The organism is Cupriavidus sp. (genome assembly GCF_057315035.1).
Genome location: NZ_DBHKYV010000001.1, coordinates 588,381 through 646,051 on the forward strand (window position 1 = coordinate 588,381; position 57,671 = coordinate 646,051).

Here is a 57,671-nt window from a genome sequence, read left to right on the forward strand (position 1 = left end):
CGCCCGGCCCGCCCGGTGTGTCTAACTAACGGGCCGGGCCGGGCCGCCGGGGGGGCGGGCCGTGTCCGCGACCTGGGCGGGGGGGGGGGGGGCGGCCCCCCCCGCGGGGGCCGCCGCGCGCCTGCGGCTTCAGGAGGCGTGGGCCTTGTCTTCCGCCGGCGTCCATTCGGTACCTCGAACCAGGCGTTTAAGGGATCTCAACACCAGGTGCGGCACGTCGGCCAGCGTCAGTACCGGCCGGCGAGCCTCGGCAATCAGCGCCAGCCGCACCGGGGCCGCGGCACGTGGATCGATACTGAGTACGATCTCGTCACCACGCCTGAGCAGCAGGCTGCCGCCACAACGCAGCCAGTAATCCTCGGAATCGTTCTCGCGGGTCACCCATACATCCGTACCTTTTGCATCTTCCACAAACAGGCGTTGAGCAGCGTGCAGCGACAGCGCGGTGACTTCGCCAGGGTTCAGCGTAAAGACGGTCGTTGTGAGCAAGGCTTTCATGATGGCTTCTCCGTGAGTCGGGCTCCACTGTCTAGTTGGAGTGGCCGGAACTGGCTTGGTAGTTGGACCAGCACAGTTGGGGGCTTTGTTTGCGGGACCCGATGCATTGCATTCTAGTGATTACCCTGCCACCGGCAAAACGATATATATTCTTGTCTCTTGTTAGCCAATCTCACATAGCCGAGGTCGTCATGGTGTGGAGCGGGGCATGGAATCCCGACGAGCCGCGTAGCTGGAAACGCGAATTCCCGCGTTTGCCGGCACTGGCCGCATTGCGCACATTCGAGGCTGCGGCACGCCACGAAAGTTTCTCGCGCGCGGCAGCCGAGCTGTTCGTCACGCACGGCGCGGTCAGTCACCAGATTCGCGCCCTGGAAGAAGAACTGGGCCAGCCGTTGTTCGAGCGGCGCGGCAAGCGCGTGATGCTGACCACCAACGGTCGCCTCTATGCCGAACGCGTACGCGACGCGCTATTGCAGATTGCCGATGCCACGCGCGTGCTGCAGGCCGGCAATCGCGAGAAGCGCCTGACCATCAGCACCATGCCGTCGTTCGCGGCCCGCTGGCTGACGCCACGCATTGGCAGCTTTATCGAGCGGCATCCCGAACTCGACGTGGAGCTGCTGTCATCGAACACGCTCGTCGACTTCGCGGCCGAGGAAGTCGATGTCGCATTGCGGATGGGCGGTGGCCAGTATCCGGGTCTCTACGTGGAACGCCTGCTCGACGACGTGTTCTTTCCGGTCTGCAGTCCCGACTTCAATGGCGGCCGGCTACCCGAGCAACCCGCGCATATGGCCGGCATGCCACTGCTGCGCGGCGAGGGCGACCCGTGGCAGCCATGGTTCGAAGCGGCGGGACTGGACTGGCCCGAACCCACCAAGGGCCTGCGGTTGCAGGATTCCTCGCTGTTGCTGCAGGCGGCGGCCGAAGGCCAGGGCGTGGCATTGATCCGGTCGTCTCTGGCTTACAACGACCTGTTGTCGGGGCGCGTGGTGCGACTGTTCAATGTCAGCATCCCGTGTCCATGGCTGCTGCATTTCGTTTGCACGCACGCAAACCTGGACACGCCAAAGGTACAGGCATTCCGGCAATGGCTGCTGCCGGAAATGGAGCGCTTCAGGAATATCCTTTCGCAGTGGACCTAGTCGTCGGCGTCGTTCGTGCCGTTCGTGTCGTGCGTGTCGTCAGCCGCATCGACAGCGTTCGAAGCGGACCGTGGTGATGCCGGCTCACGAACATCCTTGCCCGCCCGCCCGGCGCGCGGATGCGCCTGGTCATATACCTTGGCCAGGTGCTGGAAATCGAGCGAGGTGTAGACCTGGGTGGTGGAAATGCTCGCGTGGCCGAGCATTTCCTGCACCGCGCGCAGGTCGCCCGACGACTGCAACATATGCGTGGCGAACGAATGCCGCAGCATATGGGGATGCACGTTGGTCGGCACGCCGGCGGCCAGCGCCTGCTGCTTGATGCGTAGCCCAATGGTGCTGCCCGACAGCCGCCCGCCACGCGTACCGAGGAACAGTGCGTGACGGTCCTCGGGCAAGGCATTGGGGCGCAGCAGCGTTTCGCGCACCTCGAGCCACGCCTGTAGCGCCTCGATGGCCTTGCTGCCGACCGGCACGGTACGCCGGCGCGAGCCCTTGCCGATTACCGTGACTTCGGCACCCTTGAGATCGAGCCAGCCGGCCGAACGGTAATCGCCGTCTTCGGTATAGCGCGCATCGAGCTGGGTCAGTTCCGACAACCGCAGCCCGCTTGAATAGAACAGTTCGAAGACCGCCTGGTCGCGCACGGCCTCGGCCGTGTCGCCACGCCGATGGGCGACCAGCGCCACCGCATGCTCCACCGACAACGCCTTGGGCAATGGCTGGCCGCGCTTGGGCGCGCGCACGCCGTCCACCGGATTGGCCGTGACCCCGTGCCCGTGCCGTGCAGCCCACAGGTAGAAGCCGCGCCATGCCGACAATGCGCGCGCAATGGTGCGTGCGGACAGCCCGCCGCCATGCATGCGTGCGGCGAACGAGCGGATATGACGGGTTTCGAGTGATAGCAGCGGGACGCCCGCTGCCAGGCGCACGGCAGATTCCTGCAATACCGACAGGTCGTGCGCATAGCTGGTCAGCGTAAGCTCGGCCAGCTTGCGATTGGTGGCCAGCCAGTCCAGGTAGCGCAGCACCAGCGGGTCCGTTGCCGGCTTGCTGGCAAGCGGATCCGCTTGCTCCTGGTGCGGCCGATGCTTGCGCATGGGGGCGGGACGGGTGACTTAGTCGCGCAGGCGGTTCAGCGCGGCACCGGCCACTTCGCCGATCTGCGTGAGGTACGCCGTGCCCATGCCCTCGTGGAAGCGTCGCGCTTCGGGGGAGCCAAGCACCAGCAGGCCAAACGCGGCACCGGCGCCTTCGTCGGCGGACCTCGGCGGCATGCGCAGCGTGACCATGGCCAGCGACGCGATGTCGTCGCGCTCCAGCAGGCTAGCGGCCTCGAAGCCACTGTTGGCGCCGCAATACGGTGCACGCAGGCCCTCGGCAAACAGACGCAGATCCTCGCTGGCACCTTGCGCCACTTCCATATGCGCGAACGGCTCGGCCACCTTCCACAGGCGCAATGCCACGGCCGGCACGTCGAATACCTGCTGCAAGCCATCCTGCACCGCGTACGGCAGCGCGTGCGAATCGGCTTCGGCCAGCAGGCGCAGTTGCCAGTCGTGCAGGCGCTGCTGCGTACGGTCGTTCTCGTGGCCGTGGCGCACCAGGTCGGCCAGCTTCAGTTCCAGGCCCTTGTTCTTCTCGCGCAGGATTTCCATCTGGCGCTCCTGCAGCGACACCGCGCGGTGGCTGTGCGGGCTGGTCAGCTGGACCGTGGCCAGCAGCTCGGCGTGGTCCTCGAAGAATTGCGGGTTGCCCTGCAGATAGGTGGCGACGTCTTGCGCGTTCATAAGCTTCTACCGGTACGAATGTCTTTTTTCGGTTGGCAGTGTAGCAAAGTGACCTTCGGCTACGGCATCACGTCTGAATCAGGCGCTTCTGCCGCGAGATGCTCATCAGGATCCCGATGCCCATCCCGAGTGTCACCAGTGCGGTACCACCGTAACTCAACAACGGTAGCGGCACCCCCACCACGGGCAGGATCCCGCTCACCATGCCCATGTTGACGAAGGCATAGGTGAAGAAGATCAGCGTGATCGAGCCGGCCAGCAACCGCGAGAACAATGTCGGCGCATTGGCGGCAATATAAAGGCCCCGGAAGATCAGCATCAGGTACAGCACCAGCAGCACCGCATTGCCGATCAGGCCGAATTCCTCGGAAAACACCGCGAAGATGAAGTCGGTGTGCTTCTCGGGAATGAACTCGAGGTGAGTCTGCGTGCCCTTGAGCCATCCCTTGCCGGTCACGCCACCCGAGCCAATCGCAATGATCGACTGGATCGTATGGAACCCCTTGCCGAGCGGATCGGTGGTCGGGTCCAGCAATGTGCAGACGCGGTGTTGCTGGTAGTCGTGCAGCACCGGCCAGCTTACGCCCGGCGCGCAGATCTGGCTCTCATACGAGATCAGCAGCGTGATCGCGATGACGCCGGCGCCAAGCAGCGGCAGGATGATCTTCCACGACAGCCCGGCGAAGTAGATCACATACAGGCCGGCGGCCAGCACCAGCAGGCCGGTACCCAGGTCGGGCTGCTTGGCGATCAGGCCCACCGGAATACCGAGGATGACCAGGGCCACGACGAAGTCGAACCACCTGATCACCCCTTCCCGTTTCTGGAAGTACCACGCCAGCATCAGCGGCATCGAGATCTTCATGATCTCGGACGGCTGGATCACCATGCCCACGTTGAGCCAGCGCCGTGCCCCCTTGCGGATCAGGCCGAACATCGCCACTGCAATCAGCAGTGCGACGCCCACGGTGTATAGCGGCACGGCGATCCGCATCAGTAGCTGAGTCGGCATGTAAGCGATCACCATCATCACCACATAGGACAGCAGGATGTTGCGGAGCTGGTCCTCGACGCGGCCCGGCATGTCGATCGCGGCCGAATACAGCGCCACGATACCGGTGGCGAACAGCAGGAAAACGATCAGGGCCAGCGGCTTGTCGAAGCCGGTCAGGGCAGTCCTGATCATCGAAAGGACGCGGCGTTTGTCCATGGCGCGTCTCCTTTACTCTGAAGCGTGGTTGCGGGCCGCACCGGCATCCGCAACGTTGACGGGCTTGGCCGGCTTGGCGCGTGGCTTGGGTGCCGGAGCCGAAGCGGGCGTGGCGCGTGGGGCCGGGGCCTGCGGCGCCGAAGCGGGCGGCTTGCTGTGCCCAAGCGCCTGCAGCATGCGTTCGTCGAGCGTGGCCACCGCGGACGCCGGCGCGATTGCGGCCGGGTCCAGCTGCACGGCCATCGAGTCCGACGCCGAACGCGCTGCCGGCACCGGTATCGACGCCGCGGCAACAGCACTGGCGCCTGCCGCGCCGGCACCGGCCGCCGAAGCCTCGGCCACCACCGCGGTCGGCGCGGTCTGCATGACCGTGGCCGATGCCGCGTTGGCCGTGAGACCCGTGGTGAACACGCTCGGTGTATCGACCGGCGGCTTGCCGCCGGCACGCTCGCGTTCCGCGGCGGGCGGGGCGCTGGCCTGCAGTTCCTCGGGCCACTTGCCAACGAGGTAGTAGTCCATCACCTTGCGCGCGATCGGCGCGGCTACCGCGGCGCCGAAGCCGGCATTCTCAACAATCAGCGCCAGCGCGATCTTCGGATGATCGGCCGGTGCGAAGGCCGTATAGAGCGAGTGATCGCGCTTGCGCTCGTCGATCGCATGGTGGTTGTACTTCTCGTTCTTGCCCAGCGTGTAGGTTTGCGCCGTGCCGGTCTTGCCCGCCGACTCGTAGGCCGCGCCAGCGAACACCCTGGCAGCCGTGCCCGAGTGCGTCACGGCCACCATGGCGCGCTTGATCACGTCGATATCGGCCTGCTTGAACGGCAGCCGGTAGCTTTCCTTCGGCACTGTCAGCGCGCGCTTGCGCGTGACCGAATCCTCGACCGCCTTGACCAGGTGAGGCTTCATCGCCACGCCGTTGTTGACCAGGATCGACACCGCGTTGGCCAGTTGCAGGATCGTGAAGCTGTTATAGCCCTGGCCAATGCCCAGCGAGATCGTTTCGCCGTCATACCACTTCTGCTGCTCGGGCTTGCGGTAGGCCTTGCGCTTCCATTCCGTGGACGGCAGGATGCCGCGGCTTTCGCCCTCGATATCGATACCGGTGATCTGGCCGAAGCCCAGCGGCTTCATGAAATCATGGATCGTATTGACGCCCATGTCGCGCGCCAGCGCGTAGTAATAGGTATCGCACGACTGCACGATGGACGCCTGCATGTCCACCCAGCCGTGTCCGCCCGGCTTGTCGTCGCGGAACGTGTGGTTGCCCAGCGTGAAGAAGCCCGGATCGTGCATGCCCCAGGCCGCGGTGCGCTTGCCAGTGGTAAGCGCCGCCAGCGCCATGAACGGCTTGTACGTCGAACCCGGCGGATAGGTGCCGCGCAGCGGACGATTCAGCAGCGGCTTGTCGGGCGAGCCATTGAGCTCGTCCCAGGTCTTCGAGTCGATGCCTTCTACGAACAGGTTCGGATCGAAGGTCGGCTTCGACACGAAGGCCAGGATATCGCCCGTGTCGGGTTCGATCGCCACCAGCGCACCACGGCGGTCGCCGAATAGCTGTTCGGCCAGTTGCTGCAGCCGGATATCGAGCGACAGGATCAGGTTGTTGCCCGGCGTGGCGGGCGACGTCGACAGCGTACGGATCGGGCGTCCGCCCGCGCTGACCTCGACTTCCTCGAAGCCGGTCAGCCCGTGCAGCTCGGTCTCGTAGCTCTGCTCCAGCCCAATCTTGCCGATGTAGCTGGTGCCCTTGTAGTTGTCGGCATCCTTTCGCGGATCGTATTTGGCGGCATCGGCATCATTGGCCTCGTCGATGGCCTCGATCCGCTCCTGGTCGCGCTGCGAGATACGGCCCAGGTAACCCACCACATGGCTGGCCGACTCGCCCAGCGGGTACTGGCGGAACAGGCGCGCGCGCACGTCCACGCCCGGGAAGCGGAAACGCTGGGCCGAGAACTTGGCCACTTCTTCGTCGGTCAGCTGGCTGCGGATCGGCAGGCTTTCGAAACTGCGCGACTCCTCCAGCACCCGCTTGAAGCGGCGGCGGTCGCGTGGCTGGATATCGACGAGCTTCGACAGTTCCTCGATCGTGTTGTCGAGCGTGTCGGTCAGCTTCGATGGTGTGACTTCAAGCGTGTACGCGGAGTAGTTGCGCGCCAGCACCACGCCGTTGCGGTCCATGATGATGCCGCGGTTCGGCTCAATCGGCGCCACCGAGATGCGGTTGTCCTCGGCCTTGGCCGAGTACTGGTCGTGCTTGTACCACTGCAGCCACAGGAAGCGGGTGAACAGCAGGCCAAAGCAGATGACCGTGAACAGGGCAGCCGCCGCCACGCGGATGCGGAAGCGGCCGATTTCCAGTTCGACGTTGCGGATTTCGGTCATGGCGGTACTGCGGGCGGTGTGGCGGTATCAGGTCAGTCGGGCTAGATCGGGCGCGTCTCGTCGACGTCGCTCGATCTGCGTTGCGGTGCCAGCAGCAATGCGGTGGCCATCGGCCAGAGCACGGCCTCGATCACCGGTGCCACCAGCAGTTGCCAGCCGGGCAGCGGCGCACCCATGGCCAGGCGGATCAGCACCGGTACGGCATGGGTAATGAACAGCAGCGGCATCACATGCAGCGCCTGCGTGTAGACCGAGAACCACAGCACGCGGCGGTGGATCGTGATCGCAAAATACGCGAGCAGCGTGTAGGCCAGCGCATGCTCGCCCAGCAGGCGGGCATCGTGCACATCCATCAGCAGTCCCAGCAGGAACGCTACGCCCATGCCCACCTTGCGCGGCTGATGGATGTTCCAGAACACCAGCACCAGCGCCACCATGTCGGGGATCCACAGCGTGGTCCCCCAGGGCATCAGGTTGAACAGGAACGCCAGCACGAAGGTCAGCCCGATAAACGCGGGATTGACCGGACGCAGCAGGTATTGGGACGTCGTCACTGGGCGGACTCCGGGGATTTCTGCTTTTCTGCGGCTTTGTCAGCGGCTTTCTGCTCGGCACCGGCGCGCGCGGCGGCCGAACGGGCACCCTTCTCCGCCTTGGTCGGCGAGACTTCTTCCTGCGGCCGCGGTGCGAGGCCCGATTCGTAGCGCACCACCAGCAACTGGCGATGCGAGCGCACGCCGGCAACGGGTTCGCAATAGACGCGCGAGAACGCGGTGTCGGCCTTGCGTTCGATCTGGACGATCTTCGCCACGGGCAGGCCCGGCGGATAGGTGCCGTCGAGGCCCGACGTCACGAGCAGGTCGCCCTGCTGCAGGTCCGCCGATGCCGCCATGAAGCGCAGGTCGAGCAAGCCGGCACGGGAACCGCCAAACGCCACGCTGCGCAGGCCGTTACGTACCACCTGCACCGGAATGGCCTGGTCCTTGTCGGTCAGCAGCGTGACTTCGGACTGGAACGGCGAGACGCGCGTCACCTGGCCGATCACGCCACGCTCGTCGATCACCGGATAACCGGCGCGCAGCCCTTGCGAACTGCCACGGTCGATCACGATGCGCTGGCTGTACGGGTCGCGTGCGTCGTAAAGGATCTCGGCCGCCGTCACCGGCGTGGCCGATTGCTGTTCCAGGTTCAGCAGCTTGCGCAGCTGGCCGTTCTCGGCCTCGAGCTGCGCCTGGCGCACCGCCCCATTGGCCTGCTCCACGGCGCTGCGGCGCAGTTCGCGGTTTTCAGTGGCCAATGTGACCGATGACTGGGCGTAGTCGAAGACACCGCGCAGCGCATCGCGCGGCACCAGTACCAGCCGCTCCACCGGCATCAATACGGTAGCGGCCACCTGGCGCGCGATGCGCATGGCGTCAAAGCGCGCGTCGACAATCAGCAGCGCCAGCGCAATCATCACAAAGATGACCAGGCGTGCGACAGCCGATGTGCCTTGCTTGAAGAGCGGCGGCGGAGAGTAATCCATTTACCGGGGCGCAGACGAAACCATGCCGCCAGCGCACCCGCACACCCCGGCGGGGGTGTGGCAGGTTGAGCTGGCGGGGAAAGAAATCAAGTTGCGGAGGGGACCTGCGACGCGTATCACCACGTGGCGGCCCCTGCCTCGTCTTACTCGTAGGAGAAGATGCTGCCGAGCTTGTCCATGCGCTCCAGCGCCATGCCCGAGCCGCGCACCACGCAGGTCAGCGGATCTTCGGCCACCAGCACCGGCAGGCCGGTTTCCTCGGCCAGCAGGCGGTCCAGGTCGCGCAGCAGCGCGCCGCCACCGGTCAGCATCATGCCGCGTTCGGCGATGTCGGCACCCAGTTCCGGCGGGGTCTGTTCCAGCGCGATCTTCACGGCGGAGACGATCTGGTTCAGCGGATCGGTCAGGGCTTCGAGGATTTCATTCGACGACACCGTGAATGCGCGCGGGATACCTTCGGACAGGTTGCGGCCCTTCACTTCCATCTCGCGGACTTCGGAGCCCGGGAACGCCGAGCCGATTTCCTTCTTGATGGCTTCGGCGGTCTGTTCGCCGATCAGCATGCCGTAGTTGCGGCGGATGTAGTTGACGATGGCCTCGTCGAACTTGTCGCCACCCACGCGCACCGAACCCTTGTAGACCATGCCGCCCAGCGAGATGATGCCCACTTCGGTGGTACCGCCGCCGATATCGACGACCATCGAGCCCGACGGCTCCGACACGGGCAGGCCCGCGCCGATCGCGGCCGACATCGGTTCCTCGATCAGGTACACCTGGCTGGCACCAGCGCCCAGCGCCGATTCACGAATGGCGCGGCGCTCCACCTGGGTGGAACCGCACGGCACGCAGATGATGATGCGCGGGCTCGGACGCAGCAGCTTGGTGTCGTGCACCATCTTGATGAACTGCTTGAGCATCTGTTCGGTCACCGTGAAGTCGGCGATCACGCCGTCCTTCATCGGGCGGATGGCCTCGATATTGCCCGGCACCTTGCCCAGCATCTGCTTGGCTTCCTTGCCCACCGCGGTGATCGTCTTCTTGGCGTTGGGGCCACCTTCCTGACGGATGGCGACAACCGAAGGCTCGTCCAGGACGATGCCCTTGTCGCGCATGTAGATCAGGGTGTTGGCGGTGCCCAGGTCGATGGCCAGGTCGTTGGAGAAATAGCTGCGGAGAAATCCGAACATCAGGAATCCTGTCTTCTGTTGGTTCGCGAGTATGCGAAGCGGCCAGCGCCACGTTCGGCCCGGCCATGAATACGTTTGCAAGGGTGATGGTTCACGGTTCCCCCGGTGCGTGCGTTCCGCGCCGGCACTTCCCGACGCACCTCAATACAACAGGCGCGGCGAGCCCCGTGCACCGGCGGCGATCCGCAACCGGCGCGACCTGCACGCCGGACCTACGGGAACCTTTGATTAAACTCTGCGCGAAAGTTCGCCGCCAGAAGCGCGGACAGGACAAAAAACGCCTGACGATGCAGAAGCCTAATCGGAGGAACCAGTTTGCTACGACTGAAAATGCAATCAAAACCGGCCGCTATTCGGCAACCTCGTCATGTAGCCGGCCATTTACTGTTGCATGCTCGCGACGCCGGTCTACGGTGTGCCGCCCGATCATGCACATGGACACCACCGTAACAACCTGCCGCGACCTTTGCCGGCGCCTGCGACAGTGCCGACCGCATCACCGCCCGACCGCGCTGCCGCGATCCAAGTGGAGCGTACGCTGCGGGAAGCCTGCAGCGCGTAATGATACCTTATAATTCCGGCTGTTTCGGGGCGTTTGCCCCCTGAAAAACTTGTAACTTCGACGATCCTGGGGTGCCCCCCGGGCGCACCTGTCCGGCACGCCTTGGCCACCCCGCCATGCAGCCCGGTGGATGACGTCCTGTCAGGCATCCCGACGGCCGCCCAGATGATGCGCGGGTGGACGCCGGCACCGTGCCAGCGCCCGCCCGACGTCCGGCCGCAACACCTCCAGTCCGCAGGACTGAAACCGGCGCCCGCGCCGCACCACCGCCATGGCTCTCGAACTCTCCGACGTCAAGCGCATCGCGCACCTGGCCCGCATCGAAACCAGCGATGCCGAGGCCGAGCAGACGCTTGTGCAGTTGAACAACTTCTTCTCCCTCGTGGAACAGATGCAGGCCGTGGATACCACCGGCATCGAGCCGCTGGCCCACCCGCTGTCGGCCGTGCGCGACATCGCCCAACGCCTGCGCGACGATGCCGTGACCGAATCCGACCGCCGCGCCGATTACCAGCGCCCCGCGCCGGCCACCGAGAACGGCCTGTACCTCGTGCCGAAGGTTATCGAGTGACAACGACGCGCCACGCACGCCCCGTTGCCAGCCATCCAGACGCCATCTGACCCGACATGCCCTTTTCCGCTGATTCCGTGACCTCACTGCGCCAGATCGCCGATGCGCTGGCCGCACGCACCGTGTCCGCCGACGAACTCGCGCGCGACTACCTGGCGCGCATCGACTCCGCCCGCGACCTCAATGCGTTTGTCGATATCAACCCCGACCTGACGCTGGCCCAGGCCCGCGCGGCCGATGAACGCCGTGCCAATGGCCAGGCCACGCCGCTGACCGGCGTGCCCATCGCGCACAAGGACGTCTTCGTGACGCGCGGCTGGAAGTCCACCGCCGGCTCGAAGATGCTGGCGAACTACGAAAGCCCGTTCGACGCCACCGTGGTGGAGCGCCTGGGCGCCGCCGGCATGGTGACGCTGGGCAAGACCAATATGGACGAGTTCGCGATGGGTTCGTCCAACGAGAACTCGTTCCATGGCGTGGTGCGCAACCCGTGGGATACCGGCCGCGTGCCGGGCGGTTCGTCGGGCGGCTCGGCCGCCGCGGTGGCTGCCGGCCTGGCGCCCGCTGCCACGGGCACCGACACCGGCGGCTCGATTCGCCAACCGGCGTCATTCTCGGGCATCACCGGGATCAAGCCGACCTATGGCCGCGTATCGCGCTACGGCATGATCGCGTTCGCCTCGTCGCTGGACCAGGGTGGCCCGATGGCCCACACGGCCGAGGACTGCGCCATGCTGCTCAATGCGATGGCCGGCTTCGACCCCAAGGATTCCACCAGCCTGACGCCCGAACAGGGCGGCGTGGATGAAGACTTCACGCGCCTGCTGGGCCAGCCGCGCGCCGGCGCCAGTGCCGCACAGCCGCTGGCTGGCCTGCGCATCGGCCTGCCGCGCGAGTACTTTGGCAAGGGGCTGTCTGCCGACGTGGAAAAGACCGTGCGCGCCGCGCTGGCCGAGTATGAAAAGCTTGGCGCCACGCTGGTGGACGTGACGCTGCCCAAGACCGAGCTGTCGATTCCGGTGTACTACATCATCGCGCCGGCCGAGGCTTCGTCGAACCTGTCGCGCTTCGATGGCGTGCGCTACGGCCACCGCGCCGCCGAGTACCGCGACCTGCTCGACATGTACAAGAAGAGCCGTGCCGAAGGCTTCGGCACCGAGGTCAAGCGCCGCATCATGGTGGGCACCTATGTGCTGTCGCACGGTTACTACGACGCTTACTACCTGCAGGCCCAGAAGATCCGCCGCATCATTGCCGACGACTTCCAGCGCGCCTTTGGCCAGTGCGACGTGATCATGGGCCCGGTGGCGCCCAGCGTGGCGTGGAAACTTGGCGAGAAGACCGCCGACCCGGTGCAGATGTACCTGGCCGACATCTTCACGTTGTCCACCAGCCTGGCCGGCCTGCCCGGCATGAGTGTGCCGGCCGGTTTTGGCGACGCCAACATGCCCGTGGGCTTGCAGATCATCGGCAACTATTTTGACGAAGCGCGCCTGCTGCAGGTGGCCCATGCATTCCAGCAGGCCACCGACTGGCATCTGCGCCGGCCGGCCTGATCGACCCAGCCACCATGCGCCTGCACACCCTGCCCCGCATTCCATTACGCCTGGCTGCCGCGCTGGCACTGGCCACGACGCTGGCCGGCTGCCAGGTTCCGTTTGTCGGCCGGTCCACGCCGATCGCCGCGCGCGACATCGACCTCGTCGGCGATTGCCGCCGCACCGAGGAAGATGGTTTCCGCGAGGACGCGCAGTTGCGCGTGGCGGATAACACCGTGCAGCAGTTGCAATGGAAGTTGTGGGTTGGCAAGCGTGGCTCATGCAGCTTCAACCTGGCCGACTTCCGCCAGGTTCGCAAGACACCGCATATCGAGTTGCGCGCCAACGATGGCAGCGCCTGCAAGCTGATGGTCTGGCAGGATCCGCGCCGCGTCACGCTGGCGCACGCCAGTTGCCAGGCGCACTGCACGCCGGGCATCTATGAAGAAGCGTGGCCGGTGATGTTCGAGCCGGGCACCGGCGACTGCGCGCGCACGCGCTGAACGGACTGCCATCGACGATGCCGCGCCTGCCCCTGCTCCCGCCCAGCGACAAACCATTGGTTCCGACCATGGTGGGCCGCTGGCTGCGCGGCGCCTTGGCGACGGCGGCCATTGGCGTGGCCTTTATGCCCGTAGCACCGGCCCAGCCAGCCCAGCCGACCCAACCAGTGCCGCCAGCGGTTGCGCTGGCACCGCTGACCCCAACCGCGCCCCTGACGGTGCCGGCCACGGCAACCGAACCCGCTACCGCGCGCGTACGGCTGCCGGCCGAACCTGGCATGCCGGCGCTGACCGCGTACTGGTTCATGCCGCGCGAGGGTTCGGTGGCGCGCAGCCAGCTACTGCCCGTGGTGGTGGCACTGCACGGATGCGGTGGGCTGGTCGACATGCGCGTATCGGCGAAACGGGCCGGCACGATCGAGGAAGTGATTGATCCGGCGGGCGGGTTGCAGAGCCGCTATCGCGAGTATGCGCACTGGCTGACCGAGCGGGGCTATGCGGTGCTGATGCCCGACAGCTTCAGCCCGCGCGGCAAGGCGCAGGGCATTTGCACGGAGTCGCTCGACGCACGCGCCATCGACGACAAGACCCGTCGCGCCGACGCGCTGGCCGCACTGCGCTGGGTGGCACAGCAACCAGGTGTCGATGCACGCCGCATTGTGCTGCTGGGCTGGTCCAATGGCGCACAGGCGGTACTGGCGACGATCGATGCCAGCCGGCCGTGGCCAACCGGCACGCCCACCGTGGACCGTGCCGTGGCGTTTTATCCGGGCTGCCGGCGCGCAGTGCAGCAGCATGATTTCCGGCTGCGGTCGCCGTTGCTGCTGATGATTGGCGGCGCCGACGACTGGACACCCGCCACGCGCTGCGCGATGTTGCAGAATGCAGTGCAATCGCGCCAGCCGACCGCCCGCTTCCGCCTGGAGATCTATCCGGGCGCATACCACGGCTTTGACGGCACCAGTGAACTGCACGTGCGCCGCGATATCGCGGCACGCCATGGTACGGGTGTCACCGTGGGTGGCGATGCCGTGGCCCGCGTCGCGGCGCTGGCGCAACTTGATTCATGGCTCGCGAGTCCCGACCCCTGACCACACCGGGACCGGATTCGACGAATATTGCACACAGACATACAGAAAGACTCAGACAGGAATACCGCCATGCAATGGGAAGTGGTGATCGGCCTGGAGACGCATACGCAGCTCTCCACGGCCTCCAAGATTTTCTCCGGCACCTCCACCGCGTTCGGCGCAGAGGCCAACACGCAGGCTTCGCCCGTGGACCTGGCACTGCCAGGCGTTCTGCCGGTGCTGAACAAAGGTGCCGTCGAGCGTGCCATCCAGTTTGGCCTGTCGATCAATGCCAAGATCGCGCCGCGCAGCATCTTCGCGCGCAAGAATTATTTCTATCCGGACCTGCCCAAGGGCTACCAGATCAGCCAGTACGAGATCCCGGTGGTACAGGGCGGCCAGATCACGGTCCAGGTGGAAGGCAAGCAGGGCGTCTATGAAAAGACCGTCAACCTGACGCGCGCGCACCTCGAGGAAGACGCCGGCAAGTCGCTGCACGAAGATTTCGCCGGCATGACCGGCATCGACCTGAACCGTGCCGGCACGCCGCTGCTGGAAATCGTGACCGAGCCCGAAATGCGCAGCTCGGCCGAGGCCGTGGCCTACGCCAAGGCCCTGCATTCGCTGGTGGTGTGGCTGGGCATCTGCGACGGCAACATGCAGGAAGGCAGCTTCCGCTGCGACGCCAACGTGTCCGTGCGCCCGGTGGGCCAGGAGAAGTTCGGCACGCGCCGCGAGATCAAGAACCTGAACTCGTTCCGCTTCCTGCAGCAAGCCATCGACTATGAAGTCCAGTGGCAGATCGCCGAGATCGAGGACGGCCGCGAGATCGTGCAAGCCACCGTGCTGTTCGACCCGGATACCGGCGAAACGCGCGCGATGCGTACCAAGGAAGATGCGCACGACTATCGCTACTTCCCCGACCCGGACCTGATGCCGCTGGAAATCGACGCCGCGTGGATCGAGCGCGTACGGAGCGCACTGCCCGAACTGCCGGCCGCGATGCAGGCGCGCTTTGTGTCGCAATACGGCCTGTCGGCATACGACGCCAGCACCATCACCGCCACCAAGGCATTGGCTTCCTACTACGAAGCGGTTGTCACCGAAGTGGGTGCGGCCAGCGCCAAGCCTGCGGCCAACTGGCTGATGGGCGACGTGGCATCGCAGCTGAACCGCGATGGCATCGCCATCGACGCGGCACCGGTCAGCCCCGCGCAGCTGGCAAAGCTACTGGCACGGATTGCAGATGGCACGGTGTCGAACAACACCGCCAAGAAGGACGTGTTCCCGGCAATGTGGGCCGGCGAATCGGCCGGCGACGCCGACGCGATCATCGCCGCCAAGGGCCTGAAGCAGATGTCCGACACGGGCGAACTGGAAAAGATCATCGACGACGTGCTGGCCGCCAACGCCAAGTCGGTCGAGGAATTCCGCGCCGGCAAGGAGAAGGCCTTCAACGCGCTGGTGGGCCAGGCAATGAAGGCCACCAAGGGCAAGGCCAACCCGGCGCAGGTCAATGATCTGCTGAAGAAGAAGCTGGGCTGATCAGGCTACTTGCCGAAACAAGCCGGCCCATGCGAAAGCGTGGCCGGCTTTTTTTGCGCCCGTCAGCACGCCGATGGATTCAGGTAGGCGAGAGCGCAAACAGACTTTGATACGCCGGCCCTCTCCCCCGCCCCTCTCCCGCGCGCGGGAGAGGGGAGAACACCACTGGTGCCTCAAATGCCGCCGGTTCGCTCCCCTCTCCCGCACGGCGGGAGAGGGGCTGGGGGAGAGGGCCGGCGAGTCAAGTTGCGAGATCGCGACTCAGGCGGCGGCCTCCAGTGCAGCGATACGCGACTGCAAGCTGGCCAGCAATTGATCCCGCTCCGCGAGCATCTGCGTCAACTGACCTATATTGACCGCGTCCAGCGTATCGGTTCCTGCGGCCACGCTAACCACTTGCCGTGGCGCCGCACGCGTACCCACCGACACAGCGTTGGCGCGGTCGCAACGCGATGCGGCACCAAGCGCTACGCTGTTGGGCTCCGTCACATAAGCATTGAAGCCTAACGCCGTGCTGAATTCGGCTGCGGCAATGGCGCTCTGGCCCAGGGCGCTGCTACTGGCCTGCTGTGCCTTTGCGCGTCCGCCGATTGCCACTGCCCGGTCCGCCGACGCTGCCGACTCCTGCCCCAATGCCACACCGTAGAGCCCGGACGCAACCGATGCACCGCCAATGGCGACACATGGCAAGCCACCGGTAGACGCTGCTGCATTGCCAATCGCAACGTTGTCCGAATGGGATGAACTAGCAGTGGTACCAATGGCAACCGCGTTGTTCCCGTAGGTCCCGGCACCATTGCCCACCGCTATCGATCCATCGCCAGGGTTGCCCGTGATGCGGGCGCTGCGGCCGATCGCGATGCTGGCACCAGTCCCACTTGTCCTGGCACCATCGCCCACCACAATGCTTCCGCCACCTGATGCGGATGCATTCGGACCGATTGCAATGGCGTTGGCGCCGGCTGCGGATGCCTTGGCATCGCTGGAACGTACCTGCACATAGGGCAAGCCCGCATCGCCATTCGTGAGTGCCTCCACGGTCTGTGACACCGCAGCGATATCGCCGGTATTGCGCGCAACCTCCGTATTGGTCTGGAATAACTGCCCGCCGACCACCGCATCCACGCTTGCCACGGCCAGCACCGCTGGCCGCAACCCCGTCACCAGCGTATCGTCCAGCGTCGCGCGCGCTTTCGACGTGTCATCGTAGGCCAGGAACGCGTTGCCGACGCTGCCCGTGGCATTGACATCGAGGCCGGCGCTGCGCAGTTGCCCGACGGTAACGGCATCGTGCTCGGCCACGCCCGCTTCCACATTCGCAATCCGGCGACGGGCCGTGGACGATCCGACCGATACCGTATTCGGTCGATCAGCTACGCTGCCCTGCCCCAACGCAACACTGTATGACCCCGTGGCATTGGCGCCATCGCCAACCGCAACGGTCGCGGCGCTACTGGCGCTTGCCCGAGGTCCGATGGCGATAGCGTCGCTGCCGCTGGCATTCGAATCCGCATCGGTGGACGCCACATGGAAGTACTTCACCCCATCATTGCCATCGGTAATGTTGGTCACCGTGGCAGTGAGTTCCGTGAGCGCGTTGCCGGTATCGCCCAGTTGTTGATTGGTTGCAAAGAGCTGGCTGCCGTTCACGGCATCGGTGCTCGCCTCGTTCAGTTCGCCGGCGGCCAGCCCTGTTACCACGGTGTTGGCCAGCGTCGCTCGCATCCGCGACGCATCGTCATACGCCACGAATGCGTTAGACACCTCGCCGGCCGCATTCAAATGCAGGCCGGCGTCCTTGAGCTGGCCGACTGTTGCCGCATCGGAATCGAGTTCGCCCTTTTTTACGTGCACGATCTGGCGTGGCGCCTCGCGCGTACCTACGGACACCGTGCCGGCGCGATCGGCTACGCTGCTCTGGCCAAGCGCTACGCTGTCCGGTGCCGTCGCGCTGGCCAGGCGACCAAACGCCGCGGCACCGGCAGCCATTGCACTGGCGCTGGGTCCTACTGCCAGCGCCGCGGTTCCGCCGCCGCCGGCATGAGAATTCACTCCGACCGCGACATCGCCGATATCGGTCGCAACGGCGCTCGAACCGAGCGCCTGGGCCCAGGCCCCCGTACTCGTGGCGCCATTGCCCAAGGCAATCGAATTGTGGCCGCCTGTTGCGGTGGCTTCCGAGCCCATCGCGATGTTCCCCGTACCCGATGCCTTGGTCTGCGGTCCGATCGCCACGGAATCCCCGCCGGTGGCCTCGCCATCGGGGCGATTGCTTTTCACGTGGAAGTACTTGATACCTTCGCTACCGTCCTGCAGCGCTGCGACCGAATCGGCTAGCGTGCCGACCTGCTGGTTGGTCGTGTAAAGTTGGCTGCCGTTGATGGCGTCAGTGCTGGCTTCAGAAACTTCGCCGGGAGCCAGATGGAAAATCGTGCGCTGGTAATCCCCCCGGCCCACCGAGACGGCAAAATCGCGATCGGCTACGCTGCCGGCGCCCAATGCCACGCTCAGCCTGCCAGTAGCCTGGCTATAGGAGCCCAATGCCGCAGCACTCTCGTGGTCTGCTTTGGAGTCCTTCCCAAGCGCCACCGCCGAGTAAATCGTTGCCGTCGCACCCACCCCAACAGCCAGTGTGTATATAGCCTCGCTCCGCGCGTTATGCCCAAGCGCAATGGTATTGTGATCGCCACCAGCCTGTGCATTTTGTCCAACAGCAATACCATCTCCACTAGACGCGAGGGCTGCCTGGCCAATTGCAATGGCACTTCCGCCCGTTGCCGATGCTCCACTACCACTGCTGTTCGCCTGGAAGTACTTGGAATCATCGCCTTCCTGGACTCCTTGGCTATTCGTGTAGTTGTCAGGCACGGTCCCCGCATCGCGCGCCGCATCCGGCTGCTTTTCTTCAGTCATGATTCGACTCCAATGAAACGTACGTTGAATTGAACTCCGGCGGTACACGTTGTTCGTGCACCGCAGGCGCATCATTTCAATGAAGGGAATCATCTGACCATGGATCCTTAGTGGATTCTTCTGATCCATGACCTACCAAATTTCGGGTCTTGCACGCGAGGCAGGACTGAACAGCGGGCGAACCTCAAATGCCGCCGGTTGGCTCCCCTCTCCCGCCTGCGGGAGAGGGGCTGGGGGAGAGGGCCGGCGCGTCAGGTTGCGACTTCGCTGGCACCACCGGGACGACGCTCACCTCCACTTCGACCGTGTGCTCGCCACCGCCAACGATCACACCATGCAGCAGTGGCACATCGCTGTAGTCGCGCGCAATCGCCAGCGTGACGTGCCGCGTGTCGGCCAGCACGTCGTTGGTGGGGTCGAGATCGATCCAGCCATTGACGGGACACCACACGCCGGCCCACGCATGCGATGCATCGGCGCCCAGCAAGCGCGGTTCACCGGGTGGTGGATCTGTGCACAGGTAACCGCTGACATAGCGCGCCGCCAGTCCGATCGATCGCAAGCAACCGATCATCACCTGCGCGAAGTCCTGGCACACCCCGCTGCGTTGCGCGAACGCTGCGAGTGCGGGCGTATGTACTTCGGTGGTTTCGCCGTGATACTCGAAGTCGGCGTGAATGCGGTGCATCAGGTCGATGGCACCGGCCGCCACGCTGATACCAGGCGTAAAGCTTCGCATCGCATAGGCGCGCAGGTCGGCATGCAACGCAATATTGGGCGATGCATAGACGAACTCAGTCTCCGCATGAAACGGTTGGCCGGCGTGATAGCGCAGCATCGCCGCCGCCTCTTCCCACGGCGTACTCTGTTCAGCATCGAACGACGTCCAACGCGGCGTCAGCGTAACCGTGCTGGTGGTGGTCAACTGCATCGTTTCATGCGGGACGTCGAGCATGAAATGCAGCACGTTGTTGCCGAACGCATCGATGCGCCCATGCTGGTGCGATGGCGCGGGATCGATTTCCGTGTGATGTGCGCTGACGGTCTGCCACGGATAAGAAGGCGGTGTCGCCACGGCCCGTTGCTGGGCATGCTCGACCGGCCACGCATACTCGTAGGTGGTCACATGATGCACATCGAGCGTGGTGGGAACACCGGGCAGCACGACGTCGTTCATGGCAGATCCGTTTCCGGTGCCACGCCGGCGTGACTGAAATAGCGGCCGCCGATCTCCTCGGACAGCTTGGCCATGCGCGCGCCAAGCTGGTCGCACAGCGCCGCCAGCTTGATATGACGGCCACCGTTGCGCTCGCATAGCAGCGTGCGTGACGGCAACGCGCTGATGGGTGGCAGCAATTCGGCCAGCGGCACGCGGGCCTGCCCCGTGGCACCGGTCGGCAACTGTGCAAGCTTGTCGCGCAGGCGGTCGAGCACCCCATACAGGCCGCGCGGATTGGTGGGCTCCAGTACCAGCAGATCGACCAAAGCCGCCACATCGGTGCGCCCCGGGAACAGCGAGCGATAGGTCAGCGTGCTGTCGAACAGGTGCAGCAGCAGGTCGAATCCGCTACGCGACTCCAACGCGCCGCTACCCTCCGCCACCTCGAGGAACAACGCCAGGTTACCGAGCCGTTCGATATGGCGGCCGATGAAAACCAGGCGCCATGCCTCGTCGCGCGTCATGCGATCACCCTGTGCGCCACTGATGGCACCGAGCTGCATCGACAGGCGCTCCAGCGCATTGAGCACCTTCGAGCGATCATAGGTACCTTCGCCGTGGCCTGCCGCGCCCGATGGGCACGCGGCACCGGCCATCGCATCCTGGAAGTCGTTGCGCGCGGCCAGGATGGTGCGCCAGTGGTCGTTCGACAGGCGGTTGCGGATCTCGTTGGCTGCGCGCGCATGGCTGGCCAGCGTCGACAACAGTCCGGACGGCGCATTGACATCGGCTAGTGCCGACACCAGGCTGCGTTCGAACACGCGCAGCGAGGCCTGTGGCGATGGCGTCTGCGGCGACACCAGGCCAAACCACTGCGCCAGCTGGCCGATCATGTTCAACGTGCCGTCATCGGTCTCGTCATTCGATTCGATCGAGCCAAGGATCTGCCGGCACAGGCGCACCACGTTCTCGGCGCGTTCGGCATAGCGTCCGGCCCAGAACAGGTTCTCCGCCGCACGGCTCGATACGGCCAGCGGCCGTGTCACGGCATTGGCGTTCAGCGCCGGCAAGCCCGAGCGCGCGGCGCGCGCCAACGGCATCAGACCCTGCGCGGGCTGGCTCGACAATACCCAGGTATCGGCACTGGTGCCGCCCAGTTGCATCGATACTGCTTCGAGGCTCGGCGGTGCCAGCCGCATGAAGCCACCGGGCATCGCCTGCCAACCGCCATTGCCATCGGCAACTGCAAACACACGCAGCATTGCCGCGCGCGATCCGATCTTGCCGCCGCCATTGCCGTCGGGCTCCCAGCACGGCATATGCGAGAGCGGCAGTGGCGCCTGCAATGTATAGCGGTCCGGCGTTGCGGCAAGCCGCGCGCGCCACGCGTCGAGCTTCTGCAGGCCCTGTTCCATACCTAGCGGCGCATCGCCGGGTGTACGCGGATAGGTTGGCATCACGAACGCTTCATCGAGCATACGCATCGCCTCATCCTGAGCCGCCGCTTCGCCACACCACCAGCTCATTACCGAGGGCAGCACCAACGTTTCGTCCAGCAACGCCTGCGCGATGCCGGGCATGAAGCCATGAATCGCCGGCGACTCCAGGAAGCCCGAACCCGGCACGTTGGACACCGTCACGTTGCCGGCGCGCATTGCCTCCAGCAAACCCGGCACACCGATGGTCGAGTCGCTGCGCAATTCCAGCGGATCGCAGAACACATCGTCAAGCCGGCGCAGGATCACGTCGACGCGCTCCAGTCCGCCAAACGTCTTCAAGTACACCACGTCGTTGCGTACGGTCAGGTCCTTGCCTTCGACCAGCGTGATACCGAGATAACGCGCCAGGAACGTGTGTTCGAAATATGTCTCGTTGAACGGCCCTGGCGACAGCAGCACGATCTGCCGGCCTCCATCTGCGGCGGCGGCGGCAGCGCTGCCGCTTTCTTCTGGCGGCACGGGCGAGGCATGCGCCAGCGTCGAGATCAGTTGCGCAAACGCCGGTGGCAGGCGTCGGACGCGCAGTTCGCGGAATGCCTCGGCGAACTGGCCCGAGATGATCAGCCGGTTTTCCAGCGCATAGCCCATGCCCGACGGCGTTTCCGTGCGATGTGCAATCACGGTCCAGCCGTTGTCGGTATGCACGAGATCGACCGCTATGGTCTGCAGGAAGCTGCCATTCGGCGGCAGGTACCCCTTGAGCGGTCGCATGTAGCCGGGATGGCCATACACCAGCCCCGGCGGCAGCAGCCCTTTCCTGAGCAGCGTCTGCGGCCCATAGATGTCGGCCATGATGGCGTTGGCCAGCGTGGCGCGCTGGACCACGCCGGCCTCGATCACGGCCCAGTCGGCTTCCGACACCAGGAACGGAAACAGCTCCAGCTGCCATGCCCGTGCGCCACCCTGGTCGGCATAGACGTTGTACGTGACGCCGTTGTCGCGAATCTGGCGCGACACCGCCGCCGCATGCGCATTGAGCGTACCGGGCCGCAAGTCGTCGAGCACCGCGAAGAAGCGCGACCAGGGCTCGCGCAGCGTGCCATCGGGCAGGCGCAGTTCGTCGCGGTGGCCGTCCGGCACGGGCAGTGCCAGACGGCCAGCCAGGGCGGCCGGAGCATCCGATCCATCAAAGGGCAGCGACGACTGCGAAGGCAAGACTGACAATCTCCTGATTGGCTAAGGCAGCGCGGCTCCCCCGCTCGGGCTAGATCACATCGCGCAGATCCAGCGTGAACGGAAACTCCAGGCTGCGTCGTGGCGGCGGTGCCACGGACCGCCCCGGCGTATGCCCGATCGAGAAGAACCGCGCCAGGCGACGGCTCTCCGCTTCGTACGCGTTCACCGGGAACGTCTCGTAATTACGGCCGCCAGGGTGCGAAACATGATACTGACAGCCACCGAGACTGCGATCCATCCACGTATCCACTACGTCGAACGTCAGCGGCGCGTGCGACGGGATGGTCGGATGCAATGACGATGGCGGCGCCCACGCGCGATAGCGCACGCCCGCCACGAACTCGCCCGCGCGGCCGGTGGGTTGCAGCGGGATGGTCTGGCCATTGACCGTGACCACGTGCCGGTTGTCGTTCATGCCCAGCACGCAGACTTCGATCCGTTCGACCGACGAATCCACATACCGCACGGTGCCGCCAGCGGCCCCCTCCTCGCCCATCACATGCCATGGCTCCAATCCGGTGCGTAGCGACAGCGACAGCCCGGCTACGTCGACCTCGCCCACGCGCGGGAAGCGGAACTCGAAGTGTGGCGCGAACCAGTTCGACTCGAACACGAAGCCCGCCGCGCGCATCTCGGCCAGTACGTCGTCAAAATCCATCTGCACGAAGGTGCCCAACATGAAGCGGTCGTGCAGCGCGGTGCCCCAGCGCGTGAGCCTGGCGGTATAGGGCGTACGCCAGAAACGCACCAGCAACGCGCGCAGCAACAACTGCTGCACCAGGCTCATGCGTGCATGCGGCGGCATTTCGAACGCACGCAACTCCAGCAGGCCAAGCCGGCCCGTGGCGCCGTCGGGCGAGTACAGCTTGTCGATACAGAACTCCGACCGATGCGTGTTGCCCGTCACATCGATCAGCAAATTGCGCAGGATCCGGTCGATCAGCCACGGCGGTACGTATCCATTGCCAACCACCTCGCACATGTCGAGCTGGCGGCGCAGTTCGTCGAAGGCAATCTCCAGTTCGTAGACCTGGTCATTGCGCGCTTCATCGACGCGTGGTGCCTGGCTGGTCGGGCCGATAAACAGCCCCGAGAACAGATACGACAGCGACGGATGGTTATGCCAGTACGCGATCAGGCTGGCCAGCACGTCGGGACGGCGCAGGAACGGGCTGTCCGCAGGCGTGGCGCCGCCCAGTACGAAGTGGTTACCCCCACCGGTGCCGGTATGGCGTCCGTCCACCATGAACTTCTCGGTCGACAGATGCGTTTCGTGCGCCGCCTGGTAAAGGAACTCGGTGTGGTCGACCAGCTCGGCCCAGTTGCTGGCCGGATGGATATTGACCTCGATCACACCGGGGTCCGGCGTGACCTGCAACACCTTGAGCCGTGGATCGCGCGGTGGCGGGTAGCCTTCCATCACGATCTTCACACCGAGCTCGGCGGCCGTGGCTTCCACCTGGGACACCAGCAGCAGGTAGTCTTCCAGTTCGGCAAGCGGCGGCATGAACACGTAGAGAATGCCGCGCTTGTCGTCGGTCGACTTCAGTTCGACCGCAGGCCCTGCCGCACGGCTTGGATGGCGGACTTCCACGCAGAGGGCGGTGCGTACCGCGTCCTTGTCCGATTGCCCACGCGCCGGCGCGGTTGACGGCGTAGTTCCCGATGCGGTCCCCGGCGCGCCAACACGGCGGGTGTCGCCGCGCGCCCCGGCACGAAGCGCGACCAGCGGCGCAGTGCGCGAGTTGGCAGCCATGGACTGCGCACGCAATGGCGCCGCTGCCGGCAAAGGCGTGCGCGGCGCGAACGGGTCCTGGTCAAACTGCCACGGGTAGTCGGCCTTCGAGACCCACGGCAATGAATCGAGTGGCATGCGGTAGCCCATTGGCGAGTCGCCGGGTAGCAGGTACATACGCTCGTCGCGCACGAACCAGCGCCCGGTGATCCAGTCCGCATGGTCGCCGCGTGCCAGTGGCAATACGTAGCCGGTCACGCTCGACAGGCCGGCGTCGAACACCCGCCGCAGCCGCGCGCGTTCCATTTCGTCATCGAGCCGCGCTTCGTGCGGATCAACGTTGACCGGCAGCTTGCGCTCGCGCCACAGGTAATACCAGACGTCCTCGTAGGCCGGGTGGATGCAACCGGTGTCGACGCCGAGCCGGCGCGCCAGCGTTTCCATGAAACGCTGGGCATCGGCCGATGTGTAGTGATCGGGCGCACGTTCGTCGGCGAATAGCGAAGGGTCTTGCCAGCATGGCTGCCCATCGGCACGCCAGCAGATCGACAGGGCCCAGCGCGGCAGTTGTTCTCCGGGGTACCACTTGCCTTGCCCGAAGTGCAGGAAGCCGCCCGCGCCATAGCGCGCGCGAAGCTTGTGCACCAATTCGGTGGCAAGCCCGCGCTTGGTAGGGCCCAGCGCGTCGGTATTCCATTCGGCGCCATCGCGGTCGCGCGCCGAGACAAAGGTCGGCTCGCCGCCCATCGTCAGGCGTACATCGAGCTCCTTAAGTTGTTGGTCGACGGACAGGCCGGCGGCATCGATGGCGGTCCACTGCGCATCGGTGTAGGGCTTGGTCACGCGCGGCGATTCATAGATGCGCGTGATCGACATGTGATGCTCGAACTGCACCTCGCATTCGTCGACCGCGCCGCTGACCGGTGCGGCACTGCTGGGCTCAGGCGTACACGCCAGCGGGATATGGCCTTCGCCGGCCAGCAGGCCCGAAGTCGGGTCAAGCCCGATCCAGCCCGCGCCGGGCAGGTAGACCTCGCACCAGGCGTGCAGGTCGGTGAAATCGGCCTCGGCACCCACCGGACCATCCACGGCCTTCACGTCTGGCGTCAGTTGCAACAGGTAGCCAGAAACGAAGCGCGCCGCCAGTCCCAGATGCCGCAGGATCTGCACCAGCAGCCAGCCCGTGTCGCGGCACGAACCCGAGCCGTTTTCCAGCGTGGTCTCGGGCGCCTGCACACCCGGCTCCATGCGGATCAGGTAGCGAATCTCTTGTTGCAGGCGCTGGTTGAGCGCCACCAGGAAATCCAGCGTGGCGCACGGCGTACGGTCGATGCTGTCGACGAATGCCGCAAAGCGGGGCGTCAGCTCGCCGCGGGCCAGATACGGTGCCAGATCATGTTCGAGACCGGCCGCATAGGTGAACGGGATCTTTTCCGCCGTGGGTTCCAGGAAAAAATCGAACGGGTTGTAGACCGACATCTCGGCCACCAGGTCGACCGTGACGCGGAACTCGGTAGTCTTTTCCGGAAAGACCAGCCTGGCGAGGTAGTTCGAGAACGGATCCTGCTGCCAGTTGACGAAATGCTGCACCGGTTCGATGCGCAGCGAATAGGACAGGATCGGTGTCCGGCAATGCGGTGCGGGACGCAGGCGTACGACCTGCGGTGACAACTGCACCGGCCGGTCATAGCGATAGTGTGTGACATGGTTCAGCGCGACGTGCGTGGCCACTACGACCTCCCCCGGGTTGCCTGTGAAGCGTCAAGGAATCGATGAATGTATCGACGGAATGGTGAATCAGGAAAACGAGTCAGGAAAACGAATCAGAAAACACGTGCACTCAGGTGTGGCAGACAGCTATAGCAAGACTTGTACCGCCCTGCGGGCAAGCCCTCACATCTGGGACTTCGCCCGCAATCCTTCTTCCAGCAGTGAACGCAGCTTGGCCAGCGCACCGGGGTCGCCATGCGCGGCCGCGCGGGCGTACCAGATCTTGGCCTGCTCCACGTCCTTGTCCACCACGCCCGGATACCCGCGCTCGTAGTAACTACCGACGATGTACTGCGCCCCGCCGTCCCCGGCGGTGGCCGCCTTGCTGTACCAGTTGAACGCGCGGCCATAGTCGCGCGGCACGCCGCGGCCGGTGAAGTAGTTGGTAGCCAGCGCCATCTGCGCCTGGGTATGACCGCCCTGTGCCGCACGCTCGTACCAGCGGTTGGCCTCCTCCAGCGACTTTGGCACCAGTTCGCCACGCTCGTACAGATCCCCGAATGTGAACTGCGCATGTGTCATCTGGTTGTCGGCGGCCTTTCGCAGCCAGATCAGTGCCTCCTGCGGCTTCGCCGTGGTGCCTTCGCCACGCAGCAGCATCATGGCGTAGTTGAACTGGGCCAAGCGGTTGCCTTTCTGGGCGGCGGCCGCAAAACCCTGGATGGCCGTGTCGAAGTGGCCTGCTTCATAGGCGGCCAGCGCTTCCCGGGTCTGGGCCTGGGCGGGTGCGGGCGGTTCGGATGCGGCGTGGGTGGGGATGCCTGATGCGCTTAACACCAGACTTAGGACGAGCGCGGCCTGACGGAGCTTGGTGGCGGCTGGGAAAGGCATGGCTGGCTCCGGTTCTGACAGGCGCAGGAGGGGATGGATTAAGTGTAGTGGGAGGTTTGTAGATGCGGTTATTAGAATGAAGAATTTTCGTTCAGAATTTTAACTATCATTCATTCTTACTATAAATATTAAGGAGATCTGATTGGATGCGCTGGCCCTCTCCCCCGGCCCCTCTCCCGCGCGCGGGAGAGGGGAGCGAAGCGGAAATGTCGGGCGGTTCGTCAGCCGGCGAAGCGGTAGCCTACGCCTACCTCGGTCAGCAGGTGCGCGGGTTGCGCCGGGTCAGCTTCAAGCTTGTGCCGCAGATGCCCCATATAGACGCGCAGGTAGTGGCTGCTCTCCGAATGGGAAGGACCCCAGACTTCGCGAAGCAGTTCGCGGTGGGTCATCACCTTGCCGCGATGGGCTATCAGAACGGCCAGCAGCCGGTACTCGATCGGGGTCAGGTGTACTTGCGCCTCGCCGCGCGTGACCAGGCGGTTGGCCAGGTCGACGTGGACGTCGCCAAAGACTATTTGCGGCGTGCCTTGCGGATTGGCCTTTGCATGGCGGCGCAGCAGCACACGCACGCGCGCCACCAGTTCGCCCACGCCGAATGGCTTGGTCAGGTAGTCGTCGGCGCCGGCGTCGAGCGCGGCAATCTTGTCGGACTCGCCGGTGCGCGCGGACAGCACCAGCACCGGCACTTCGGTCCACGTGCGCATTTCGCGGATCAATGTCATGCCGTCACCGTCGGGCAGCCCCAGGTCCAGGATCACGATATCGGGCTGGCGCGTGCCGGCATCGATCAGGCCGCGCTTCAGCGTATCGGCCTCATGCACGTTGCAGCCCTCAGACTGCAGCGATTCCCGCACGAAGCGTCGGATATGGGGTTCGTCCTCGACCAGCAACACGGTCGGCGAATAGTCGAATGGCATCTCAGTGCGTATCAGGAAAAGTCATGTCCAGCGGTTCCGGCTCGATTGCGGGAGGATTGCCACGCGGCAGCGCCAGTGTGAAGCGCGCGCCAGGCCGCGCCGATTCCACCCAGATGCGGCCACCATGGGCCTGCATGATCGCATCGCATACCGCAAGCCCAAGGCCCACGCCCGTCGTGGCCGACTCACGTTCGCCGCGCGTGAACTTCTCGAAGATCTGGCGCTCCTGGCCCGCTGCCACGCCGGGGCCTTCGTCTTCGACGATCAGATGCACCTCGTCACCAGCCACCGCGCCACGGATTCGCACCACGGTTCCCGGCGCGGTGTACTTGGCTGCGTTCTCCAGCAGGTTGCAGAGCACGCGTTCGATCAGTACGCCATCACATTCCACCAGTGGCAGGCCGGACAGATCCGCCACCTCCACGCGATGCGCCTTGAGCGCTTCGCGCATCGACGCCAGCGCCACGCCGAGCAGTTCCTCAAATGATTGCCAGCCGCGCTGCAGCGTCACGTCATGCTGCTGCAGTCGCGCCATATCGAGCAGGTTCACGACCATCGTGCGCATGCGCTGCGCCTGGCCATGCATGGCGTCGACCTTCTCCGCCACCTCGTGCGGCAATGGCGGCTCGGCGCGCTGCAATGTTTCGGCCATGCCGATCAGCCCGGTCAGCGGCGTGCGCAGATCGTGCGACACGGCAGCCAGCAGCGAACTGCGCAGACGTTCGGATTCGATCGACACCAGCGCACGCTGCGCGACCTCCACATAGTGCAAACGTTCGATACCGATCGCGATCAGCGTCGCGAACACATCGGCCTGCCTGCGCAATTCGGGTTCCGCAAGCGCGCGCCATACACGCGGCTCCACGGCCAGCACGCCTCGGGTCTGCATCGGCGCCTTGAGCGGCAGGTACAGCACAGTGCTGCCCGGCAGCGTATGGGTGCCGGTGCCCGCCGGCTGGCCATGATCGAAGACCCATTGCGCAAGCACCGTGTCGATGGCCGCACCCTTGTCTGATCTTTCCTTGACCGTGCCATCCGCGATCGGCTGCAGGCGTCCCTGCTCCGATACAAGGAAGAACGTGGCATGCGCATCGAACGCGGCGCGCAGAAAGCGGCTGCCTATCTCGACGATCTGCGCGGTGGTCAATGCCGCGGACAACTCGCGCGCCAGTTCGTAGAGCGTACGCGCATCGGTCTCGCGCCGCACTGCCACCTGCGCCTGCTCGCGCAGGCCGGCCGTCAGTTGCCCGATCACGAGGCCCACGGCCAGCAATACGAAGAACGTCAGCAGGTATTGCACATCGCTGACCGCGAAAGACATGCGCGGCGGCACGAAGAAGAAGTCGAATGCCGCTACCGCCAGCACTGACGCCAACGCTGCCGGCCCACGACCATGGCGCAGCGCCACGCCGACCACCGCGGCCAGAAACAGCATCGCGATATTGACGATGTCGAACCATGGGCGGGCCAGCGTCGATAGCGCGGTCGCACCTGCGCACCACACCACCGCGAAGGCATAGTCACGCCGGCGCGCCTTTGCAAGTTCAGCCTCGGCCTGCGCATCGGCATCATGGTGACCGTCGGTCGGTATCGCGGTGCGCGGCCGCAGTTCGGTGCGTGTGGTATCGGCGGCCAGTCGGATCACATCGATCTCGGGACAACCGTTGGCCAGCGCATCGGCAAAAGTCTGCTTGCCGATCATGCGATATCCGGCACCCAGCAGCGGCGCCAATGCGCGCGCCAGCCACATCCGCGCCTGCTCGACCAGATTGCCTTCGACATGCCAGTCGGTGCGCGCGCGCCCAACCAGTACCTTGGTCAGGTTATGGCGCCGCACGTAGCCCGCCACCGCCTTGACCATATCGTGGCCGGCCAGCGTTTCGGTACGCGCACCAAGTTCCTCGGCCAGTTGCATTGCCGCGCGCACACGCGTACGCACCGCATCGGACAGCGGCATCAGGCGCGGCGTGGCAATGGTCACCACATGCCAGTCACAATCAAGCTGACTGGCCAGCCTGCGCGCGCTGCGCACCACCTGCTCGGCATCGTCGCCGGTACCAATGCAGGCAAGCACGGCCTCGCGGGTACGCCAGACCGGCTCGATCGACTCGGCATGGCGATAGGCGCGCACATCGTCATCGACACGATCAGCCGTGCGCCGCAACGCCAGTTCACGCAGCGCGATCAGGTTGCCCTTGCGGAAAAAGTTGCGCGCCGCATGACGCGCCTGCTCCGGCAGGTAGACCTTGCCTTCACGCAGCCGCCGCAACAGCTCGTCGGCGGGCAAATCCACCAGCACCACTTCGTCCGCGCCATCGAAGACCGCATCGGGTACCGTCTCCCAAACGCGCACGCCGGTAATGCCGCCGACGGCCTGGTTGAGGCTGTCCAGATGCTGCACATTGACGGTGGTCCAGACGTCGATACCGGCAGACTGCAACTCCTGGATATCCTGCCAACGCTTGGGATGCCGGCTGCCTGCCGCATTCGAATGCGCAAGCTCGTCGACCAGGACCAAAGCAGGGCGGCGCAGCAGCGCACCGTCGAGATCGAACTCCTGCAATACCCGATCGCGGTACGGCACATCACGCAGCGGCAAATGTTCGAGGCCCGCAACCAGCGCTTCGGTTTCGGCACGGCCATGGGTCTCGACCACGCCGATCACCACGTCGACCCCCTGCTCCCGCAACGCGCGCGCGGCGGCAAGCATCGCGAAGGTCTTGCCGACGCCGGCCGATGCACCAAAGTAGACCCGCAATTTGCCGCGCGCGGCACGCACGTCGTCCGCCTGCATGCGTTGCAGCAGGGCATCGGGATCAGGGCGGGCAGTATCGGTCATCGTCGAGCGATTGTGCCACGCTGGCCAACCCGCTGCATTTGAAACCCCGCTTGGGTTCTCCCCTCTCCCGCGTGCGGGAGAGGGGCGGGGGAGAGGGCCAACGCGTCAACCACCACCATCGCCTACTTCAACCCATCAAGCGCAAGATTCAGCTTCAACACATTGACCCCGGGCTCACCAAACACGCCAAGCCCCGGGCCTTCGGTATTGGCGGCAATCAGCGCCTCGATCTTCTCCGCCGACACGCCACGCAGCCGTGCCACGCGTGCCGCCTGGTACTGCGCCGCGGCCGGACTGATATGCGGATCGAGGCCACTGCCAGACGCCGTAACCAGGTCCACTGGCACCGCGGCCTTGTTGTCGGGATCGGCCTCATGCAATGCATCGATGCGTGCGCGGGCCGCATCGGTCAGCGCGGGGTTGGTTGGCCCAAGATTCGAGCCCACCGATGCCGCCGCGTTATACGGCATCGGTGCCGTGGCGGACAAACGGCCCCAGAAATATTTCGGGTCCGAGAACGGCTGGCCAATCAGTTCGGAACCAACGGTCTTGCCGTCCTTGACGATCAACGAGCCGGCGGCCTGGTGCGGGAATACCGCGCGGGCGATGCCGGTGACCACGCCCGGATACAGCAGGCCGGTCACGACCGACAGCACGACAAACACGGTCAGCGCCGGGCGCAGCATGCCGGTCTGGCGCGCGGGTTCGATGATGGCATTGGCTTGTGAAGGCATTTCAGTTCTCCGTGTTTCAGATCCAGCCGAACATCGTCAGCAGCAGGTCGATCAGCTTGATGCCGACAAACGGCACCACGATGCCACCAAGCCCATAGATCAGCAGGTTGCGGCGCAGCAGGACGGCAGCGCCGAGCGGGCGATAGACCACACCGCGCAATGCGAGCGGAATCAGTGCGACGATGATCAGCGCGTTGAAGATCACCGCCGACATGATGGCCGACGCCGGCGTCGACAGATGCATCACGTTCAGCAGGTTCAGCTGCGGATACGTGGTGGCAAACGCCGCCGGGATGATTGCGAAGTACTTGGCGATGTCATTGGCCACGCTGAACGTGGTCAGCGAGCCGCGCGTCATCAGCATCTGCTTGCCGATCTCGACGATCTCGATCAGCTTGGTCGGATTGCTGTCGAGGTCGACCATATTGCCGGCCTCGCGTGCGGCCTGGGTGCCGCTGTTCATCGCCACGGCCACGTCGGCCTGCGCCAGCGCGGGTGCATCGTTGGTGCCGTCGCCGGTCATCGCCACGAGCCTGCCCTGCCCCTGGTATTCGCGGATCAACGCCAGCTTGGCTTCCGGGGTGGCCTCGGCCAGGAAGTCGTCGACACCGGCTTCCGCGGCAATCGACGCAGCGGTCAGGCGGTTGTCGCCGGTGATCATCACGGTACGGATGCCCATCTTGCGCAGCTCGCCAAAGCGCTCGCGGATGCCGCTCTTGACGATGTCCTTGAGCTCGACCACACCCAGCACGCGTACGCTGTCTTCGGTACCTTCGGCCACCGCTTCCGCTACCACCAGTGGCGTGCTGCCCGCGCGCGCGACATCGTCGACGGCCTGCATCACGGCATCGGGGAACTTGCCGGCGCGCTCGGTGACGTAGCGGCGCACCGCATCGGCCGCGCCCTTGCGTACGCTACGCACGACATTACCGGTTGCCACATCGACACCGCTCATGCGCGTCTGCGCGGTGAACGGTACGAACACCGGTGCGGCCAGTCCGCGCGCACCCATCTCGGGTGCCGCAACGTTAGGTTGCTGGCGTGCGAGCGTCACAATGCTGCGACCTTCGGGCGTTTCATCGGCCAACGACGACAGCCATGCGGCCTCGGCCAGTTGGCGTTGCGTGACGCCCGGCGCGCAGATAAAACGCGCTGCCTGGCGATTGCCGTGCGTGATGGTGCCGGTCTTGTCGAGCAACAGCACATCGACATCGCCGGCGGCTTCCACCGCACGACCCGAGGTGGCGATCACGTTCGCTTCCATCATGCGACTCATGCCGGCCACGCCGATGGCGGACAGCAGGCCGCCGATGGTGGTCGGGATCAGACAGACGAGCAACGCTACGAGGACCGTCACGGAAACCGGCACACCGGCCTTGGTCACCAGTACCGCATAAAGCGAATACGGTTGCAGCGTGACAGTGGCCAGCAGCAGCACCAGCGTGAGCCCCACCAGCAGGATCGTCAGCGCCAGTTCGTTCGGCGTCTTCTGGCGCTTGGCACCCTCGACCATGCTGATCATGCGGTCGATAAAGCTTTCACCGGGATTGGTCGTGATACGCACCACGATCCAGTCCGACAGCACGCGCGTGCCGCCGGTGACCGACGAGAAGTCGCCGCCCGATTCGCGAATCACCGGTGCCGACTCTCCGGTGATCGCGCTTTCGTCGACCGATGCCACGCCTTCGATCACCTCGCCGTCGCCGGGGATCATCTCGCCGGCTTCCACGAGCACGATATCGCCACGACGCAGCTCGGTGGCCGCTCGCGCTTCCGTGGCACCGCTGGCCCGTGCATCGCTGCGACCGGTGCGCACCACGCGTGCCATGGTGGTGGTCTTGAGGCCCCGCAGCGCCGCAGCCTGTTGCTTGCTGCGCCCTTCCGCGAGCGCTTCGGCAAAGTTGGCGAACAGAACCGTGAACCACAACCAGACTGCCACGGCCAGGATAAAGCCGGCTGATTCGCCCCCATGCGTCGGTTGCAGCCACGCGCGCAGGAACAGGATCGTGGTCAGGATGCTGCCGGCGTAGACCACGAACATCACCGGGTTGCGCAGTTGTGCAAGTGGCGTCAGCTTGCGCAGCGCATCGACCATGGCGGGCTTGACCAGTTCCGGCGCGAGCATGCCGCGCGAGGGACGCGGATGATGTGGCACGCCACCGCTGACGGCAGTCGTGCCTGAACCGGCATTGTGTGACGGCGCGGATGTGGAAGTGCGCGTCGCCGAGGATTGTTGTTGCATACGAATTCTCCGCGAATTACTGTGCAGCGGCCGTAACCGGGGCGGGCTGCAATTGCTCTGCGACCGGACCCAGCGCCAACGCAGGCACGTAGGTCAATGCACCGACCAGCAGGACCGAACCCACCAGCAGCACCACGAACAGCGGGCCGTGCGTGGGCATGGTCCCGGCCGTGGCCGGCGTACGGCGCTTGGCTGCCAGCGAACCGGCCATCGCCAGCACTGGCACGATGATCCAGAAGCGGCCAAACCACATTGCCGCGGCCAGCAGCACGTTGTAGAACGGCGTGTTGGCGGACAGTCCGGCAAAGGCGCTGCCGTTGTTGTTGGCGGCCGAAGACAGTGCGTAAAGAACTTCCGAGAAGCCGTGCGTGCCGGGGTTGAACACGCCCGCGCGGCCCGGTTCGAGCATCACCGCAACGGCCGTGCCCACCAGCACCAGCAACGGCGTGACCAGGATGGCCACGGCGGTCATCTTCATCTCGTACGCCTCGATCTTCTTGCCCAGGTATTCGGGCGTGCGGCCAATCATCAGGCCGGCGATAAACACCGCCAGCACCGCGTAGACGAGCATGCCGTAGAGGCCCGAGCCGACGCCGCCGAACACCACCTCACCGAGTTGCATCAGCAGCATCGGCACGAGTCCGCCAATGGCCGTGAATGAATCGTGCATGGCGTTCACGGCGCCACACGATGCGGCCGTGGTAATCGTGGCAAACAGCGCGCTGGCCGAGATGCCGAAACGTACTTCCTTGCCTTCCATATTGCCGCCGGCCTGCAGGGCCGAAGCTGCATGATCGATCGGCAACGACGACAGCGCGGCAGTGACCTGCTGCTCCGATGCCATCGCCGCCAGCGCCATGATCACGAAGATCACCGTCATCGACGCCAGCACCGCCACACCCTGGCGTCGGTCCCTGACCATCTCGCCGAACGTGAAACACAGTGCGGCGGGGATCAGGAAGATCGCCAGCATCTCGATAAAGTTCGACAGCGGCGTCGGGTTCTCATACGGATGCGCGGAGTTGGCGTTGAAGAATCCGCCGCCATTGGTGCCGAGCATCTTGATGGCTTCCTGCGATGCCACCGGGCCCATTGCCAACGTCTGGCTGTCGGTCTTCGCGGCTTCGGTCACCGGCTTGCCCTCTTTGTCGAGCACCGGCTGACCGGCCGCATCGACCTTGGGCTGCGTGTATTCGACAGCGGTGACCAGGTTGACGTCCTTGTAGCTATCGAAGTTCTGGATCACGCCCTGGCTGACCAGTACCACGGCCATGACGATCGACAGCGGCAACAGCACATACAACGTGGTGCGCGTCATATCGACCCAGAAATTGCCGATGGTCTTCGCGCTGTGGCGCGCGAAGCCGCGAATCAGTGCGAACACCACCGCGATACCGGTGGCGGCCGAGAAGAAGTTCTGCACGGTCAGCGCGAGCATCTGCGTCAGATAGCTCATGGTCGACTCGCCGGCATAACCCTGCCAGTTGGTATTCGAGATGAAGCTGATCGCGGTGTTGAACGACGAATCGGGCGAGACCGCGCCAAACCCTTGCGGGTTCAGCGGCAACACACCTTGCAGGCGCTGCATGGCATACACCGCGATCACGCCGAGTACGTTGAACACGATCACGGCGATGGCGTACTGCTTCCACCCCATTTCGGCATCGGCGCGCACGCCAGCCAGGCGATACAACACGCGTTCGAACGGGCGGCCCCATGCGGTCAGCCCATAGTTGCCCTCTTCGATCGCGCGGCGCATGTAGCGCCCGAGGAATGGCCCGACCACGAACAGGATGGCCAGGAAAAGGACCAGAAGTCCGATAAATTGCGTCGACATCAGAATTTCTCCGGCCGGAACAGCGCAACGAGCAGGTAGATGAAGATGGCGACGGCCAGGCCGCCGCTGAGCAGATCGGTCCAGTCCATCAGAGTCCCCGGTCGGTTGCGGAATGCTTGGCCGCGGGGCCGTCTTCCGTGCTGCCACGCCCCGCCGGCAGGTTGGCGCCCAACGCGGCGCACAGGGCCAGCAGCGCGCCCGTCAACGCGCCGAAAGCCAGCAATACGAGGAAATAGATCCCGTCCATGACATGTATGCAGGCATGGCGCCTGCTTAGTGATTCACGGATACGAGGTTAGGGATCGGAGGGTAAAAACGGGATAGAGAGGGTGGGAGGGGGTGTAAAGGAAATATAAAAATCCCACCCGCCATGGTTTTGGCTCCCCTCTCCCGCGCGCGGGAGAGGGGTTGGGGGAGAGGGCATGAGGTTCAAATTGCGACCTGTCTCGCATTGAGCCGCCGGCCCTCTCCCCCGCCCCTCTCCCGCCATGCGGGAGAGGGGAGACAACAACTGGTGCGCCTTAGATCCAACCCGCCTTGTGCAGCTTGTTCCAGAGAAAACCGCACGCGGTGGCGGTGAACCCGATCACCACCGGATACGCGTAATGCCATTTCAGTTCGGGCATGAAGCTGAAGTTCATGCCGTATAGCGAGAACACCACCGTGGGTACCGCCAGGATGGCACCCCAGCCGGCCAGGCGCTTGACCACCTCGTTCTGTGTCACGGTCACCAGCGCCAGATTGACCTGCACCGCCGTGGTGAGCATTTCGCGCACCACGTCGAGCGATCGGACGATCCGGCTGCAGTGGTCCTCGATATCGCGGAAGTAGGCGCGCAGTTCCTTCGGCACCAGGTCCTCATGCAGCCGGATCAACTGGCCGCAGATGTCCTCGACCGGGTACACCGCATTGCGCAGGCGCAAGACCTGGTGCTTGACGTGATACAGCCGCTGGATGGCGGCGCGGTCGAACTCATCGCGGAAGATACCTTGCTCCAGCGCTTCGAAGGTGTCCTCGAGGCGTGTCACGATCGGCAGATAGTGATCGACCACGAAGTCCATCAGCGCGTAGAGTACGTAGCCAGGTCCGTTGGCAAGCCCGTTCGGATCCTGCTCGCAGCGTTCGCGCACGGGCGCATAGGTGGAACTGGCGCCGTGGCGCACCGATACCACATAGTTCGGACCCACGAACAGATGGGTCTCGCCCACCACCACCTCCTCGCCCGCCAGTTGCGCGGTGTTGAGCACCACGAACACCGAATCGCCATAGCTTTCCAGCTTGGGCCGCTGGTGGGCGTCGAGCGCATCTTCCACCGCCAGGTCGTGCAGGCCGAATGCCTGCTGCACGCGGCGGAGCAGGGTCAGGTCCGGTTCGTGCAAGCCGAGCCAGATGAAGGTACCGGGTTCCTCCAGCACCTTCGAAATATCCTCAAACTCGACCTTGCCGAGCTTCTTGCCGTTGCGATATGCGGCGCAGTTAACGATGGCGCCCATGGGCTCCCCCGGTGTCGAGATGCGCAATCGTAACAAGAGCATCGCAATCGCGGTTACCTGCGGGACCATATGGTCCGCATCGTCCACCCCCGGTGAATTGACCAATATTTGTTACAGTTCCCCGGAAATCCGACGTTAGAATGTCCCATTTCCACGGTCACCGACTATGTCTCAGAAGAAATCGCCACGCTTCGAGCTGCGCAGTGGCAATGTCGACGCCCTCCTTCTCGCCCTCAATACCGCCGACGTGGACGCGCTGCGGGATGACCTCCTCTCCCGTTTCGAGTCGACCCCCGATTTCTTCTCCGACGATGTCGTGGCGCTGGACCTGCGCCGCCTGGACGGTGACGGCGCGCTGCCGCTGGACCGTGTCATCGACACCCTTGCAACCCTGAACGCCCGCGCCATTGGCGTGGTGGCGCGTACCGACCAGCGTGGCTGGGCCGGCGGCTTCGGCCTGCCGCTGCTGGACAGCCAGAGCCGGCGCGGCGGCCGGGACGAGTCATCGAAGGACAAGCCAGACGACGACAAGCCCGCCGAGGCGGTGCCCGCGGAAGTGCCCGCGGTCAACGGCACCGCGTCCGATATTGCCGAGATCATGGCGGCAGCCAACGCCGCCGCGGCCCCGCGCGCCGTTCCCACGCTGCTGATCGACAAGCCGCTGCGCTCGGGCCAGCAGGTCTACGCCCAGGGCGATGTGGTGATCCTGGACCTGGTCAGCTACGGCGCCGAAGTCATTGCCGAAGGCAACATCCATATCTACGCCCCGCTGCGCGGCCGCGCACTGGCAGGCGTCAAGGGTAATCCCGATGCGCGTATCTTCTGCACGTGCATGGAACCCGAACTGATTTCCATCGCCGGCATCTATCGGACTGCCGAGCAGACACTGCCGGCCGATGTGCTCGGCAAATCGGCCCAGGTACGCCTGGCCGATGAAAAACTGATTCTCGAACCGCTGCGGATGCGATAGCCGCAGTGCCCATCACGACGAATTCCACTCATACCGGACCATAGAGCCATGGCAAAAATCATCGTAGTGACCTCCGGCAAGGGGGGCGTTGGCAAGACCACCACCAGCGCGAGCTTCGCCGCCGGCCTGGCCCTGCGTGGCCACAAGACTGCCGTGATCGATTTCGACGTCGGCCTGCGTAACCTCGACCTGATCATGGGTTGCGAGCGCCGCGTGGTGTATGACCTGATCAACGTGGTGCAGGGCGAAGCCAACCTGCACCAGGCGCTGATCAAGGACAAGAAGTGCGAAAACCTGTTCATCCTGCCGGCCTCGCAGACGCGCGACAAGGAAGCGCTGACCCGCGAAGGCGTGGAAAAGGTCATCAACGACCTCAAGGAAATGAACTTCGAGTACATCGTGTGCGATTCGCCGGCCGGCATCGAGACCGGCGCGCTGATGGCCATGTACTTTGCCGACGAAGCGCTGATCGTGACCAATCCCGAGGTATCGTCGGTGCGTGATTCGGACCGCATCCTCGGCATCCTGGCCTCGAAGACCAAGCGCGCCAGCGAAGGCGAACCGATCAAGGAACACCTGCTGATCACGCGCTACAACCCGAAGCGCGTGCATGGCGGCGAGATGCTGTCGCTGACCGATATCCAGGAAATCCTGCGCATCAAGCTGATCGGCGTGGTGCCGGAATCGGAAGCCGTGCTGCATGCATCGAACCAGGGCACGCCAGCCATCCATCTTGATGGCACCGATGTGGCCGACGCCTACGGCGACGTGGTCGATCGTTTCCTGGGCAAGGACAAGCCGCTGCGCTTCACCGACTACCAGAAGCCGGGACTGCTCTCGCGCATCTTCGGCAACAAGTAACGGAGGACTCATCCCTATGTCGATCCTGTCCTTCCTGCTGGGGGAGAAGAAGAAATCCGCATCGGTCGCCAAAGAGCGGCTGCAGATCATTCTCGCCCACGAACGGTCCGGCCATTCCGCGCCGGCTGACTACCTGCCGGCCCTGCAACGCGAACTGGTGGCGGTCATCTCGAAGTATGTGAAGATCAGCGACCAGGACCTGCGCGTCAGCCTGGAGCGCCAGGACAACCTCGAAGTGCTCGAGGTCAAGATTGAAATTCCGCAGGCGTGATCGCGCGCTGATTTAAAGCCACGATCCAGGTCTGTCGGCGGGCTTCCGGCTGCACCAGTCGGAGGCCCGCTCGCGTCCGGCTTCCCCCTCCCGCTTGTCTCTGCTTTCTCCCCTGCCCCCGCATTTTTCGGCATTTTCCACCGTTTAAGGGATAACCCTCCCTCCCTTCGCGGGGAATGCTGCAGCGCAGCAGCAACCGATGCGACGGTTGCGATACCTGGCGCCAATCTCCACCACTCATTGCTTCCTGCCCCGCGTGCACCGGCTTGATGCGTGCTGCTTTGCACCATCTACACGACCCGAAGGCATTGTGTAGCGACAAACCAACGGATTTGCACCAAATGTCTCCCCGAAGCGGCGCTCCAGCTCGGTTTTATGTCGCAACGATCAGCCTTTTGTTAAATTTTCGCGGCGTTAAGAGCAAACGTCATCCAATAGGACGCGCCGTGATCCGGGGTAGTCCAACCACAAGACAGAAAAGGAGCACCATGAAGAAATCGCTACTGACCCTCGCACTTGGTTCGCTGTTTGCCAGCAGCGCCTTCGCCCAGACTTCGGTCACGCTGTACGGTATCGCCGACGCCAGCGTCCGTTACACCACCAACGCCGACGCCGCCAACCATGGCCAGGTTGCCCTGACCGACGGCGCCGTGACGCAAAGCCGCTGGGGCCTGAAGGGCTCGGAAGCCCTGGGTAACAACCTGAAGGCAATCTTCCAGCTGGAAAACGGCTACAGCCTCGACAACGGCACGATGAATTCGTCGGGCCAGCTGTTCAATCGTCAAGCCTACGTGGGTCTGGCCGGTGATTTCGGCGCGATCAAGCTGGGCCGCCAGTACACCGAAGGCTTTAACCTGTTCGGCGACTTCGACCCGCTGACCATCGGTAACTACACGAACAACGCCTGGCCGTTCTTCCTGACCCGCTTCCGCAGCAACAACGTGGTCAGCTACTCGGGCGCGTTCTCGGGCCTGAACGTTGGCGCCAGCTACGGCTTCGGTGAAGTGGCCGGCAGCACGACCAAGAACCAGTACTGGGGTGCTCGTGCTTCGTACGACATCGGACCGTTCGGCATCGGCGGTGTGTACCAGGAAACGCGTGACGCCAACAGCAACAAGCAGCAAATGTGGGGTCTGGCCGGCAAGTACGGCATTGGCCCGGCCAAGCTGTTCCTGGGCTACGTTGGTGGCAAGGACAACACCGGCATCATCGACACCGGCTTCATGAACCAGGCTGCCGGCGTATCGACGCCTGCCGCACAAGCCGCGATCATCGCTGGCGCTCCGAACACCCCGCGCAAGGACATGCTGGGCTACTTCGGCGTGAGCTACCAGGTCACCCCGGCACTGGCCGTGACCGGCGTGTTCTACGGCGACCACATCAAGGACAAGAACGGCGTGAGCAGCAGCGGCAACCGCTACACCGGCGTTCTGCTGGCCGAGTACTCGCTGTCCAAGCGTACCCAGGTCTACGGCACGGTTGACTACAACAAGGTCACCGGCGCAGCCCAGACCGAACTGCCGGGCAAGAACAACCAGACCGGCGTGGCCGCAGGTATCCGCCACATTTTCTGATCGACGTCTGATCAGTTGCACGGTTTGTCAGAAAGGCACCTTCGGGTGCCTTTTTTTCGTTTGGCCACGCCCTGCCGTGGCACGCCGCCCTCGTCCAGCAGTTCGAGCCGGTAGCCGTAGGTGTAGACCGGCATCACGCGCGCGCCCTCCTCCTCTCTCAATCCGAGCTTGTTGCGCATGCGCGAGATATGGGTGTCGATGGTGCGCGACATCGCCGGTAGGTCGCGACCCCATACCGCCATCACCAGATGCTCGCGGGTCACGACCCGGCCCGCATTGCGAAACATCAGCACCGCGACATTGAACTCCTTCGGCGTCAGCGCCACGGCCACACCATCACGCGTAGCCTGCCGCGCCTCGAGGTCAAAGCCATAGCGCCCGAATGACAGGTGCTCTTCCCCGGATTGCCGTGCGTCGGGATACACGCGCCGTAGCAGTGCATGCATGCGTGCCGCCAGCTCGGCAGGCCGGATGGGCTTGACCAGGTAGTCGTCGGCGCCGGCGGCCAGTGCCACCGCGATGTCATCCTCGCTGCCACGGCGCGCCAGGAATATCACTGGAATGCGCGGGTCCAGATGCGCACGCACCCAGACCACGATCTCGGTGCCAGTGACGCGCGTTGCATGCCAGTCCAGCAGCAGCAGGTCGAACGTGATCTTGCGCAAGGCCAGCAGCAGTCGGCGACCGTCGAGAAACGTCACGCACTCGTGGCCGGCGCCCGTCACGATGCCGCGGATCCACTCAGCATGCGCGCCATCGCTTTCTAGCGCGGCAATCCGGTGTCCGGTCGTGGCAACCCTTACCACCCTGGCAAGCCGGGTCCCCGACGTGATCCTCCTGATCGAGGTAATCCCGCTGGTCGCGGTGGTGGTCCCGGTGGTGGTCCCGGTGGTGGTCCCGGTGGTGGTCCCGGTGGTGGTCGCGGTGGTGGTCGCGGTGTTTGCGGCGTTTGCAGTGGCTGCAGTTCTTGCGGTCTTTGCTGTCTTTGTCATGCGTCGTCAGACCCCAGGCTGGGGCGCGGCTGATCTGTCTGACGACCATTAGATGCGGACTCGAACGCTAACCCTATAAGACGATGCTCATTTTGAGGTCGGGCACAAATGTTTACTTCATCCGCAACCGGCGGCGACCTAACATGGCCGGCACCTCGTCGATTGTTCTGGCCATTGAAGGACACCCACCGTGAAGATTGCCGCGCTTGAAGACAACCCGGCCCGCGCCATGGTGCTGGAGCGGGCCCTGCATCCGGGCGGACACAGCCTGGCACGCTTTCGCAGCGGCCGCGCGCTGATCGATGCCATCCATGGCACGCCCTACGACCTGCTGGTACTCGATCGCGATGTGGTCGAGGCCGACGCCGACGAACTGCTGGGATGGATACGGCGCACGCTCGGCCATGGCATGCCGGTGATGATGCTCGGCGCCAGCGATGCGGAAGAAGACGTCGCGCGCTGCCTGCTGGCAGGCGCCGACGCCTACGTGCGGCAACCCGCGCGCGATGCGGAACTGCTGGCCCGGATCGAGGCGCTGGTTCGCCGCAATACCGCGCGGCGTACCGGCGGGACAGGACCGACAGGCCCGACAGGCAGGACAAGCGCGACGGGCGCACCGCCGGCCATCGACATCGCTTCCGAGCAACTCGTCTGCGGGGTGTTCCGTTTCGAGGTGGCGGAGCGCCAGGCCTGGGTAAAGGGGGTTCCGGTGGCGCTGTCACCGAAGGAGTATGCGCTGGCGCTACTGCTGTTCCGCAACCTCGGCACGCTGGTCATGCGGCGCACCATGATCGAGCAAGTCTGGCATGGTGCCGAGATGTGCGAACAGGCGCGTACCATCGACAGCCATCTGTCGCGCGTCAGGACCAAGCTCGCGCTGTGGCCCTTTAACGGCGTGATGCTGCGCACGATCTACCGGCTCGGCAGCCGGCTAGACCATGCCTAGTCGATCTTGATGCCGGCTTCCTTGACGATCCGCGCATTCTCGTTCGATTCGGCCTTGATCGCGGTAGCAAACTGCGCCGCCGTGCCGCCGGTAGGCACTTCGCCGCCACGCAACAGGCGGTCGCGCACGTCAGGCTCGGCCAGCGCCTTGTTCAGTTCGGCGTTGAGCTTCTGGATGATGGCGGCCGGCGTCTTGCCCGGCGCGAAGATGCCGAAGGTCGACGTCAGGTTGGCCTTGGGGTAGCCGAGTTCGTCGAACGTCGGCACGTTCGGCAGACTTTCGATGCGCTTGGGTGCACCCACGGCGATGGCACGCAGACGGCCAGCCTGCATGTGTTGCGTCAGCATCGGGCTGGCGTTGGTGCTCATCACCTCGAACTGCCCGCCGAGCGCGTCGTTCATCTGCTGGCCCGCACCCTTGTAGGGAATCAGCGTCACATCGGCCTTCGACTTGGACTTGATCTGCTCCAGCATCACGTGGCCCACGGTACCGAGGCCCGACGTAGCCCAGCGCACCGAACCCGGCTTGGCCTTTGATTGCGCGATCAGGTCCTGGAACGTCTTGCCGGTAAAGCTGGGCGTGGCAACCACCAGCACCGGCGAGTACATGACGCTCATCACGGGCGCCACGTCGCGTTGCGGGTCATAGTTGACGTGGCCGACGTGCGGATTGAGCGTCAGCGGGCTCGTCGACGCAAAACCCAGTGTGTAGCCGTCGGGCGCGGCCTTGGCCACGGCATCGATGCCGATGCTGCCACCGGCGCCGGCCTTGTTTTCCACCACCACCGAGGTACCCATCTGCACCGAGAGTTTCTCGCCGAGCGCGCGCGCCACGGCATCGCTGATGCCACCCGTCGGGTAAGCCACGATCATGCGGATCGGACGGCTCGGATAGCTGTCGGCGGCCAGGACCGGAGTGGCGGCCGTGGAAATCAGGGCGGTGGCAAGCAATGCCGCGCGCAGCGGCAGGTAACGGAAAGCGGCCATGGTGGAGGCTTGGGAGCGTGAAGGAAGACGTGAAGGCGGGAAATTCGTGGAAGACAGTACGACAGTGCGACTGTGCGCGGACGCAAAGGGTCGCGGCCGGGTCAGGCGCTATCTTAGCCGATCGCCCCATGTGCCCGCGCCACGCGGGCGGCTATCGCACCAGCGGGTGTTCGGGCACCCACGAGACAAACAGTTCATTGGCGCGATCGTAGAGGCGCCACGCAGTGCCGCACTCGCGGCAGGTGAAGGACATCATGCTGAACGGCACACCGGCCGCGCTCTGGCTGACCAGCGGCGCCGTATTGCGCAACGCCAGACAGGGATGCGGCTCGCGCCGGCGCGGATCATCGGCCAGGGCAAGGCAATGGGCGCAGGCGGGACGGGCGGACATGGCGGACGTTGCGGAGGGCTGGGGTACGGCGGACTTCATGACCGAGATGATGCCGCAAAACTGATGCCAGGGTACTGGACCATGTTGCGTGACGCGCGCAACATGTGGGCTTCACACCACCAACAACGAAGAGGAGTCCCCGCGCATGCCCGCCATCCGCCCCCGCCTTGCCACACTCGCTGCCGCACTGCTGGCCGTGCTTGCCCCAGTCGCGCAAGACGCGCAGGCTGCCCCGGTCGAACCGGTCTATCGATTGGCGCAGCAGGAGAAGCCCGCCCTGATCGACACGATGAAGGACCTCGTTTCGATCGAATCGGGCAGCAAGGACATCGAAGGGCTCGATCGCATCGCCAACCTGATCCGCGACAGGCTGGCCGCGCTTGGTGGCGACGCAAAGCTGGTGGCGCCTGCCGAGGTCTATCGCATGGACGATACGCCTGAGAAGGTCGGCAAGATGGTTCACGCGACGTTCAAGGGCACCGGCAAGCGCAAGATCATGCTGATTGCCCATATGGACACGGTCTACCTGCGCGGCATGCTGGCCCAGCAGCCCTTCCGCGTCGATGGCGATCGCGCCTATGGCCTCGGCATCGCCGACGACAAGAACGGCGTGGCCGTGATCCTGCATACCGTGGCGATCCTGCAGAAGATGAACTTCAAGGACTACGGCACGCTGACGGTACTGATCAACGGCGACGAGGAGATCAGTTCGCCCGGTGCACGCTCGATGCTGACCAAGCTGGGATCGGAACAGGATGCGGTGTTCTCGTGCGAGGCTACGCGCGTGACCGGCGACCGGCTGTCGCTGGCCACCAGCGGCATCGGCGCCATCGCGCTCAAGGTGGAAGGCAAGTCATCGCACGCGGGCAGCTCGCCGGAACTGGGCCGTAACGCACTCTATGAAATGTCGAACCAGATCCTGCAGATGCGCGACCTGTCGAATCCTGACACCGGAATGAAGGTCAACTGGACGCTGTCGCAGGCCGGCACCAACCGCAACGTGATTCCGGCCGTGGCCACGGCGCAAGCCGATGTGCGCGTGCTGCGCACCGCCGACTATGACGGCCTCGAACGCACGCTACAGGAACGGATCCAGAAGAAGCTGATTACGGACACCAAGGTCGATGTGAAGTTCGAGCGCCGCCGTCCGCCACTTGAAGTCACGCCGGCCGCGCGCCAGCTGGCCGCGCATGCCCAGGGCATCTATGCGGAAATCGGCGAGAAACTGGCCGTTTATGACACCGCCGAAGGCGGTGGCACCGACGCCGCCTTTGCGGCAGCCGCGACCAAGGCACCGGTGATCGAGCGCTTCGGGCTGCGCGGCTTTGGCGCGCATTCGAACGACGCCGAGTATGTGGACCTGAACTCGGTGACCCCGCGCCTGTACCTGCTGACGCGGATGATCATGGACGTGTCGCAGGACAAGACGGGGAAATAAGAAGGCGCTTGACACTCCCCTACCCGCACGGCGGGAGGGGTTGGGGGTGAGGGCAAAAGTTCTGCTTGCCAATCTGTCGCAATTTGAACCGCTGGCCCTCTCCCCCGCCCCTCTCCCGCGGGCGGGAGAGGGGAGACAAACACGCACACTTCTAAGCCGTCTTCACGCGTTCGCGCAGATCCGGCAGGAAGACCGCCAGCAGGCCCAGCAGCGGCAGGAACGCGCAAAGCTGGTAGACCGACTCGATGCCGTGCACGTCGGCCAGCTTGCCCAGCACCGCGGCACCGATGCCACCCATGCCGAAAGCAAAGCCAAAGAACAGGCCAGACACCATGCCGACCTTGCCCGGAATCAGCTCCTGGGCAAACACCAGGATGGCCGAAAATGCCGAGGCCAGGATAAAGCCGATGATCACCGTCAGCACCGCGGTCCAGAACAGGTTGGCGTGCGGCAGCATCAGCGTGAACGGCGCCACGCCCAGGATCGATGCCCAGATCACGCGCTTGCGTCCGATGCGGTCGCCGATCGGGCCGCCCAGGATCGTGCCGGCGGCAACCGCGAACAGGAACAGGAACAGGTAGATCTGCGACGTCTGGCGCTGCAGGCCGAACTTCTCCATCAGATAGAACGTGTAGTACGTGTTCAGGCTGGCCATGTAGAAGTACTTCGAGAAGATCAGCAGCAGCAGTACCGTCATGGCACGCACCACGGTGGACTTCGGCAGCTTGCGGACCGCGCCGGCAGCGGCCTTTTTCTTCGCAGCGCGTTCGGCAAGGTGCCGCCCATACCAGCCACCAATCTGCCACAGCACCGTAATGGCCAGCAGCGCGGCCAGCGAGAACCACGCCACGCTACCCTGGGTATGGACGATCCATGCCGCGAGCAGCGGCCCCATGGCACTGCCCCCGTTGCCGCCAACCTGGAAGATCGACTGGGCCAGACCATGCTGGCCGCCCGACGCCAGCCGCGCCACGCGCGACGATTCCGGATGGAAGATCGACGAGCCGGTACCCACCAGCGCCGCCGCCACCAGCAGCACGCCATACGTGGGTGCCACCGACAACAGCAGCAGGCCGCACAGCGTGAAGCCCATGCCGATGGCCAGCGAATGGGGCTTCGGATGCTTGTCCGTGTACAGGCCGACGATCGGCTGCAGCAACGATGCGGTGATCTGGTACGTCAGCGTCAGCAGGCCGATCTGCGTGAAGCTCAGGTTGAAGCCGCCCTTGAGCATCGGATAGATGGCCAGGATCAACGACTGGATCATGTCGTTGAGAAAGTGCGCAAAGCTGATCGCGTACAACACGCGGAAACGCGTGCCCTCCTCGCGATGCGGGGCCGCCGGGGCCGAATTGACGGTAGTGCTCATGGTGCGGGGGCGCATTGGCCGGTTGTCTCTGTGGAATACCCGAGCGCCCGAATTGCCGGCACGCGGGAAAGTGTGACGATGCTAATTGGCAAATTGACGCCTGTCCTGCGAGAATGAGGCCGTAACTTTGGAGAAAAGGACATGCCGGGTGCACCTCGTCGGCCGCTGCGTGCCAAACCGTCCGCGCCGCCAGTCCCATGGATCGATCACGGCACACCGGGCAGCAAGCCGCTACCCGCCGATGCGCCGCGCGATGCCGCAGCCGACGATCGCGCCGACACATACTCCGACCGCCCCGCCTACCTCCAGTACGATCGCAGCACCATGCCGGTAACGGCCATGGCGGCAGACTATGTGCCCGGCCATGTCACCAGGCCGCACCAGCATCCGCATGCCCAACTGGTCCACGCCATGCATGGCGTCATGGTGGTGTCGACCTCCGAAGGGCAATGGATCGTGCCGCCGACACGCGGCATGTGGATGCCGGGCGGCACCGTGCACTGGATCCGCATGGTGGGCCGCGTGCAGATGCGTACCGCGTACATCCGGCCCGACGCCGCGCCCGATTTGCCCACGCAATGTACCGTGCTGGGCATCTCGCCGTTGCTGCGCGAACTGATCCTGGCGGCGATCGACGTGCCGCTGCCCTACCCGTCCGATTCGCGCGATGGCCGGCTGATGCGGTTACTGCTCGACGAGGTCAAGCTGGTGCCGACGTTGCCCCTGCACCTGCCGCGCCCCACGGACCAGGGACTTCGCATGATCTGCGAGCGGATCATTGCCAGTCCCGACACAGATCTGACGCTGGCCGACTGGGGCAGTGAGCTGAGCGTGGATCCCAAGACCATCCAGCGCCGCTTTGCACGCGAGACCGGCATGACATTTGGCCAGTGGCGCCAGCAGGCCCGGTTGCTGGCCGCGCTGGAACGCCTGGCGGCCGGGGCAAGGTGGTGGATGTGGCGCTGGACATGGGCTATGAAAGCCCCAGCGCATTTGCGACGATGTTCCGGCGGCAGTTTGGCGTGCCGCCGAGCGCCTTCTTCAAATAGGCCCAGCTCCGCGCCCTACTCCGCCAGATAGCGTTCGACGAGTCGCGTCCAGTACGCGGCACCGACGGTCAGGTTCTCGTCGTTGAAGTCATAGCCTGCGTTATGCAGCAGCGGCTGGTTCGCGCCATTACCCATCCGCACGAAACAGCCCGGGCGCTGCTGCAGGAAATACGCAAAGTCCTCGCTGCCCGCAATCCGGTGGAAATTGCCGATGGCACGCTCGGGGCCCACCAGTTCCTCGGCTACCTGCCGCGCGAATTCTGTCTCGGCTTCGCTGTTGACCAATACCGGATAGCCGCGCACGTAGTCGATATCGGCCGTCGCGCCATAGCCTTCGGCATGCGACGTGACCAGTTGGCGGATGCGCGACTCCATCGAGGCCCGCACCTCGGGGCTGAACGAACGCACGCTGATTTCCATGCGCGCACTGTCAGGAATCACGTTCGGCGCATGCCCCGCGTGCAGCGTGCCGATGGTCACCACGGCGGTCTCGTTCGGATCGACATTGCGCGCCACGATCGACTGCAGCGCCATGACCAGGCTACCCGCCACGAGGATCGGGTCGATCGACTGGTGCGGGCGTGCCGCATGGCCGCCCTTCCCGCGCACGGTAATCGTGACGGTATCGCACGCTGCCATGAACGGACCGGCGCGGAACATGAACGTACCGGCCTCGACACCTGGATGATTGTGCAGCCCGAAAATGGCATCGCACGGGAACCGCTCGAACAGGCCGTCGGCCAGCATGCGCTCCGCGCCGCCGCCCGCGCCGATTTCCTCGGCTGGCTGGAAAATCAGATGGACCGTGCCATTGAAGTGGCGCGTGCGCGCCAGCTGCCGCGCGGCACCGAGCAGGACCGTGGTATGCCCGTCGTGTCCGCATGCGTGCATCTTGCCTTCATGCACGCTGGCGTATGGCAGGCCAGAGCGCTCATGAATCGGCAGCGCGTCCATGTCGGCACGGATGCCGACACTGCGTTTGCTGCTGCCGGAGCGCAACGTACCGACCAGCCCGGTACCACCCACACCGCGCGTCACCTCATAGCCCCAGCCTTCGAGCTTGCTGGCAACGAGCTCCGCGGTGCGGACTTCGTTGAAGGCAAGTTCGGGATGCTGGTGGATATTGCGGCGGATGTCCTGCAGTTCTTCACGCGAGTCGAGCGTGTCGTGAACCGTGCAGAAGGAACGCGTGGGAGCGTGCTTGGCGAGGCTGACCGATACGGTCTTTAATATCGACTCGATTTCGGGGGCGTGTTCAGACATGGCAGTGCTCTTGTTGGCAGACATGTAAGAACAGTATTTCACGCGAAGTCGATGGGTAAAACCCCGAATGCGGATTTCGTGCGAAAGCGCCCCAAAACCCCGCAAAACTGTTGCCCTTAACGGACGCTTTGTTTGAAAACGCGACGCTTTGAAAGACGATGTTTCAGCGGGGAACCCCTGAGGCCACCTCGAAGGCGCCCCGCTTTTTCACATCACGGGATATGAAGCCGGTCCAGCGTTGAATCAGCGCTCGCCGTACGCCACCACCTTCTGGCTTTGTTCGCCCAGACCATCGATGCCGAGGCGCATCACATCGCCGGCCTTCAGGTAGCGCGGCGGCTTGAAGCCCATGCCAACTCCCGGCGGCGTGCCGGTGGCAATCAGGTCGCCCGGTTCCAGCGTCATGAAGCGGCTGACGTAGCTGACCACGGTTGCCACGTCGAAGACCATGGTTGCGGTGCTGCCCTTCTGCATCCGCTCGCCATTGACGTCGAGCCACATGCCCAGCTTCTGCGCGTCGGGCACCTCGTCGCGCGTAACCAGCCATGGGCCCACCGGGCAGAACGTATCGCAGCCCTTGCCCTTGTCCCAGGTACCGCCGCGTTCGAGCTGGAATTCGCGTTCCGAAACATCGTTGACCACGCAGTAGCCGGCCACATGCTCGAGCGCCTGGGCCTTCGACACGTTGCGCGCCGTGGTGCCAATCACCACACCCAGCTCGACCTCCCAGTCGGACTTGTGTGATTCGAACGGCAGCATCACGGCATCGTTCGGGCCGTTCAGCGACGTATTGGCTTTCAGGAACACGATCGGTTCGGCGGGCAACGGCATGCCGGCCTCGGCCGCGTGGTCGGCATAGTTCAGCCCGATGGCAATGATCTTGCCGATCCCGGTCCAGGGCACGCCGTGGCGCTGCCCTTCGAGCACCGGCAGCGTGGCCGGGTCCAGCGCCGCGAGCTTCGCCAGCGCGGCGGGCGCCAGTTGCGCGGCGTCGATACCGCCAATCACACCGGACAGGTCGCGCACGCGGCCGTCGCGGTCTACCAGGCCCGGGCGCTCTGCGCCGGGATTTCCTACGCGGACTAGTTTCATCGTCTTGGTCTCCTCGGGTGACATCAGCCACGCGAGCATAGCGCAAGCGCGCATGGTGCGCGCACCAGCCGTCGACCGCTTCAGCCCATCACCTGGGTCGGCGCGCGGTAATGGGATGGCTCAAGCAGGTCCAGTCCACACTGCAACTGTTCGACCCAGGCGATAAACCGCTCCACCATCTCGCGCCCCTGGAACGACGGGCCATGCTGCGGCACGATGCGCGCGATATCGAGCGTGCGGGCCATGGCCGCCCATAGTTGACAAGCGCGATTGCCACTCATGTAGCGGCGATGAAACCCGAGCATGCGCACCGCGTGCGTATCGAAATCGGTCACCACGCCATCGGCCTCGCTACCGGTCGTCATGGATGCGCCAAGGTCTCCCGAAAACAGGATCTTGCTGACTGGATCGTAGAACTGGAAATTGCCCTCGGAATGCAGGAAGTGCGCGGGAATGGCCATCAGCGACGACTTGCCCAGTGGCACGATCAACCCGCTGTCGGGAATCGGCACGATGCGCCCCGATGTCTTGCCCACCTGGCAGAAATGCGGCAGGAAGCGCGCCCACACCTCGGAGATCAGCACGCGGCTCTCCGAGGCGGTGAGCCAGCGTCCCACCGAAGCCACGATATCGGGGTCGGCATGGGACGCCATCACATAGTCGAGCTGCTTGGGCGGGAAATAGCGGCTGATGGTCATGTACAGCTCGCTGTACGTCATCTGCCCGCCCGGGTCGATCAGTGCTGCGTGACCATGGTCCACCACCAGGAACTGGTTGCTCTGCACGGCGTCGCCGTGCGCTTCATCCACCAGGTCAGTGAATGCCAGACAGATATGTCCGTTGGATTCGTACAGCACCCTGCTCATGATCCCTCCCGCCGTTGTGGTCGTTTTCAACCGGCGAAAGTAATCAGGCTCGCGCTATTCACGCTTGATGCCGATCAAGAATCAGTGAAACAGCGAGCCAACGAACCCGCGTAGATCCCGGGACAAACCAGCTTGTCAGCGCGAGCCCAGCAGTTCCTCGATCTTCGCAACAAACTGCTTGTCGTCAGGCTTGACCATGCTGTTGTAGCTGCCAATGACCTGCCCCTTGCGGTCGATCAGGTACTTGTAGAAGTTCCACTTCGGCGCGGTTCCGGTCTCCTTGGTCAGCATCACGTACATCGGGTTGGCCTCGCTGCCACGCACGTGGGATTTGCCGAGCATTGGAAACTTGACGCCGTAGGTGTTGTAGCAAAAGTCGGAAATCTCTTTTGCCGAACCGGGCTCCTGCGAGAAATCGTTCGACGGGAACCCCAGCACCACCAAACCGCGCTCACGATACTTCGAGTAAAGCGCCTCGAGGCCCTCGTATTGCGGCGTGAAGCCACAATAGCTGGCGGTGTTCACGACCAGCACGACCTTGCCCGCGTACTGGCAGAGGTTCTGCGGCGCTTCGTCCTGCAGGCGCGGGAAACGGAAATTCAACGCCGTCGGGCAGTTGCCGGCCGCCTGCGTGGCCGACGAGGCCGACATGGCCGCTCCAGCAGGCTTGTCGGCAGCACGGGCCGGGTGCGGCAGCAGCGCGGCGGCAGCGGCCATTCCCATGACGCCCAACAGGGCAATGGCTTGCATCCGTTTCATATGCGGGGCGGCGGCAGCCGAGCTACGTTGGCGGGTCATGAATACAGGCTCCGGTGTCGATCAATGCATGCAAGTCTACGCTGTCGGGCAGCATGCGTCATGACCCACGGCTACACACCCCGCCGCACGTACCTGCGTCACGCTCACTCCATATGGATCTTGGCAGCGTGCTCGGTCACGCTGCTGCGCAGCTCCAGGTCCGGCATCCGGCGCACGATGACCAGCGCCAGGATCGCCGCCACGGCACCTGCTGCAAAGATCAGGTGAAAGCCCGATTCGACCCCACCCGCCAGCATCTGGCGCACGGCGGGCGACAGGTGGGCCATGGCTTCGCTGCCATGGCGCAACGAACCGAGATCCAGTTGCCGGGTGACGCCCGACTTGGCCACGGCATCGCGGAATTCCATCGCCAGCAGCGTTCCAGCCAGCGCACCACCCAGCGCACTGCCCAGCGAACGCAGCACGAGCAGGGCGCCCGTGCCGGCCCCCATGTCGCGACGCTCCAGTGCGTTCTGTACGCTGATCAGCGTACCCACCATCGACATGCCCAGACCGATGCCGGCCACGGTCATTGCAAGCAGTACCAGCGCGGTCGGCACCTCAGTGGTAACGGCCGCCAACCCGACCAGACCCATGGCCGCCGCCACATAGCCACCGGTCAGGATCTCGCGCATGCGACCCAGGCGCGGCGCAAGCCACGCCACCACGAAGTTGCCAGCCACGGTCGACAGCAGGAACGGCACCACGAGCAGGCCCGAGGTTGACGCATCGGCGTCGCGTACGAGCTGGAAATGCAGGGGCAGGGCGAAGATGCACAGGAAAATATTCAGTGCGGCCAGCGCCGAGGCGCCCACGCCCATCACGTAAGCGCGATTGCGGAACAGGCGCGGCGGCAGCATCGGATCGGCGGCGCGCCGCTCCTGCCTGGCGAGCAACGCCACGGCCACCAGCGTCAGCAACAGCAGGCCACCCATTTCCAGCGAGATCCAGTCGAACGCCTCGCCGGCCCAGCTCATCGCCAGCAGGAATGCGACGATGGCCACGGCCAGCAGGCACGCGCCAAGCCAGTCCACCTGCGGCCTGCCGCCGCGTGCGCGCAGATGGGCCAGGCCGCGATAGCACATGGCCATTGCCAGCAGGCCCAGCGGTACGTTGATCCAGAACAGCCAGCGCCACGACAGGTGATCGGACACCCATCCGCCCACCAGCGGTCCCGCGATCGACGACACCGCCCACACCGTGGCCAGGTAGCCTTGATAGCGGCCACGCTGACGGGGGGCCACCACATCGGCGATGGCCGCCTGCGCCAGCGACATCAATCCGCCACCGCCCACGCCTTGCAACGCGCGGAACAGGATCAACTGCGTCAGCGATTGCGCCATCGCACATGCCACCGACGCGGCAATGAACAGCGTGATGGCCACCATCAGCAGGCGCCGTCGCCCGAAACTGTCCGACAGCTTGCCGTACAGCGGCGTGGTCACCGTCGACACGATCAGGTAGGCGGTAACGATCCAGGACAGGTGGCCGAACCCGTTCAGGTCATTGGCGATGGCCGGCACAGCCGGAATCACCACGGTCTGGTCGAGTGCGGCAAGCAGGATGCAAAGCACGATGCCACCGATCACACGCATGATCGCGGCGTGGTCGATGTCGAGTTCGTGAGTTACAGGTGCGGCGGAATCAAGGGCAGCGGATCGGGAGGGGGCGGGCGATGACATGCAGGACGAGGCGGGCAGCTGAAGGAACGACGGAAACTCAGCCGCGTGACATCGATGCGGCCTTATTCAGTAACCGCATAATTATATGCATGCTTAGCATTTGGCGCTGGCCCATGCCGAAATTTTGGGCAAGCAATGTGGGTCGGAAACGACGAACGACCCCGGACACGTTGAAGTGCCCGAGGTTACCTGAATTTGCGGGAGGTTTTAGCGGAGAAGCGCGCCGATCAACGCGATCCGCCCGTGATGTAATGTTCGAGTTGCTCTATGACAAAGCGCTGTTCGCTGATGATGTCGTTCACAAGGTCGCCAATCGACAGCATGCCGAGCAGATTTTCTTGCTCCATCACCGGCAAGTGACGCAGCCGATGCCGCGTCATCAGCGCCATGCAATCTTCCGTGGATTGGTCGGCGCGCACATAGATGACCGCCGTGGTCATGATTTCGCGTACCAGGGTTTCGCGTGATGTTCGCTGCATCAGGATCACCTTGCGCGCGTAATCGCGTTCACTGAGGATGCCGACGATCTTGTCCTGCTCCATCACCAGCAGCGCTCCGATGCGCTTGTCCGCCATCAACTGCAGCGCGGCATAGACCGTCGCAGTGGGTGGAATGCTGAAGATTGCCTGACTCGCCTTGCTTTCCAGAACCTGCCGTGCGGTTTTCATGTCACCGACTCCTTGTTGCCGTCTTGGAAACAGTCGCCTGCCGAGGTCTAACGGATTTGCGGCACCGCGCAATAATCTTGCGCCCCCCTCGTGCCATCGCGTCCTAGCATCCCCAAACCTGGCCACGTTTATCCAGATTAGCAAAGGATCGGCGCGCGTTACAGGGTGACTTTCACGAATCTTTGTAAGAAATGTTGGAGCGGGCGCGCGGTCGGTGAAAGGTCAGGCGCCTGCCGCATCCATCCCGATCACGCGCGGCCTGCGCAGCCACTGGCGTGCGAGACGCGTGATATCGGGCGGTGGCTCGGCATCGCCAGACCGGTGCAACAGCAAGGTCTGCCGCGCCTTCGGACATCGACCCGCGACAAAAGCGATGTCGTCGACAAACCCCATGTCGAGCATCGTGTCAGCCTCATCGAAGATCACGATGTTGATGGCACGCAGATCCAGGCTTGCCGCATCGACATGATCGAGCAGTCTCCCAGGCGTGCCGACCACGATATGCGCGCCGTGGATCAGGCTGTCGATCTGCGGCCGGATCGGCATGCCGTGGCAAAGTAGCGCAACCTTCACGTGTTCCGTTACCCGCGCGATCTCTCCAATGCGTCGCGCCACATGACCAGCCCGTTCGCGCGTGGGGCATAACACCAGCGCCTGCACATCGAAGCGCTGCGGATCCAGGCGATGGAGCAGGGCGATCGTCAGCATCGTCGTGCTGCCGGCGCCATCACGCAGTTGCACAACCAGGTCGCGGCCGCCCAATGCAAGGGGCAGGGTAATGGCCTGTTGCGGCGTCATCGTCGCATGCCCCAGGCGCGCCAGTGCATCGAGCCACATTGGCTCCAGCGGCAGCACCGAAAACGGCACGCCAGTGGCTGCCGCAGCGGTTGGTGCGGATGGTGCAGATGATGCGGAGGTCAGGTCCTGGCTATCCATGCGGGTCTCGCACAGGCTGTGTGGCTCAGGCGGCAGGGCGGACGGCCGACTTCCGTGTCGCGCTCTTTGTGGCGCCCTTCTTTGTAGCGGCCGTTTTTGTAGCTGCCTTCTTCGTCGCGCTCTCGGTTGCCGCGCTCTTACTCGCCGTCTTTGCCGCCGCACGCTTCACCGGCACCTCTTCGGCCGGTGCCCAGCCCAGTCGCTCCAGCAATGCGCCAGCCGCCGCCGGAGCATGCTCCTTGGCACCATTGATGAAGAACAGGAAGACTTCCTTGGCCTTGGGCCTGGCCGCGGGCTTGTCTTCCACCCGTGGCAAGTCGTCGGCCGCCTTGCCATCGGCCCAGGCCGCGGCGCGTGACGCCCAGTGATCGAGGTCCCTTGCCGCATAGCCGGTCGCGATCTTCGCCTCGGCATTCATCAGCCGCGCGTAGACGAAGTCCGCGGTCAGGTCAGCGAACGACGGAAACTTGGGCGAGTCGGTGAAAACGGTAGCGGCCTTGAACTTGCGCGCAAGCTTCAGGTACTCGTCGCACATAAAGCTGTCGTGGCGCACCTCCAGCACGTGACGCAGCGGCACGCCTTCCACCGAGTCTGGCAACAGGTTCAGGAATGCCTCGAAGTCATCAGGTACGAACTGCTTGGTAGGCGCGAACTGCCAGACGATGGGGCCAAGCTTGTCGCGCAATTCGGCAATGCCGCTATCGATAAACTTGTGAATCGAATCGGCGCCTTCGGCAAGAACGCGCCGGTTGGTGGCAAAGCGCGACGCCTTGACCGAAAACACAAAGCCATCGGGCGTGGCATCGCGCCAGTTGGCAAACGACGTGCGCTTCTGCGTGCCGTGGTACGTGCTGTTGATCTCGATTGCGCTCAGGTGCCGGCTCGCGTACTCGAGCTCACGCGCCTGCGCCAGACCAGCCGGATAGAAGTTGTTGCGCCACGGCGCATAGCTCCATCCGCCAATACCGACGTGGATATTGCTCGCAACCTTACCCTTGCGCGCTGCCATGGCCCAATCTCCGCGAGAGGCGATGGCGAAAGTCTAGCCGGAATTGTCGTACGAAGTTGTCAGTAAGCGGACACGTGATTCGCGCGCGACCCGGCCCGGCTATGCGCCTTCGCCGGACGTTGGATACTTGCGGGCATTCATCGCCATCTTGGCCTGAACCGCCGCGTCCAGGTCAACGCCAAGCGCGGTCACCAGCTGCGTCAGGTAGATCGTGATATCGGCCAGTTCCTGCTCCACATGCGCGCGCTCGTCGGTCGACATGATGTCGCGCGATTCTTCCTCGGTTTGCCACTGGAAGATCTCCACCAACTCAGCCACCTCGACACTAAGCGCCATCGCCAGGTTCTTCGGACTGTGATACTTGCCCCAGCCCCTGGCCTCGCCAAAATCGAGCGCGGCTTGCTGAAGATTCTTGAGGTCGATCAAAGACATGGCATGGGGTGTTGGACGGTAAAGCGGAAGGATACCGTTTTTCTTGGACATCCCCCGGCGACAGGCATACGCTGCGTCATATTGGGAACTGCAGGTACCGTCAGCCATGAAGCCAGTTCCAGCCCTGGCATTCTTCACCATCGCAAGCTCGCTCGCCTACCTTGCGTTGCCGATCCTCGGCTGGGGTGGCTTCGCCCCCTATTTCGACAACCTTGCGCGCACAACTGCCGCAATCGCCATGATGGTCATGGCGGTCGTCGCGATTTTTTCAGGCGGCAATATCAGCACCGGCGAGCGCGAAGATCGCCGCAATCGATGGGTGCTGTTGGCATTCGGCGTGCTTGGATTGCTGGCCGGATATTTCCCCGCCTATAACGATCGCATCGGGTTCTGGTTGATCGATGGCGAGACAGTGCGCTGGATCGGCGTCGCAATGTTTGTCGGCGGCGGCATCCTGCGACTCTGGCCGGTCTTCGTGCTGGGCAATCGCTTCAGCGGACTGGTGGCCATCCAGCCCGGGCATACGCTGGTGACAACCGGGATCTACAGCGTGATCCGCAATCCAAGCTATCTCGGGCTGCTGGTCGGTTCGCTTGGATGGGTGCTGGTGTTCCGCTCGGTGGTTGGTGTGTTGCTGACGTTGTTGATGCTTCCGCCGCTGGTTGCGCGGATTCGAGCTGAAGAAGCGCTGCTAAGGGAGCAGTTCGGGGCGGAGTACGAAGCGTACTGCGCGCGGACTTGGCGGATGGTGCCGAGAGTGTACTAGCGCAATCGCCCGCCAATTCGCGTTCACACACGCCACCCGTCGACCGTCGACTCAGCTCTTTCGCCGACCTCCAGATGATCTCGCCGCAGGCACCACGGGTATTGGCTCCAGGAGTGCCTCGACGTCCTCGGCGGAGAACTTGACGGCGCCCGGGGAATCCTCGGAGAGAATCGCTTCAGCCAGTGCTGCCTTGTTTTCCTGCATGGCGATGATCTTCTCCTCGATGCTGCCGCTCGCAATCAACTTGTAGACGAAGACCGGCTTGTCCTGCCCGATGCGGTGCGCCCGGTCAGTAGCTTGCCGCTCGGCCGCCGGATTCCACCATGGGTCGTAATGAATCACGACATCGGCAGCCGTCAGGTTCAGGCCGACACCCCCTGCCTTCAGGCTGATCAGGAATACAGGAACCTCACCGTCCGAGAATTGCTGAACCGGCGTGGCGCGATCCTTGGTGTCCCCCGTGAGACGTACATAGGGAATTCCAACAGACGTGAGCGCTTCACCGATGATCGCCAGCATGCTGGTGAACTGAGAAAACAAGAGGACACGGCGCCCTTCGTCGATCATCTCGGGCAGCATCTCCATCAGCAAAGCCAGCTTGGCCGACTTCCGGTGATCTGAAATGCAACCAGGTTTGG

Annotated in this window: 48 protein-coding genes and 1 pseudogene (1 of these 49 only partly in view); 14 read left to right on the plus strand and 35 right to left on the minus strand. The window is 64.4% G+C overall.

Annotated elements, in window-relative coordinates:
* Nucleotides 1-129: 129 nt before the first annotated feature.
* Nucleotides 130-498 (minus strand): DUF2917 domain-containing protein, encoded by a 369-nt coding sequence (locus tag ACO550_RS02825; RefSeq protein WP_315598251.1) that lies wholly within the window; start codon nt 496-498, stop codon nt 130-132.
* A gap of 191 nt (nt 499-689) precedes the next feature.
* Here ACO550_RS02825 and ACO550_RS02830 point away from each other — a divergent pair, with 191 nt between their 5' ends.
* Nucleotides 690-1,646 (plus strand): transcriptional regulator GcvA, encoded by a 957-nt coding sequence (locus tag ACO550_RS02830; protein ID WP_315598252.1) that lies wholly within the window; start codon nt 690-692, stop codon nt 1,644-1,646.
* Here the strand turns inward: ACO550_RS02830 and ACO550_RS02835 are convergent.
* The 7 genes from ACO550_RS02835 to ACO550_RS02865 all read right to left on the minus strand — a co-directional run bounded on the left by ACO550_RS02835 (nt 1,643) and on the right by ACO550_RS02865 (nt 9,740).
* Nucleotides 1,643-2,746, minus strand: coding sequence for a tyrosine-type recombinase/integrase (locus tag ACO550_RS02835; protein ID WP_315598253.1), 1,104 nt, complete (start codon nt 2,744-2,746; stop codon nt 1,643-1,645). The two genes, ACO550_RS02830 and ACO550_RS02835, sit on opposite strands and share 4 nt — an antisense overlap.
* A gap of 18 nt (nt 2,747-2,764) precedes the next feature.
* A complete protein-coding gene (locus ACO550_RS02840; protein ID WP_315598254.1) occupies nt 2,765-3,436 on the minus strand; it encodes a DUF484 family protein in 672 nt (223 codons plus the stop codon).
* 67 nt (nt 3,437-3,503) lie between these two features.
* Entirely contained in the window at nt 3,504-4,646 is a 1,143-nt protein-coding gene (gene rodA, locus ACO550_RS02845) for a rod shape-determining protein RodA (RefSeq protein ID WP_315598255.1), read from the minus strand.
* Between the two features lie 12 nt (nt 4,647-4,658).
* Nucleotides 4,659-7,028 (minus strand): penicillin-binding protein 2, encoded by a 2,370-nt coding sequence (mrdA, locus tag ACO550_RS02850; protein ID WP_315598256.1) that lies wholly within the window; start codon nt 7,026-7,028, stop codon nt 4,659-4,661.
* Nucleotides 7,029-7,069: 41 nt separating this feature from the next.
* The gene (gene mreD / locus ACO550_RS02855) at nt 7,070-7,582 is read right to left on the minus strand and encodes a rod shape-determining protein MreD (RefSeq protein WP_315598257.1); all 513 of its coding nucleotides are present in this window, start codon (nt 7,580-7,582) and stop codon (nt 7,070-7,072) included.
* A complete protein-coding gene (mreC, locus tag ACO550_RS02860) occupies nt 7,579-8,553 on the minus strand; it encodes a rod shape-determining protein MreC (protein ID WP_315598258.1) in 975 nt (324 codons plus the stop codon). The genes mreD and mreC overlap by 4 nt, the downstream gene beginning before the upstream one ends.
* Before the next feature lie 143 nt (nt 8,554-8,696).
* Nucleotides 8,697-9,740, minus strand: coding sequence for a rod shape-determining protein (locus ACO550_RS02865; RefSeq protein WP_019450345.1), 1,044 nt, complete (start codon nt 9,738-9,740; stop codon nt 8,697-8,699).
* 833 nt (nt 9,741-10,573) lie between these two features.
* On the opposite strand from ACO550_RS02865, the gene gatC reads away from it, so the two are divergent.
* The 5 genes from gatC (at nt 10,574) to gatB (ending at nt 15,529) form a co-directional block, all read left to right on the plus strand.
* The gene (gene gatC, locus ACO550_RS02870) at nt 10,574-10,873 is read left to right on the plus strand and encodes an Asp-tRNA(Asn)/Glu-tRNA(Gln) amidotransferase subunit GatC (protein ID WP_315598259.1); all 300 of its coding nucleotides are present in this window, start codon (nt 10,574-10,576) and stop codon (nt 10,871-10,873) included.
* Between the two features lie 56 nt (nt 10,874-10,929).
* Nucleotides 10,930-12,429 (plus strand): Asp-tRNA(Asn)/Glu-tRNA(Gln) amidotransferase subunit GatA, encoded by a 1,500-nt coding sequence (gene gatA / locus ACO550_RS02875; protein ID WP_315598260.1) that lies wholly within the window; start codon nt 10,930-10,932, stop codon nt 12,427-12,429.
* Between the two features lie 14 nt (nt 12,430-12,443).
* Nucleotides 12,444-12,914 carry a hypothetical protein gene (locus ACO550_RS02880; RefSeq protein ID WP_315598261.1) on the plus strand — a complete coding sequence of 157 codons (471 nt, stop codon included), beginning with the start codon at nt 12,444-12,446 and terminating at the stop codon, nt 12,912-12,914.
* Nucleotides 12,915-12,931: 17 nt separating this feature from the next.
* Entirely contained in the window at nt 12,932-14,005 is a 1,074-nt protein-coding gene (locus tag ACO550_RS02885) for a dienelactone hydrolase family protein (protein ID WP_485994103.1), read from the plus strand.
* Nucleotides 14,006-14,074: 69 nt separating this feature from the next.
* A complete protein-coding gene (gene gatB / locus ACO550_RS02890) occupies nt 14,075-15,529 on the plus strand; it encodes an Asp-tRNA(Asn)/Glu-tRNA(Gln) amidotransferase subunit GatB (RefSeq protein WP_315598262.1) in 1,455 nt (484 codons plus the stop codon).
* Between the two features lie 261 nt (nt 15,530-15,790).
* Here gatB and ACO550_RS02895 read toward each other — a convergent pair whose 3' ends face one another.
* From ACO550_RS02895 to ACO550_RS02955, 13 genes are all read right to left on the minus strand, one after another.
* Complete coding sequence (locus tag ACO550_RS02895; protein ID WP_315598263.1) at nt 15,791-18,442, minus strand: hypothetical protein; 2,652 nt, start codon at nt 18,440-18,442, stop codon at nt 15,791-15,793.
* 184 nt (nt 18,443-18,626) lie between these two features.
* Nucleotides 18,627-19,619: a transglutaminase family protein gene (locus ACO550_RS02900; protein ID WP_315598264.1), complete on the minus strand. Its 993-nt coding sequence runs from the start codon at nt 19,617-19,619 to the stop codon at nt 18,627-18,629.
* Nucleotides 19,616-22,255 (minus strand): circularly permuted type 2 ATP-grasp protein, encoded by a 2,640-nt coding sequence (locus ACO550_RS02905; RefSeq protein ID WP_315598265.1) that lies wholly within the window; start codon nt 22,253-22,255, stop codon nt 19,616-19,618. The genes ACO550_RS02900 and ACO550_RS02905 overlap by 4 nt, the downstream gene beginning before the upstream one ends.
* Before the next feature lie 49 nt (nt 22,256-22,304).
* Nucleotides 22,305-25,742, minus strand: coding sequence for a transglutaminase family protein (locus ACO550_RS02910; protein ID WP_315598266.1), 3,438 nt, complete (start codon nt 25,740-25,742; stop codon nt 22,305-22,307).
* 162 nt (nt 25,743-25,904) lie between these two features.
* Nucleotides 25,905-26,612: a tetratricopeptide repeat protein gene (locus tag ACO550_RS02915; RefSeq protein WP_315598267.1), complete on the minus strand. Its 708-nt coding sequence runs from the start codon at nt 26,610-26,612 to the stop codon at nt 25,905-25,907.
* Between the two features lie 221 nt (nt 26,613-26,833).
* Nucleotides 26,834-27,529, minus strand: a complete 696-nt coding sequence (gene kdpE, locus ACO550_RS02920; RefSeq protein ID WP_315598180.1) for a two-component system response regulator KdpE — start codon at nt 27,527-27,529, stop codon at nt 26,834-26,836.
* Between the two features lies 1 nt (nt 27,530).
* Nucleotides 27,531-30,368: a DUF4118 domain-containing protein gene (locus tag ACO550_RS02925; RefSeq protein WP_315598179.1), complete on the minus strand. Its 2,838-nt coding sequence runs from the start codon at nt 30,366-30,368 to the stop codon at nt 27,531-27,533.
* Between the two features lie 122 nt (nt 30,369-30,490).
* Nucleotides 30,491-31,102 (minus strand): potassium-transporting ATPase subunit KdpC, encoded by a 612-nt coding sequence (gene kdpC, locus ACO550_RS02930; RefSeq protein ID WP_315598178.1) that lies wholly within the window; start codon nt 31,100-31,102, stop codon nt 30,491-30,493.
* 16 nt (nt 31,103-31,118) lie between these two features.
* Nucleotides 31,119-33,344, minus strand: a complete 2,226-nt coding sequence (gene kdpB / locus ACO550_RS02935) for a potassium-transporting ATPase subunit KdpB (RefSeq protein ID WP_315598177.1) — start codon at nt 33,342-33,344, stop codon at nt 31,119-31,121.
* A gap of 16 nt (nt 33,345-33,360) precedes the next feature.
* Nucleotides 33,361-35,181: a potassium-transporting ATPase subunit KdpA gene (kdpA, locus tag ACO550_RS02940; RefSeq protein WP_315598176.1), complete on the minus strand. Its 1,821-nt coding sequence runs from the start codon at nt 35,179-35,181 to the stop codon at nt 33,361-33,363.
* Nucleotides 35,181-35,270, minus strand: coding sequence for a K(+)-transporting ATPase subunit F (kdpF, locus tag ACO550_RS02945; RefSeq protein WP_092600435.1), 90 nt, complete (start codon nt 35,268-35,270; stop codon nt 35,181-35,183). The genes kdpA and kdpF overlap by 1 nt, the downstream gene beginning before the upstream one ends.
* Entirely contained in the window at nt 35,270-35,428 is a 159-nt protein-coding gene (locus tag ACO550_RS02950) for a hypothetical protein (RefSeq protein ID WP_315598175.1), read from the minus strand. Before ACO550_RS02950 ends, kdpF begins: the two co-directional genes overlap by 1 nt.
* A gap of 274 nt (nt 35,429-35,702) precedes the next feature.
* Nucleotides 35,703-36,674 (minus strand): magnesium and cobalt transport protein CorA, encoded by a 972-nt coding sequence (locus ACO550_RS02955; RefSeq protein ID WP_315598174.1) that lies wholly within the window; start codon nt 36,672-36,674, stop codon nt 35,703-35,705.
* A 166-nt stretch (nt 36,675-36,840) separates the two neighbouring features.
* Between ACO550_RS02955 and minC the strand changes: the two genes are divergently transcribed.
* The 4 genes from minC to ACO550_RS02975 all read left to right on the plus strand — a co-directional run bounded on the left by minC (nt 36,841) and on the right by ACO550_RS02975 (nt 40,350).
* Nucleotides 36,841-37,644, plus strand: a complete 804-nt coding sequence (minC, locus tag ACO550_RS02960) for a septum site-determining protein MinC (RefSeq protein ID WP_315598173.1) — start codon at nt 36,841-36,843, stop codon at nt 37,642-37,644.
* A 48-nt stretch (nt 37,645-37,692) separates the two neighbouring features.
* Entirely contained in the window at nt 37,693-38,505 is an 813-nt protein-coding gene (gene minD, locus ACO550_RS02965) for a septum site-determining protein MinD (RefSeq protein WP_315598172.1), read from the plus strand.
* Nucleotides 38,506-38,521: 16 nt separating this feature from the next.
* Nucleotides 38,522-38,776 (plus strand): cell division topological specificity factor MinE, encoded by a 255-nt coding sequence (gene minE, locus ACO550_RS02970; RefSeq protein ID WP_008645119.1) that lies wholly within the window; start codon nt 38,522-38,524, stop codon nt 38,774-38,776.
* Nucleotides 38,777-39,264: 488 nt separating this feature from the next.
* On the plus strand, nt 39,265-40,350 hold the full coding sequence (locus ACO550_RS02975; RefSeq protein WP_315598171.1) for a porin: 1,086 nt from the start codon (nt 39,265-39,267) through the stop codon (nt 40,348-40,350).
* 11 nt (nt 40,351-40,361) lie between these two features.
* On the opposite strand, the gene ACO550_RS02980 is transcribed toward ACO550_RS02975, so the two are convergent.
* Nucleotides 40,362-41,342, minus strand: coding sequence for a response regulator transcription factor (locus ACO550_RS02980; protein ID WP_485994110.1), 981 nt, complete (start codon nt 41,340-41,342; stop codon nt 40,362-40,364).
* Between the two features lie 190 nt (nt 41,343-41,532).
* On the opposite strand from ACO550_RS02980, the gene ACO550_RS02985 reads away from it, so the two are divergent.
* Nucleotides 41,533-42,288 carry a response regulator transcription factor gene (locus ACO550_RS02985; RefSeq protein ID WP_315598168.1) on the plus strand — a complete coding sequence of 252 codons (756 nt, stop codon included), beginning with the start codon at nt 41,533-41,535 and terminating at the stop codon, nt 42,286-42,288.
* Here the strand turns inward: ACO550_RS02985 and ACO550_RS02990 are convergent.
* Together ACO550_RS02990 and ACO550_RS02995 are read right to left on the minus strand one after the other, a co-directional pair.
* Nucleotides 42,285-43,274, minus strand: coding sequence for a tripartite tricarboxylate transporter substrate-binding protein (locus ACO550_RS02990; protein WP_315598167.1), 990 nt, complete (start codon nt 43,272-43,274; stop codon nt 42,285-42,287). The genes ACO550_RS02985 and ACO550_RS02990 overlap by 4 nt on opposite strands.
* 151 nt (nt 43,275-43,425) lie before the next feature.
* On the minus strand, nt 43,426-43,704 hold the full coding sequence (locus ACO550_RS02995) for a hypothetical protein (RefSeq protein WP_485994113.1): 279 nt from the start codon (nt 43,702-43,704) through the stop codon (nt 43,426-43,428).
* Nucleotides 43,705-43,810: 106 nt separating this feature from the next.
* On the opposite strand from ACO550_RS02995, the gene ACO550_RS03000 reads away from it, so the two are divergent.
* A complete protein-coding gene (locus ACO550_RS03000; RefSeq protein WP_315598165.1) occupies nt 43,811-45,103 on the plus strand; it encodes a M20/M25/M40 family metallo-hydrolase in 1,293 nt (430 codons plus the stop codon).
* A 151-nt stretch (nt 45,104-45,254) separates the two neighbouring features.
* Here ACO550_RS03000 and ACO550_RS03005 read toward each other — a convergent pair whose 3' ends face one another.
* The gene (locus ACO550_RS03005) at nt 45,255-46,472 is read right to left on the minus strand and encodes an MFS transporter (RefSeq protein WP_315598164.1); all 1,218 of its coding nucleotides are present in this window, start codon (nt 46,470-46,472) and stop codon (nt 45,255-45,257) included.
* Between the two features lie 141 nt (nt 46,473-46,613).
* Between ACO550_RS03005 and ACO550_RS03010 the strand changes: the two are divergent.
* Nucleotides 46,614-47,521 (plus strand): annotated as a pseudogene (locus ACO550_RS03010) (AraC family transcriptional regulator).
* Between the two features lie 15 nt (nt 47,522-47,536).
* Here ACO550_RS03010 and ACO550_RS03015 read toward each other — a convergent pair.
* The 9 genes from ACO550_RS03015 to ACO550_RS03055 form a co-directional block, all read right to left on the minus strand.
* Nucleotides 47,537-48,784: an amidohydrolase gene (locus ACO550_RS03015; protein ID WP_315598163.1), complete on the minus strand. Its 1,248-nt coding sequence runs from the start codon at nt 48,782-48,784 to the stop codon at nt 47,537-47,539.
* A gap of 243 nt (nt 48,785-49,027) precedes the next feature.
* Nucleotides 49,028-49,876 (minus strand): fumarylacetoacetate hydrolase family protein, encoded by an 849-nt coding sequence (locus ACO550_RS03020; protein WP_315598162.1) that lies wholly within the window; start codon nt 49,874-49,876, stop codon nt 49,028-49,030.
* A gap of 80 nt (nt 49,877-49,956) precedes the next feature.
* A complete protein-coding gene (locus tag ACO550_RS03025; protein WP_315598161.1) occupies nt 49,957-50,742 on the minus strand; it encodes an oxygen-binding di-iron domain-containing protein in 786 nt (261 codons plus the stop codon).
* A 135-nt stretch (nt 50,743-50,877) separates the two neighbouring features.
* On the minus strand, nt 50,878-51,540 hold the full coding sequence (locus ACO550_RS03030; protein WP_315598160.1) for a glutathione peroxidase: 663 nt from the start codon (nt 51,538-51,540) through the stop codon (nt 50,878-50,880).
* Between the two features lie 104 nt (nt 51,541-51,644).
* Complete coding sequence (locus tag ACO550_RS03035; protein WP_315598181.1) at nt 51,645-53,135, minus strand: MFS transporter; 1,491 nt, start codon at nt 53,133-53,135, stop codon at nt 51,645-51,647.
* 314 nt (nt 53,136-53,449) lie between these two features.
* Nucleotides 53,450-53,890 (minus strand): CBS domain-containing protein, encoded by a 441-nt coding sequence (locus ACO550_RS03040; protein WP_315598159.1) that lies wholly within the window; start codon nt 53,888-53,890, stop codon nt 53,450-53,452.
* A gap of 222 nt (nt 53,891-54,112) precedes the next feature.
* Nucleotides 54,113-54,826: a DEAD/DEAH box helicase gene (locus ACO550_RS03045; protein WP_315598158.1), complete on the minus strand. Its 714-nt coding sequence runs from the start codon at nt 54,824-54,826 to the stop codon at nt 54,113-54,115.
* Nucleotides 54,827-54,851: 25 nt separating this feature from the next.
* Nucleotides 54,852-55,835 (minus strand): DUF72 domain-containing protein, encoded by a 984-nt coding sequence (locus tag ACO550_RS03050; RefSeq protein WP_315598157.1) that lies wholly within the window; start codon nt 55,833-55,835, stop codon nt 54,852-54,854.
* A gap of 99 nt (nt 55,836-55,934) precedes the next feature.
* On the minus strand, nt 55,935-56,267 hold the full coding sequence (locus tag ACO550_RS03055) for a MazG-like family protein (RefSeq protein WP_315598156.1): 333 nt from the start codon (nt 56,265-56,267) through the stop codon (nt 55,935-55,937).
* A gap of 106 nt (nt 56,268-56,373) precedes the next feature.
* Here ACO550_RS03055 and ACO550_RS03060 point away from each other — a divergent pair, with 106 nt between their 5' ends.
* Nucleotides 56,374-57,033 carry a methyltransferase family protein gene (locus ACO550_RS03060; RefSeq protein WP_485994118.1) on the plus strand — a complete coding sequence of 220 codons (660 nt, stop codon included), beginning with the start codon at nt 56,374-56,376 and terminating at the stop codon, nt 57,031-57,033.
* 51 nt (nt 57,034-57,084) lie between these two features.
* Here ACO550_RS03060 and ACO550_RS03065 read toward each other — a convergent pair whose 3' ends face one another.
* A protein-coding gene (locus ACO550_RS03065; protein ID WP_485994175.1) for a DEAD/DEAH box helicase crosses the window boundary here: on the minus strand, nt 57,085-57,671 show its 3' portion. The gene runs 2,737 nt beyond the window's last position; 587 of the gene's 3,324 nt are visible here — the last part of the coding sequence; its start codon lies off the right edge, out of view — the gene reads right to left on this strand; it ends in the stop codon at nt 57,085-57,087.

Coding starts and splice junctions, on each gene's coding strand:
- ACO550_RS02825 (WP_315598251.1), bottom strand. CDS start 498: ATGAAAGCCTTGCTCACAACGACCGTCTTTACGCTGAACCCTGGCGAA.
- ACO550_RS02830 (WP_315598252.1), top strand. CDS start 690: ATGGTGTGGAGCGGGGCATGGAATCCCGACGAGCCGCGTAGCTGGAAA.
- ACO550_RS02835 (WP_315598253.1), bottom strand. CDS start 2,746: ATGCGCAAGCATCGGCCGCACCAGGAGCAAGCGGATCCGCTTGCCAGC.
- ACO550_RS02840 (WP_315598254.1), bottom strand. CDS start 3,436: ATGAACGCGCAAGACGTCGCCACCTATCTGCAGGGCAACCCGCAATTC.
- rodA (WP_315598255.1), bottom strand. CDS start 4,646: ATGGACAAACGCCGCGTCCTTTCGATGATCAGGACTGCCCTGACCGGC.
- mrdA (WP_315598256.1), bottom strand. CDS start 7,028: ATGACCGAAATCCGCAACGTCGAACTGGAAATCGGCCGCTTCCGCATC.
- mreC (WP_315598258.1), bottom strand. CDS start 8,553: ATGGATTACTCTCCGCCGCCGCTCTTCAAGCAAGGCACATCGGCTGTC.
- ACO550_RS02865 (WP_019450345.1), bottom strand. CDS start 9,740: ATGTTCGGATTTCTCCGCAGCTATTTCTCCAACGACCTGGCCATCGAC.
- gatC (WP_315598259.1), top strand. CDS start 10,574: ATGGCTCTCGAACTCTCCGACGTCAAGCGCATCGCGCACCTGGCCCGC.
- gatA (WP_315598260.1), top strand. CDS start 10,930: ATGCCCTTTTCCGCTGATTCCGTGACCTCACTGCGCCAGATCGCCGAT.
- ACO550_RS02880 (WP_315598261.1), top strand. CDS start 12,444: ATGCGCCTGCACACCCTGCCCCGCATTCCATTACGCCTGGCTGCCGCG.
- ACO550_RS02885 (WP_485994103.1), top strand. CDS start 12,932: ATGCCGCGCCTGCCCCTGCTCCCGCCCAGCGACAAACCATTGGTTCCG.
- gatB (WP_315598262.1), top strand. CDS start 14,075: ATGCAATGGGAAGTGGTGATCGGCCTGGAGACGCATACGCAGCTCTCC.
- ACO550_RS02895 (WP_315598263.1), bottom strand. CDS start 18,442: ATGACTGAAGAAAAGCAGCCGGATGCGGCGCGCGATGCGGGGACCGTG.
- ACO550_RS02900 (WP_315598264.1), bottom strand. CDS start 19,619: ATGAACGACGTCGTGCTGCCCGGTGTTCCCACCACGCTCGATGTGCAT.
- ACO550_RS02915 (WP_315598267.1), bottom strand. CDS start 26,612: ATGCCTTTCCCAGCCGCCACCAAGCTCCGTCAGGCCGCGCTCGTCCTA.
- kdpE (WP_315598180.1), bottom strand. CDS start 27,529: ATGCCATTCGACTATTCGCCGACCGTGTTGCTGGTCGAGGACGAACCC.
- ACO550_RS02925 (WP_315598179.1), bottom strand. CDS start 30,368: ATGACCGATACTGCCCGCCCTGATCCCGATGCCCTGCTGCAACGCATG.
- kdpC (WP_315598178.1), bottom strand. CDS start 31,102: ATGCCTTCACAAGCCAATGCCATCATCGAACCCGCGCGCCAGACCGGC.
- kdpB (WP_315598177.1), bottom strand. CDS start 33,344: ATGCAACAACAATCCTCGGCGACGCGCACTTCCACATCCGCGCCGTCA.
- kdpA (WP_315598176.1), bottom strand. CDS start 35,181: ATGTCGACGCAATTTATCGGACTTCTGGTCCTTTTCCTGGCCATCCTG.
- kdpF (WP_092600435.1), bottom strand. CDS start 35,270: ATGGACTGGACCGATCTGCTCAGCGGCGGCCTGGCCGTCGCCATCTTC.
- ACO550_RS02950 (WP_315598175.1), bottom strand. CDS start 35,428: ATGGACGGGATCTATTTCCTCGTATTGCTGGCTTTCGGCGCGTTGACG.
- ACO550_RS02955 (WP_315598174.1), bottom strand. CDS start 36,674: ATGGGCGCCATCGTTAACTGCGCCGCATATCGCAACGGCAAGAAGCTC.
- minC (WP_315598173.1), top strand. CDS start 36,841: ATGTCTCAGAAGAAATCGCCACGCTTCGAGCTGCGCAGTGGCAATGTC.
- minD (WP_315598172.1), top strand. CDS start 37,693: ATGGCAAAAATCATCGTAGTGACCTCCGGCAAGGGGGGCGTTGGCAAG.
- minE (WP_008645119.1), top strand. CDS start 38,522: ATGTCGATCCTGTCCTTCCTGCTGGGGGAGAAGAAGAAATCCGCATCG.
- ACO550_RS02975 (WP_315598171.1), top strand. CDS start 39,265: ATGAAGAAATCGCTACTGACCCTCGCACTTGGTTCGCTGTTTGCCAGC.
- ACO550_RS02980 (WP_485994110.1), bottom strand. CDS start 41,342: ATGACAAAGACAGCAAAGACCGCAAGAACTGCAGCCACTGCAAACGCC.
- ACO550_RS02990 (WP_315598167.1), bottom strand. CDS start 43,274: ATGGCCGCTTTCCGTTACCTGCCGCTGCGCGCGGCATTGCTTGCCACC.
- ACO550_RS02995 (WP_485994113.1), bottom strand. CDS start 43,704: ATGAAGTCCGCCGTACCCCAGCCCTCCGCAACGTCCGCCATGTCCGCC.
- ACO550_RS03000 (WP_315598165.1), top strand. CDS start 43,811: ATGCCCGCCATCCGCCCCCGCCTTGCCACACTCGCTGCCGCACTGCTG.
- ACO550_RS03005 (WP_315598164.1), bottom strand. CDS start 46,472: ATGAGCACTACCGTCAATTCGGCCCCGGCGGCCCCGCATCGCGAGGAG.
- ACO550_RS03015 (WP_315598163.1), bottom strand. CDS start 48,784: ATGTCTGAACACGCCCCCGAAATCGAGTCGATATTAAAGACCGTATCG.
- ACO550_RS03020 (WP_315598162.1), bottom strand. CDS start 49,876: ATGAAACTAGTCCGCGTAGGAAATCCCGGCGCAGAGCGCCCGGGCCTG.
- ACO550_RS03025 (WP_315598161.1), bottom strand. CDS start 50,742: ATGAGCAGGGTGCTGTACGAATCCAACGGACATATCTGTCTGGCATTC.
- ACO550_RS03030 (WP_315598160.1), bottom strand. CDS start 51,540: ATGACCCGCCAACGTAGCTCGGCTGCCGCCGCCCCGCATATGAAACGG.
- ACO550_RS03035 (WP_315598181.1), bottom strand. CDS start 53,135: ATGCGTGTGATCGGTGGCATCGTGCTTTGCATCCTGCTTGCCGCACTC.
- ACO550_RS03040 (WP_315598159.1), bottom strand. CDS start 53,890: ATGAAAACCGCACGGCAGGTTCTGGAAAGCAAGGCGAGTCAGGCAATC.
- ACO550_RS03045 (WP_315598158.1), bottom strand. CDS start 54,826: ATGGATAGCCAGGACCTGACCTCCGCATCATCTGCACCATCCGCACCA.
- ACO550_RS03050 (WP_315598157.1), bottom strand. CDS start 55,835: ATGGCAGCGCGCAAGGGTAAGGTTGCGAGCAATATCCACGTCGGTATT.
- ACO550_RS03055 (WP_315598156.1), bottom strand. CDS start 56,267: ATGTCTTTGATCGACCTCAAGAATCTTCAGCAAGCCGCGCTCGATTTT.
- ACO550_RS03060 (WP_485994118.1), top strand. CDS start 56,374: ATGAAGCCAGTTCCAGCCCTGGCATTCTTCACCATCGCAAGCTCGCTC.